General features: G+C 71.9%; 57 protein-coding genes and 3 pseudogenes (2 of these 60 cut by a window edge). 35 read left to right on the top strand and 25 right to left on the bottom strand.

Annotated features, from left to right (window positions below):
* From Aau02nite_RS08160 to Aau02nite_RS08145, 5 genes and pseudogenes are all read right to left on the bottom strand, one after another.
* Nucleotides 1–591, bottom strand: the 5' portion of a protein-coding gene (locus Aau02nite_RS08160; RefSeq protein ID WP_212987694.1) for a phosphotransferase. The gene continues 69 nt to the left of window position 1, outside the view; the window shows 591 of its 660 coding nt (coding positions 1–591); the start codon lies at nt 589–591; its stop codon lies beyond the left edge, outside the window.
* 17 nt (nt 592–608) lie between these two features.
* On the bottom strand, nt 609–947 hold the full coding sequence (locus tag Aau02nite_RS08155) for a hypothetical protein (protein WP_212987693.1): 339 nt from the start codon (nt 945–947) through the stop codon (nt 609–611).
* Nucleotides 948–987: 40 nt separating this feature from the next.
* Nucleotides 988–1,332: a hypothetical protein gene (locus Aau02nite_RS46255; protein WP_246594984.1), complete on the bottom strand. Its 345-nt coding sequence runs from the start codon at nt 1,330–1,332 to the stop codon at nt 988–990.
* A gap of 247 nt (nt 1,333–1,579) precedes the next feature.
* Nucleotides 1,580–1,909, bottom strand: a pseudogene (locus Aau02nite_RS47820) (UTRA domain-containing protein); the annotation flags it as partial.
* Nucleotides 1,910–1,928: 19 nt separating this feature from the next.
* Complete coding sequence (locus tag Aau02nite_RS08145) at nt 1,929–2,408, bottom strand: DUF4433 domain-containing protein (protein WP_212987691.1); 480 nt, start codon at nt 2,406–2,408, stop codon at nt 1,929–1,931.
* A gap of 120 nt (nt 2,409–2,528) precedes the next feature.
* Between Aau02nite_RS08145 and Aau02nite_RS08140 the strand changes: the two genes are divergently transcribed.
* The gene (locus Aau02nite_RS08140; RefSeq protein WP_212987690.1) at nt 2,529–3,095 is read left to right on the top strand and encodes an HhH-GPD-type base excision DNA repair protein; all 567 of its coding nucleotides are present in this window, start codon (nt 2,529–2,531) and stop codon (nt 3,093–3,095) included.
* Here Aau02nite_RS08140 and Aau02nite_RS08135 read toward each other — a convergent pair.
* A complete protein-coding gene (locus Aau02nite_RS08135; RefSeq protein ID WP_246594983.1) occupies nt 3,061–5,442 on the bottom strand; it encodes a putative bifunctional diguanylate cyclase/phosphodiesterase in 2,382 nt (793 codons plus the stop codon). The two genes, Aau02nite_RS08140 and Aau02nite_RS08135, sit on opposite strands and share 35 nt — an antisense overlap.
* A gap of 172 nt (nt 5,443–5,614) precedes the next feature.
* On the opposite strand from Aau02nite_RS08135, the gene Aau02nite_RS08130 reads away from it, so the two are divergent.
* Entirely contained in the window at nt 5,615–5,941 is a 327-nt protein-coding gene (locus Aau02nite_RS08130; protein WP_438841110.1) for a DUF3099 domain-containing protein, read from the top strand.
* Here Aau02nite_RS08130 and Aau02nite_RS08125 read toward each other — a convergent pair.
* Both Aau02nite_RS08125 and Aau02nite_RS08120 read right to left on the bottom strand, forming a co-directional pair.
* On the bottom strand, nt 5,938–6,819 hold the full coding sequence (locus Aau02nite_RS08125) for a carbohydrate kinase family protein (protein ID WP_212987746.1): 882 nt from the start codon (nt 6,817–6,819) through the stop codon (nt 5,938–5,940). The two genes, Aau02nite_RS08130 and Aau02nite_RS08125, sit on opposite strands and share 4 nt — an antisense overlap.
* 82 nt (nt 6,820–6,901) lie before the next feature.
* A complete protein-coding gene (locus tag Aau02nite_RS08120; protein WP_212987745.1) occupies nt 6,902–7,849 on the bottom strand; it encodes a pseudouridine-5'-phosphate glycosidase in 948 nt (315 codons plus the stop codon).
* A 205-nt stretch (nt 7,850–8,054) separates the two neighbouring features.
* Here Aau02nite_RS08120 and Aau02nite_RS08115 point away from each other — a divergent pair, with 205 nt between their 5' ends.
* The 3 genes from Aau02nite_RS08115 to Aau02nite_RS08105 all read left to right on the top strand — a co-directional run bounded on the left by Aau02nite_RS08115 (nt 8,055) and on the right by Aau02nite_RS08105 (nt 10,762).
* Nucleotides 8,055–8,273 carry a DUF3039 domain-containing protein gene (locus Aau02nite_RS08115; protein WP_203765641.1) on the top strand — a complete coding sequence of 73 codons (219 nt, stop codon included), beginning with the start codon at nt 8,055–8,057 and terminating at the stop codon, nt 8,271–8,273.
* A gap of 16 nt (nt 8,274–8,289) precedes the next feature.
* Nucleotides 8,290–8,904, top strand: a complete 615-nt coding sequence (locus Aau02nite_RS08110) for a trimeric intracellular cation channel family protein (RefSeq protein ID WP_212987688.1) — start codon at nt 8,290–8,292, stop codon at nt 8,902–8,904.
* A gap of 136 nt (nt 8,905–9,040) precedes the next feature.
* Entirely contained in the window at nt 9,041–10,762 is a 1,722-nt protein-coding gene (locus Aau02nite_RS08105) for a DEAD/DEAH box helicase (protein ID WP_212987687.1), read from the top strand.
* 336 nt (nt 10,763–11,098) lie between these two features.
* Here the strand turns inward: Aau02nite_RS08105 and Aau02nite_RS08100 are convergent, their stop codons facing one another.
* Nucleotides 11,099–11,338, bottom strand: a complete 240-nt coding sequence (locus Aau02nite_RS08100) for a DUF7455 domain-containing protein (protein ID WP_125803548.1) — start codon at nt 11,336–11,338, stop codon at nt 11,099–11,101.
* Nucleotides 11,339–11,628: 290 nt separating this feature from the next.
* On the bottom strand, nt 11,629–13,203 hold the full coding sequence (locus Aau02nite_RS08095) for an RNA polymerase sigma factor (protein ID WP_281420964.1): 1,575 nt from the start codon (nt 13,201–13,203) through the stop codon (nt 11,629–11,631).
* Nucleotides 13,204–13,485: 282 nt separating this feature from the next.
* Between Aau02nite_RS08095 and Aau02nite_RS08090 the strand changes: the two genes are divergently transcribed.
* The gene (locus Aau02nite_RS08090) at nt 13,486–14,301 is read left to right on the top strand and encodes an inositol monophosphatase family protein (RefSeq protein WP_212987743.1); all 816 of its coding nucleotides are present in this window, start codon (nt 13,486–13,488) and stop codon (nt 14,299–14,301) included.
* A 1-nt stretch (nt 14,302) separates the two neighbouring features.
* Here Aau02nite_RS08090 and Aau02nite_RS08085 read toward each other — a convergent pair whose 3' ends face one another.
* Nucleotides 14,303–14,839: a LytR C-terminal domain-containing protein gene (locus Aau02nite_RS08085; protein ID WP_212987686.1), complete on the bottom strand. Its 537-nt coding sequence runs from the start codon at nt 14,837–14,839 to the stop codon at nt 14,303–14,305.
* A 385-nt stretch (nt 14,840–15,224) separates the two neighbouring features.
* On the opposite strand from Aau02nite_RS08085, the gene Aau02nite_RS08080 reads away from it, so the two are divergent.
* Nucleotides 15,225–15,521, top strand: coding sequence for a DUF4193 domain-containing protein (locus Aau02nite_RS08080; protein WP_023561654.1), 297 nt, complete (start codon nt 15,225–15,227; stop codon nt 15,519–15,521).
* Between the two features lie 151 nt (nt 15,522–15,672).
* Complete coding sequence (locus tag Aau02nite_RS08075; RefSeq protein ID WP_246594981.1) at nt 15,673–16,515, top strand: hypothetical protein; 843 nt, start codon at nt 15,673–15,675, stop codon at nt 16,513–16,515.
* Here Aau02nite_RS08075 and Aau02nite_RS08070 read toward each other — a convergent pair.
* Nucleotides 16,505–16,987, bottom strand: coding sequence for a DUF3093 domain-containing protein (locus tag Aau02nite_RS08070; RefSeq protein ID WP_212987685.1), 483 nt, complete (start codon nt 16,985–16,987; stop codon nt 16,505–16,507). The genes Aau02nite_RS08075 and Aau02nite_RS08070 overlap by 11 nt on opposite strands.
* Nucleotides 16,988–17,077: 90 nt before the next feature.
* Here Aau02nite_RS08070 and dut point away from each other — a divergent pair, with 90 nt between their 5' ends.
* The 4 genes from dut (at nt 17,078) to Aau02nite_RS08050 (ending at nt 19,670) form a co-directional block, all read left to right on the top strand.
* Nucleotides 17,078–17,569 carry a dUTP diphosphatase gene (gene dut, locus Aau02nite_RS08065; RefSeq protein WP_212987684.1) on the top strand — a complete coding sequence of 164 codons (492 nt, stop codon included), beginning with the start codon at nt 17,078–17,080 and terminating at the stop codon, nt 17,567–17,569.
* A gap of 45 nt (nt 17,570–17,614) precedes the next feature.
* Nucleotides 17,615–18,325 carry a DUF3710 domain-containing protein gene (locus Aau02nite_RS08060; protein WP_212987741.1) on the top strand — a complete coding sequence of 237 codons (711 nt, stop codon included), beginning with the start codon at nt 17,615–17,617 and terminating at the stop codon, nt 18,323–18,325.
* Between the two features lie 146 nt (nt 18,326–18,471).
* Nucleotides 18,472–18,852 carry an OB-fold nucleic acid binding domain-containing protein gene (locus Aau02nite_RS08055; RefSeq protein WP_212987683.1) on the top strand — a complete coding sequence of 127 codons (381 nt, stop codon included), beginning with the start codon at nt 18,472–18,474 and terminating at the stop codon, nt 18,850–18,852.
* A gap of 164 nt (nt 18,853–19,016) precedes the next feature.
* Complete coding sequence (locus Aau02nite_RS08050) at nt 19,017–19,670, top strand: DUF3159 domain-containing protein (protein WP_246594991.1); 654 nt, start codon at nt 19,017–19,019, stop codon at nt 19,668–19,670.
* On the opposite strand, the gene Aau02nite_RS08045 is transcribed toward Aau02nite_RS08050, so the two are convergent.
* A complete protein-coding gene (locus Aau02nite_RS08045; protein ID WP_212987740.1) occupies nt 19,667–20,347 on the bottom strand; it encodes a potassium channel family protein in 681 nt (226 codons plus the stop codon). The genes Aau02nite_RS08050 and Aau02nite_RS08045 overlap by 4 nt on opposite strands.
* On the bottom strand, nt 20,344–21,009 hold the full coding sequence (locus tag Aau02nite_RS08040) for a potassium channel family protein (protein ID WP_212987681.1): 666 nt from the start codon (nt 21,007–21,009) through the stop codon (nt 20,344–20,346). Before Aau02nite_RS08040 ends, Aau02nite_RS08045 begins: the two co-directional genes overlap by 4 nt.
* 114 nt (nt 21,010–21,123) lie before the next feature.
* Here Aau02nite_RS08040 and Aau02nite_RS08035 point away from each other — a divergent pair, with 114 nt between their 5' ends.
* The 8 genes and pseudogenes from Aau02nite_RS08035 to Aau02nite_RS08000 form a co-directional block, all read left to right on the top strand.
* Nucleotides 21,124–23,178, top strand: a complete 2,055-nt coding sequence (locus Aau02nite_RS08035; protein WP_246594980.1) for an APC family permease — start codon at nt 21,124–21,126, stop codon at nt 23,176–23,178.
* The gene (locus Aau02nite_RS08030) at nt 23,175–24,524 is read left to right on the top strand and encodes a class I SAM-dependent RNA methyltransferase (protein ID WP_212987679.1); all 1,350 of its coding nucleotides are present in this window, start codon (nt 23,175–23,177) and stop codon (nt 24,522–24,524) included. Before Aau02nite_RS08035 ends, Aau02nite_RS08030 begins: the two co-directional genes overlap by 4 nt.
* Before the next feature lie 195 nt (nt 24,525–24,719).
* Nucleotides 24,720–26,645 (top strand): 1-deoxy-D-xylulose-5-phosphate synthase, encoded by a 1,926-nt coding sequence (dxs, locus tag Aau02nite_RS08025; RefSeq protein ID WP_212987678.1) that lies wholly within the window; start codon nt 24,720–24,722, stop codon nt 26,643–26,645.
* A gap of 58 nt (nt 26,646–26,703) precedes the next feature.
* On the top strand, nt 26,704–28,020 hold the full coding sequence (locus Aau02nite_RS08020) for an outer membrane protein assembly factor BamB family protein (RefSeq protein ID WP_212987677.1): 1,317 nt from the start codon (nt 26,704–26,706) through the stop codon (nt 28,018–28,020).
* Between the two features lie 2 nt (nt 28,021–28,022).
* Nucleotides 28,023–29,348: an outer membrane protein assembly factor BamB family protein gene (locus tag Aau02nite_RS08015; protein WP_212987676.1), complete on the top strand. Its 1,326-nt coding sequence runs from the start codon at nt 28,023–28,025 to the stop codon at nt 29,346–29,348.
* A gap of 38 nt (nt 29,349–29,386) precedes the next feature.
* Nucleotides 29,387–30,703, top strand: a complete 1,317-nt coding sequence (locus Aau02nite_RS08010; protein ID WP_212987675.1) for a PQQ-binding-like beta-propeller repeat protein — start codon at nt 29,387–29,389, stop codon at nt 30,701–30,703.
* Between the two features lie 94 nt (nt 30,704–30,797).
* A pseudogene (locus Aau02nite_RS08005) lies at nt 30,798–31,253 on the top strand (response regulator transcription factor); the annotation flags it as partial.
* Nucleotides 31,253–32,281: pseudogene (locus Aau02nite_RS08000) on the top strand (sensor histidine kinase); the annotation flags it as partial. The pseudogenes Aau02nite_RS08005 and Aau02nite_RS08000, both read left to right, overlap by 1 nt.
* A gap of 46 nt (nt 32,282–32,327) precedes the next feature.
* Here the strand turns inward: Aau02nite_RS08000 and Aau02nite_RS07995 are convergent.
* The 5 genes from Aau02nite_RS07995 to Aau02nite_RS07975 form a co-directional block, all read right to left on the bottom strand.
* A complete protein-coding gene (locus tag Aau02nite_RS07995; RefSeq protein WP_246594979.1) occupies nt 32,328–33,119 on the bottom strand; it encodes a DUF2637 domain-containing protein in 792 nt (263 codons plus the stop codon).
* A 203-nt stretch (nt 33,120–33,322) separates the two neighbouring features.
* Nucleotides 33,323–34,408 carry a hypothetical protein gene (locus Aau02nite_RS07990; RefSeq protein ID WP_212987673.1) on the bottom strand — a complete coding sequence of 362 codons (1,086 nt, stop codon included), beginning with the start codon at nt 34,406–34,408 and terminating at the stop codon, nt 33,323–33,325.
* A 167-nt stretch (nt 34,409–34,575) separates the two neighbouring features.
* Nucleotides 34,576–36,636: a 3-hydroxyacyl-CoA dehydrogenase NAD-binding domain-containing protein gene (locus Aau02nite_RS07985; RefSeq protein ID WP_212987739.1), complete on the bottom strand. Its 2,061-nt coding sequence runs from the start codon at nt 36,634–36,636 to the stop codon at nt 34,576–34,578.
* Between the two features lie 8 nt (nt 36,637–36,644).
* The gene (locus Aau02nite_RS07980) at nt 36,645–37,841 is read right to left on the bottom strand and encodes a thiolase family protein (protein WP_212987672.1); all 1,197 of its coding nucleotides are present in this window, start codon (nt 37,839–37,841) and stop codon (nt 36,645–36,647) included.
* Between the two features lie 204 nt (nt 37,842–38,045).
* A complete protein-coding gene (locus tag Aau02nite_RS07975) occupies nt 38,046–39,386 on the bottom strand; it encodes a ribonuclease D (RefSeq protein ID WP_212987671.1) in 1,341 nt (446 codons plus the stop codon).
* 177 nt (nt 39,387–39,563) lie between these two features.
* Between Aau02nite_RS07975 and Aau02nite_RS07970 the strand changes: the two genes are divergently transcribed.
* On the top strand, nt 39,564–40,562 hold the full coding sequence (locus Aau02nite_RS07970; protein WP_212987670.1) for a S1C family serine protease: 999 nt from the start codon (nt 39,564–39,566) through the stop codon (nt 40,560–40,562).
* Here the strand turns inward: Aau02nite_RS07970 and Aau02nite_RS07965 are convergent.
* Nucleotides 40,559–41,131: a DUF3000 domain-containing protein gene (locus Aau02nite_RS07965; RefSeq protein WP_212987669.1), complete on the bottom strand. Its 573-nt coding sequence runs from the start codon at nt 41,129–41,131 to the stop codon at nt 40,559–40,561. The two genes, Aau02nite_RS07970 and Aau02nite_RS07965, sit on opposite strands and share 4 nt — an antisense overlap.
* Nucleotides 41,132–41,217: 86 nt before the next feature.
* Here Aau02nite_RS07965 and hemE point away from each other — a divergent pair, with 86 nt between their 5' ends.
* The 3 genes from hemE to hemQ all read left to right on the top strand — a co-directional run bounded on the left by hemE (nt 41,218) and on the right by hemQ (nt 44,680).
* On the top strand, nt 41,218–42,246 hold the full coding sequence (gene hemE / locus Aau02nite_RS07960; RefSeq protein WP_246594978.1) for a uroporphyrinogen decarboxylase: 1,029 nt from the start codon (nt 41,218–41,220) through the stop codon (nt 42,244–42,246).
* Between the two features lie 332 nt (nt 42,247–42,578).
* Nucleotides 42,579–43,976 carry a protoporphyrinogen oxidase gene (hemG, locus tag Aau02nite_RS07955; RefSeq protein ID WP_212987667.1) on the top strand — a complete coding sequence of 466 codons (1,398 nt, stop codon included), beginning with the start codon at nt 42,579–42,581 and terminating at the stop codon, nt 43,974–43,976.
* Nucleotides 43,973–44,680 carry a hydrogen peroxide-dependent heme synthase gene (hemQ, locus tag Aau02nite_RS07950; RefSeq protein WP_212987666.1) on the top strand — a complete coding sequence of 236 codons (708 nt, stop codon included), beginning with the start codon at nt 43,973–43,975 and terminating at the stop codon, nt 44,678–44,680. Before hemG ends, hemQ begins: the two co-directional genes overlap by 4 nt.
* On the opposite strand, the gene Aau02nite_RS07945 is transcribed toward hemQ, so the two are convergent.
* On the bottom strand, nt 44,677–45,120 hold the full coding sequence (locus tag Aau02nite_RS07945; RefSeq protein ID WP_212987665.1) for a GNAT family N-acetyltransferase: 444 nt from the start codon (nt 45,118–45,120) through the stop codon (nt 44,677–44,679). The genes hemQ and Aau02nite_RS07945 overlap by 4 nt on opposite strands.
* 76 nt (nt 45,121–45,196) lie before the next feature.
* Between Aau02nite_RS07945 and Aau02nite_RS07940 the strand changes: the two genes are divergently transcribed.
* The 6 genes from Aau02nite_RS07940 (at nt 45,197) to Aau02nite_RS07915 (ending at nt 48,125) form a co-directional block, all read left to right on the top strand.
* Complete coding sequence (locus Aau02nite_RS07940; RefSeq protein WP_212987664.1) at nt 45,197–45,472, top strand: isoamylase early set domain-containing protein; 276 nt, start codon at nt 45,197–45,199, stop codon at nt 45,470–45,472.
* 35 nt (nt 45,473–45,507) lie between these two features.
* Nucleotides 45,508–46,113 carry an NAD(P)H:quinone oxidoreductase gene (wrbA, locus tag Aau02nite_RS07935; RefSeq protein ID WP_212987663.1) on the top strand — a complete coding sequence of 202 codons (606 nt, stop codon included), beginning with the start codon at nt 45,508–45,510 and terminating at the stop codon, nt 46,111–46,113.
* A gap of 61 nt (nt 46,114–46,174) precedes the next feature.
* Nucleotides 46,175–46,387: a DUF397 domain-containing protein gene (locus Aau02nite_RS07930; RefSeq protein ID WP_246594977.1), complete on the top strand. Its 213-nt coding sequence runs from the start codon at nt 46,175–46,177 to the stop codon at nt 46,385–46,387.
* 74 nt (nt 46,388–46,461) lie between these two features.
* A complete protein-coding gene (locus tag Aau02nite_RS07925) occupies nt 46,462–46,716 on the top strand; it encodes a hypothetical protein (protein ID WP_212987662.1) in 255 nt (84 codons plus the stop codon).
* A 108-nt stretch (nt 46,717–46,824) separates the two neighbouring features.
* Nucleotides 46,825–47,622: a thymidylate synthase gene (locus tag Aau02nite_RS07920; protein WP_212987661.1), complete on the top strand. Its 798-nt coding sequence runs from the start codon at nt 46,825–46,827 to the stop codon at nt 47,620–47,622.
* Nucleotides 47,619–48,125, top strand: coding sequence for a dihydrofolate reductase (locus tag Aau02nite_RS07915; protein ID WP_212987660.1), 507 nt, complete (start codon nt 47,619–47,621; stop codon nt 48,123–48,125). Before Aau02nite_RS07920 ends, Aau02nite_RS07915 begins: the two co-directional genes overlap by 4 nt.
* Here Aau02nite_RS07915 and msrB read toward each other — a convergent pair.
* On the bottom strand, nt 48,118–48,528 hold the full coding sequence (gene msrB, locus Aau02nite_RS07910; protein ID WP_212987659.1) for a peptide-methionine (R)-S-oxide reductase MsrB: 411 nt from the start codon (nt 48,526–48,528) through the stop codon (nt 48,118–48,120). The two genes, Aau02nite_RS07915 and msrB, sit on opposite strands and share 8 nt — an antisense overlap.
* A 77-nt stretch (nt 48,529–48,605) precedes the next feature.
* Between msrB and Aau02nite_RS07905 the strand changes: the two genes are divergently transcribed.
* From Aau02nite_RS07905 to ligD, 3 genes are all read left to right on the top strand, one after another.
* A complete protein-coding gene (locus Aau02nite_RS07905; RefSeq protein ID WP_212987658.1) occupies nt 48,606–49,094 on the top strand; it encodes a PH domain-containing protein in 489 nt (162 codons plus the stop codon).
* Between the two features lie 114 nt (nt 49,095–49,208).
* Entirely contained in the window at nt 49,209–49,748 is a 540-nt protein-coding gene (locus tag Aau02nite_RS07900; RefSeq protein WP_246594976.1) for an LPXTG cell wall anchor domain-containing protein, read from the top strand.
* A gap of 77 nt (nt 49,749–49,825) precedes the next feature.
* On the top strand, nt 49,826–50,851 hold the full coding sequence (gene ligD, locus Aau02nite_RS07895; RefSeq protein ID WP_212987656.1) for a non-homologous end-joining DNA ligase: 1,026 nt from the start codon (nt 49,826–49,828) through the stop codon (nt 50,849–50,851).
* A 3-nt stretch (nt 50,852–50,854) separates the two neighbouring features.
* Here ligD and Aau02nite_RS07890 read toward each other — a convergent pair whose 3' ends face one another.
* Nucleotides 50,855–51,319: a GNAT family N-acetyltransferase gene (locus Aau02nite_RS07890; RefSeq protein WP_212987655.1), complete on the bottom strand. Its 465-nt coding sequence runs from the start codon at nt 51,317–51,319 to the stop codon at nt 50,855–50,857.
* A 65-nt stretch (nt 51,320–51,384) separates the two neighbouring features.
* On the opposite strand from Aau02nite_RS07890, the gene Aau02nite_RS07885 reads away from it, so the two are divergent.
* Complete coding sequence (locus Aau02nite_RS07885) at nt 51,385–51,840, top strand: potassium channel family protein (protein WP_212987654.1); 456 nt, start codon at nt 51,385–51,387, stop codon at nt 51,838–51,840.
* Here Aau02nite_RS07885 and Aau02nite_RS07880 read toward each other — a convergent pair.
* Nucleotides 51,791–53,362 (bottom strand): alpha/beta hydrolase, encoded by a 1,572-nt coding sequence (locus Aau02nite_RS07880; RefSeq protein WP_246594975.1) that lies wholly within the window; start codon nt 53,360–53,362, stop codon nt 51,791–51,793. The genes Aau02nite_RS07885 and Aau02nite_RS07880 overlap by 50 nt on opposite strands.
* Before the next feature lie 66 nt (nt 53,363–53,428).
* On the bottom strand, nt 53,429–54,496 hold the full coding sequence (locus tag Aau02nite_RS07875; RefSeq protein WP_212987653.1) for an ATP-dependent DNA ligase: 1,068 nt from the start codon (nt 54,494–54,496) through the stop codon (nt 53,429–53,431).
* A gap of 91 nt (nt 54,497–54,587) precedes the next feature.
* Here Aau02nite_RS07875 and Aau02nite_RS07870 point away from each other — a divergent pair, with 91 nt between their 5' ends.
* On the top strand, nt 54,588–55,103 hold the 5' portion of the coding sequence (locus tag Aau02nite_RS07870; RefSeq protein ID WP_212987652.1) for an SDR family NAD(P)-dependent oxidoreductase. Its footprint extends 435 nt past the window's final position; the window shows 516 of its 951 coding nt (coding positions 1–516); the start codon lies at nt 54,588–54,590; its stop codon lies off the right edge, out of view.

The raw sequence follows: 55,103 nt of genomic DNA, 5'->3' as shown, positions 1-55,103 counted from the left end.
GTCGAGCTGCCACCGGCGGAAGCGCACCACCTCGTCGAGCAGCCGGACCGGATCGCCCGGGGCCACCCGCAGGAACGCCACCAGCAGCTCCTCGGCAGCCGCGGACCACTCGTGCCCGCGCTCGACAGCGACCTGGGCCAGGATCAGCGCGGTCAGGCCGGTGTCCAGGTCGGGCTCGCCGGGCCGGGCGTTGCACCAGTCGATCACCACCGGGCCGCGGGCGGTCATCAGCACGTTCAGCGGGTGCAGGTCCAGGTGGACGATGCGGGAGCCGGCCGGGGCGCCGGGCCACGGCGGGACGTCGTGCAGCCGGCGCAGCAGGTCGGCGAGGTGCGCGGCGGCTTCGGCCAGACCCAGTGCGGTGCTGGTCACGGCCTCGGCCATCGTGGGGCCGTCGAGGCGTTCCAGCACCATGTCGCGCCCGGCGGCCTCGTACACGGCCGGGACGGGATAGCCGAGACCGGCGAGGTGACGCATGGCGTCGGCCTCGCCGGTGACGTCGGCGTCCCGCCGGTAGCGGCGCAGCACGCGCCGTTCGTCCAGCGCGTACACGTCAGCCTCCCGGCCGGCGGCGAGCAGCGGTCCCGTCACCCGCCGACGATATCGGGTCAGTCGACCGCGTTGCTGGACGCGTCGCTGGTGTAGCTGTCGACCGGGGTCGTCATCGCGCCGGTGGTGGCGTCACCGGTGGTGGTCGGGGCGACCCCGGGGCCGGAACGCGGGGGAGTCTTGAAGCTGTTCGGCCCCGCATTGCCGCCGGTGGTGGTCATGATGCCGCCACCCGCGGGCGGCGGACCACCGTTGACCAGCTGCTCGGTGTCGGTGCCGGCCGCGATGGTGCTCGACAGGCCCGGGTCGTCCTCACCTTTGTCGGGGCGGTAGGTGCTGGGCACCTCGACCGCCTCGGGAGCGTAGTCGCCGTTGCCGATCTCGCTGTTGTCACTCATGGTCAGGGTTTTGCCCGAACCGCACCGCAGCAAACCGGGCTCAGTAGGAACCAGCGGGCGCCGGGCTCGCCAGGGGAGCCGGCTCCCCGCGGTGGCGGGCGGCCAGGTCGTCCAGGATCACCTCGGTCGCCGTGGCGGCGAACCGGGTCGCGCCGGCCGCCGCCAGCTCGAGCAGGGTGTCCAGCGTGCGTACGCCACCGGCGGCCTTGACCGCGATCGCCGGGGACACCGCCGCGCGCATCAGCCGGATGTCGGCCAGGGTCGCGCCGCCCGGGGCGAAGCCGGTGCTCGTCTTCACGAACTGCGCTCCAGCCCGCTCGGTGAGCCGGCAGCCGGTCACTTTCTGCTCGTCGCTGAGGTACGCGTTCTCCAGGATGACCTTCACGGGCCATCTCGCAGCCCCGCCGCACCTCGGCGGTGGTGAGCTCGGGTCGCAGCAGCGAGTGGTCGATCATCGAGGCGACCTGCTCGACGGAGGGCATCACGGCGTTTCTCCTTCTCGGGGTGGCTGCACGCTTTTCGGGGGCGGCTGCACGTTCTCTGGGGGCGGCTGCACGTCGAGGGTGACGCGCAGCGAGTAGCGAGAGCCGACGTACCGGCTGACGCTGTATTCCAGGGGGTGCGGCGTGCTGGTCGACGATCACGCGGCTCTCCACCAGCAGCGGCTCGGCCTCGCTGACCTGTAACCGGGGGCCGTCCGGGCCGGCGGGCTGGGCGGTCAGGGTCGAGGAACCGAGGGTGGGACGCAGGCCGCGCTCGTGCAGGGCGCGGTGCAGCGAGCCGGTTTCGAGGTCGGCTTCGAGCAGGGTGTCGAGGTGGGGCGGGAAGCAGGCGTACTCGATGGCCAGCGGGAGGTCGTCGGCCAGGCGTACCCGGACGATCGAGACCAGGGTGGGAGCCCCGGCCGTGAGCTGCAGCGCGGTGTTGACCGTGTTGACGAGCGCCTCGGCGTCGGCGGTCATGAGGTTGCCCGTGCCGGGCTCAATCATGTTCCTCACCTCCGCTCGTACCCGTAGTCCCAGGCTGGTCTGACAAAATTCGCTGCTCAAGCGCATGATCCTGGAGAAGTGCACCGACTGAGACGCGCGCTCGTCGCTGTGCACCGCGACCCACCTGATGGCGCTCAACGGCAACTCGCCGTAGATCAGGAACTCGGCCGCCGGCGTAGCGGTTCGGAATGCTGTCGCGACGATCGCAGGCGATCCGGTACATCATCGGTGAGCGAGGCGCGAAGTAGAACGGGACATACTCCCCGACGCGGCCACCGGGCTCGATGGGAATGGTGCGCCGCCTCCTCGACTCTTTGATGTCCGCAGCCCCGACCTCAGTCCTCGTCATCCCCTCCCGAGCGACGGCATCGCACCGCAGAATGCCGGCCGTCCGGATCGCTTCGAGGTTGTCGATGTGGGTGAAGTGGTAGATCCACCGATCGTCGACGGCTGGAACAACGGACTGAGTCATGCTGTAGTTGTCTCCGTCCCTCGGCGGCTCGGCTCCGTCGCGGAACGCGGATGTCACCCATCGGCGACAGTGAGAAGCCGACGCGTCCGGTGATCGTCGCCGGGAAGGACAGGATCCAGCATGGCTATGTCGCTGCCCATCGACGCCGAGGCCAACGAGCTGCTGTCGGCGGATCCGCTGGCGTTGCTCATCGGCATGGTGCTGGACCAGCAGATTCCGCTGGAGAAGGCGTTCAGCTCGCCGTACGTGCTCGCGCAGCGGCTCGGTCATGCCCCCACCGCCGCCGAGCTCGCCGAGTTCGATCCGGAGCAGCTCGTCACGATCTTCGCCACGCCGCCCGCCCTGCACCGGTTCCCCAAGGCCATGGCCGCCCGCGTGCAGGAGGTCTGCCGGGCCCTGGTCGGCACCTACGACGGGGACGCCGCCGATCTCTGGCGCGACGCCGCCGACGGCAAGGAGCTGGTCAAGCGGATCGCCGCCCTGCCCGGCTTCGGCAAGCAGAAGTCGCAGATCTTCGCCGCGCTGCTGGGCAAGCAGTACGGCGTCCAGCCGCCCGGCTGGCGCGAGGCCGCCGGCGCCTACGGCGAGGAGGGCTCGTACCGTTCGGTGGCCGACATCGTCGACGCCGAGTCGCTGGACCGGGTGCGCGCCTTCAAGAAGGAGATGAAGGCTGCCGCGAAGGGCTGATCAGCAGCTCGAAGAGGTCGGCCGGAGGCAGCGGCCGGGCGAAGAGGTAGCCCTGCCCGATGCCGCAGCCGAGCAGCTGGAGTTCCGCCGCCTGCTCCGCGTTCTCGATGCCCTCGGCCACGGTCTTGAGGTGCAGCACCTGGCTCAGCCGCAGGATCGCCTCGGTGATGCCCGAGCCTTCCGGGGTGCCGTCGAGCTGGGCCACGAAGCTGCGGTCGATCTTGAGGATGTCGACCGGCAGCCGGGTCAGGTAGTGCAGCGACGAGTAGCCGGTGCCGAAGTCGTCGATCGCCACGTGGATGCCGTGGTCGCGCAGCGCCCGCAGCTTGGCGATGCCGGCGCTCTCGTCCACGAGCGCCGATTCGGTGATCTCCAGGCACAGCCGGTCCGGCGCCAGCCCGGTACGCGCCAGCACCCCCAGCACGTCGGCCACCAGTGACTCCTCCGGCAGCTGCCGCGGGGACAGGTTGACGCTGACGTAGAGGTCGCCCCACTCCACGACCTGGCGGCAGGCCGTCTCCAGCACCCACAGGCCGATGTCGGCGATCGTGCCGCTGCGCTCGGCGATCGGGATGAACCGGGTCGGTGAGACCACGCCCAGCCGCGGGTGGTGCCAGCGGACCAGCGCCTCGACCCCGACCGGGCGGGCGTCCGCCAGGTCGACCAGCGGCTGGTAGAGCACGTGCAGCTCGCCGCGTTCCGAGGCGCCGGCCAGGTCCTCGCCGAGCTGGGCGTCGGCGGCGCGGCGGTCGCTCATCGACGGGTCGTGCAGCTGGATGCCGTGGGTGCCCAGGTGCTTGGCCTGGTACATGGCGATGTCGGCGCGGCGCAGCAGTTCCTTCGGGGTGTCGTCGGGGCGGCTGGTCGCCACGCCGACGCTGGCGCGTACCGGAAGCAGGTCGTCACCCAGGTGGACCGGGGCCGCAGCTGCCATGGCCAGGATCCGCTGGGCCGCCGCGACCGCCTGGTCCGGGCTGGTCACGCCGGTGACCAGCACCACGAACTCGTCGCCGCCGATCCGGGCGGCCACGTCGCCGGCCCGTACGCCGGCCAGCAGGATCTGGGCGAACTCGGTCAGCATCGCGTCACCGGCGGCGTGCCCGTGCACGTCGTTGACCAGCTTGAAGTCGTCGAGGTCGATCAGCAGCAGGGCGATGTCGGTACGCCGGCCCACGGCCTCGGTCAGCCGGGCGTCCAGGCCGGCCCGGTTGGCCAGCCCGGTCAGCGGGTCGTGCAGGGCCATCTGTTCGAGTTCGAGTTCGCGTTCGCGCAGCCGGTTCTCGACCTGTTGCCGGCGTTCGATGTCGCCGCGTAGTGCCGCCGTGGCCGCGTCGACCTTGCCCATCGCCCGGTTGCGGGCCCCGGTGAGCAGGGCGACGAGCATGGTGAGCAGCATCGCGATGGTCATGGACACGGCGAAGGTGGTCTTCACGATGCCGCGGTCGGTCTCCCGCAGCAGCTGCTCGGTGGGGTGCACCGCGAGCTTCCAGGTGCGCAACCCGGCGGAGACGGTGGCGACGCGGTCGAGCGCGCGGGCGTAGCCGGCCGCGGGGATCCCGGAGCTGGCGATGGCCCGTTCGACCGCGTCGGTGGGATCGTCCAGGTCGGCGGCCACCGCGCCGTGGGCCTGGGTCCGCAGCGTCTCGGTGAGCAGGTCGCGCCCGTGCACCCCCATGGTCAGCCAGCCGCGGAAGGCGCCGCCGATGCGCGAGACCGGCACGGCGAACAGGAACGAGAGCTGCTGCTCGGCCGCCGGTAGCCCCTGGTCCTTGAGCAGCACGTACGCCCGGCTGACAGCGAAACCGCCGACCGTGTACGCGTCCTGCAGGGCCTTGGCGGCCGCCGGGGACGCGGACAGGTCCGTGCCGGGCCGCGCGGGCACGCCGTCGAAGGAGCGGGTGAACACCTCGAACGCGTGCTCCCCGGCGGTCACGGCCGGACGCAGGGTCAGGCCGGTGGCGCCCCGGCCACGCCAGTACGACTGCGTCGCGGCGACACCGGTGGCCGGGGTGGAGACCACGAAGCCGAGCGAGGTGGCGCCGGGTAGGCGACGGTTACTGACCTTGTTGGTGATCCAGGTGAAGTCGCCGGCGGTCAGGTCGGTCTGGGAGCCGAGCGCGATGGAGACGTCGGCGAGCGTGTCGCCGTACCGCTGGATCTGGGTGGTGATCGCCCGGGTGAGGTCGCTGGTGTAGCGGTCCATGAGCTGCGCGGCGTAGCGCAGCTCGGCAGTGCGCGCGGTCCGCGCGGCGATCCACGACATCCCGCAGCCCAGCAGCGCGACCACCACGACGAGGGCGACGCCGGACCAGCGTCGCCGGTTCAGCCCGCAGGGCAGCCACCGCACATCTGCATGTTCGGTAGCTCAGCCGTTATCTGAAACATTCGGCACCACGGACCCGTTACCGGCCCGGATGGGCCGGTGCGGGCGGCGAGCATCTGCGTCGATTCTGGGCACCTGCCCGGTGACGGTGCGAGGATGGGTTGTCGATCGGAGATCCAAGGTGAAGAAGCAGCCGGTGTTGATCACCAACGCCGCTCGCAGCCCGAGCGAACAGTTCCGCAGCCGCCAGATCCGTTACGTGACCATGATGGGTGGCCGCGCCGCCTGCCTGATCATCGGCGCTGTCCTGGTCAGCGTCCGTCCGCCGTTGCTCCCGCTCTGGCTGGTCCTCTGCGCCATCGGCATGGTCTTCCTGCCGTGGGCGGCGGTGCTGATCGCCAACGACCGCCCGCCGAAGAGCCGGGCCAACCCAGCGGCGAGCCCGGCGGTCAACCAGCAGCGCATCCTCGAGCCGGAGGCGGCCGAGGTCATCAAGCAGCGCACCATCGACGTCGAGCCCTAGGACACCGGCCGCGCGCCGGCCGTCTGCACGGCCGCAGCGCCGAGAGCGGCGCCGGCCGTGAGCGCGGCCGCCGGATCCGCACCCGAACACCACGCGGTGAGCAGGCCGGCCGCGAAGGCGTCACCCGCCCCGGTCGGATCAAGCGGGGGTACGCGCACACCCGCGACCGACCGCAACACCCCGTCCCGGGACGCCCAGACGGCACCGTCGCCCCCACGTTTGACCACCACGTTGACCGCCACCGCGGTCAGCGCGGCTGCCTGTTCCTCGGCCGGACCTGTCCCGCCCAGCACGGCCGCCTCGTCGGCATTGCACAGCAGGAGGTCGATGCCGCACAGCAGATCGAGGAACGCCCGGGCGCCGAGCTGCCGGAGCGGCTCGGCCGACGCCGCGTCCACGCTGGTGGTCAGCCCGCGCTCCCGGGCCGCCGCGAGCGCGGCCAGCCCACCCGGCCGTGACCCGGCGTGCAGCAGCGGATAGCCGGAGAGGTGCAGGTGGGTGACGCCCTGCGCGGCCCTGACGGCAGCCGTGACGTCCGCCGGGTCGAGCAGCAGCGCGGCCCCCCGGTCGGTGATCATCGTGCGCTCGTCGGCCGAGCTGAGCACCACCACACTCCCGGTCGGTACGCCCGGATGCGCTCGCACCGCGCACCGCACCCCGGCGGCGACCAGTTCGGCGATCCGTTCCCGGCCGGCGTGGTCGTCACCGACCGCGGCGATCAGGGTGGCCCCCGCCCCGGCATGGGCGAGCCAGGCGGCCGTGTTGGCCGCCTGCCCGCCCCCGCCGACCGAGATCCGCGCCTCGGTGTCCGAGCCGACGGCGAGCGGCCCGGCGTGCGCGACCAGCACGTCGGTCACGAGATCGCCGACGACCAGCACGCTCACCCGGCGCTCACGTCCGGTGTCCGCGGCGCGGTGCGATCGGTCGTGCCGGGAGGGCTTCCCGGCGTGGCGCGGTCGGTCATGCCGGGAGGGCGAAACCGAGCGTCGCCGGCGCCGGAGTGGCGGCGGCGGCGATCTGCGCGGCCAGGGCCGCGTTGCGCAGGATGATCCGCACGTTGACGGCCAGGCTCCGGCCCTCGGTGCTGCTGTGGAAGTGGGCCAGCAGGAACGGGGTCACCGCCTTGCCGGTGACACCGTCGCGGGCCAGCAGCTCCAGCCCCTCGGCCAGGGTGCGGTCGTGCAGCGCCGGGTCGAGCTGCTCGTCGGCCGGCAGCGGGTTGCCCAGCACCAGGGCGCCCGCGCCGACGCCCTGGTCCGCCCGGGCGGCGATGACGTCGGCGACCTGCTTCGGGGAGTCCAGCCGCCAGTCGACGTCGAAGCCGCCGTCGGTGACGAAGAAGCCCGGGAAGCGGTGGGTGCCGTACCCGGCGACGGAGACGCCCAGGGTCTCCAGGCGCTCCAGGGTGGCCCCGACGTCGAGGATCGACTTGACCCCGGCGCAGACCACTACGATCGGCGTCCGGGCCAGCGTGGTCAGGTCGTTGGACTCGTCGAAGGTGCTGTTCGCCTCGCGGTGCACGCCGCCGAGCCCGCCAGTGGCGAAGACGCCGATCCCCGCCGCCGCGGCGATCGCGCTGGTGGCGGCGACCGTGGTGGCCCCGTCGGCGCCGGTGGCGGCGGCGACGGCGAGATCGCGGACGGAGAGCTTGGCCACGCCGTCGGCGCCGGCCAGGTGTTCGATCTGGTGGTCCTCGAGCCCGACGACGAGCTCACCGCCGATCATCCCGATGGTGGCCGGGACGGCACCGTTGTCGCGGACGGTCTGCTCGATCTCCCGGGCCACCCGCAGGTTGTCGGGCCGGGGCAGGCCGTGGGAGACGATCGTGCTCTCCAGCGCCACCACCGGGCGCCCGTCGCGGCGCGCCCGGGACACGTGGTCGCCGTAACGGATGGCAAAGCGGCCCATCTGCCGCGTGGAATCGGTCACGATGGCCACGGTACGGGGCTCCGGAGCTCCGTTGTCGTTGGACCGACCAGGCGTGAGGTGTCAGACTTGTGGGTTGGAGCTTCTTCCGCGGTGACCGGGGGGCACGCGGGGCCGGCAACAGTGCCCATTCAGCGGCACTGTGCCATCGAGCACACAGTCATGAGACTCATGAAGGGCAGATGCCGTGAGCACGCAGATCCTGGAGCGTCCGGAGACCAAGGACGCCGACACCGGTCCCGAGATGTTCCACTACGTGCGCAAAGAGAAGATCGCCGAGAGTGCCGTGATGGGCACCTTCGTGATCGCTCTCTGCGGGGAGAAGTTCCCGGTGACCAAGTCGCCGAAGCCGGGCTCGCCGGTGTGCCCGCAGTGCAAGGAGATCTACGAGTCGATGAAGCACTGACCCCCGGCCCGCTCTCGTGACAGGCGGCTACAGCCTGCTGGTCGCGGACCTGATCGGCGTGGCCGTCTTCGCGGCCTCCGGCGCCGGCGCCGCGGTTGCGAAGCGACTCGACCTGTTCGGCGTGGGCTTCGTCGGCTTCGTGGCGGCGCTCGGCGGCGGCCTCCTGCGCGATCTCGTGATCGACGCGGTGCCGCCGCTGGCCTTCGGCGACTGGCGGTACGCCGTCACGGCCGTCTGCGCCTCCGTGGCGGTCTTCTACCTGCACCCGCAGCTCAACCGGCTGCGGCGCACCGTGCTGCTGCTCGACGCGGCCGGGCTGGGCCTGTTCACCGTCACCGGCACGCTCAAGGCCCTGGAGGCCGGCGTACCGGCCGTCGGCGCCTGCCTGATCGGCATGCTCACCGGCATCGGCGGCGGCGTGGCCCGCGACCTGCTCACCGGGGAGATCCCGGTGGTGCTCCAGCGCGACATCTACGCGGTGGTCGCGCTCGGCGGCGCGGCGGCGGTGACCCTGCTGAGCCGGCTCGAGCTGGCCGGCCCGCTCCCGCTGGCGCTGTCCGCGGCGGCGATGACGGGGGTACGGCTGCTCGCGCTCTACCGGCGCTGGTCGGCGCCCGTCGCTGTGCCGTGACCACGGCGGCGCCCGCCCGCCGCTATGCTGGGTTTCGCCTCTGCGGCCGTCGCGCGGGGGCATTTTGCTGTGACCCGCCGGGTTGCCGTGGCCCGTCCGCAACAGCACGTGGTGAGAGTCGAGAGGATCGTCGAGCTTGAGTCCGCCCCTGCCGAATCTGGAGACCTTCCCGCCGCTGCGGGCCTGGCAGCGCAAGGCCCTGGTGGAGTATCTGCGAAGGCGCAGCCCCGACTTCATGGCCGTCGCGACCCCGGGCGCGGGCAAGACCACCTTCGCCCTGCGGATCGCCGCCGAGCTGCTGGCCGACGGCACGGTCGAGGCGGTCACGGTGGTGTGCCCGACCGAGCACCTGAAGACCCAGTGGGCGAACGCGGCGGCCCGGGTCGGCATCCAGCTCGACCCGTCGTTCCGCAACGCCGACGTGCACTCCTCGCGGGACTTCCACGGGGCCGTGCTGACGTACGCGCAGGTGGGCATGGCGCCGGCGGTGCACCGGCGGCGCACGATGACCCGCCCGACGATGGTCATCCTGGACGAGATCCACCACGCCGGCGACTCCCGTACCTGGGGCGACGGGGTGAAGTCGGCCTTCGAGGAGGCCGAGCGCCGGCTCATGCTGACCGGGACGCCGTTCCGCTCGGACGACAACCCGATCCCGTTCGTCGTCTACGAGCGGGGCGACAACGGCCTGCAGCGGTCCCGCTCCGACTCGGTCTACGGCTACTCGGACGCGCTGCGCGACGGCGTCGTCCGGCCGGTGCTGTTCATGGCGTACTCCGGCGAGACGCGGTGGCGGACCAACGCCGGAGACGAGCTGGCGGCCCGCCTCGGCGAGCCGATGACCAAGGACCTGGTGGCCCAGGCCTGGCGCACCGCCCTGGACCACCGCGGCGACTGGATGCCCCAGGTGCTGCGGGCGGCCGACGCGCGGCTGTCCCGGCTGCGCGAGCACGGCATGACCGACGCCGGCGGCCTGGTCATCGCCAGCGACCAGCAGACCGCCCGGGCGTACGCGAAACTGCTCGGCGAGATCACCGGCCAGCCGGCGGTGGTCGTCCTCTCCGACGACCAGGGCGCCTCGGCCCGGATCGCCTCGTTCGCCCTCTCCGACGAACGCTGGATGGTCGCGGTCCGCATGGTGTCGGAAGGCGTCGACATCCCCCGCCTGGCCGTCGGCGTGTACGCGACCAGCGCCTCGACCCCGCTCTACTTCGCCCAGGCGATCGGCCGCTTCGTCCGCGCCCGCCGCACCGGCGAGACGGCCACGGTCTTCCTGCCCAGCGTCCCGCACCTGCTGGGCCTGGCCAGCGAGATGGAAGCCGAACGCGACCACATCCTGGGCGCCCCGAAGGACCCGGACGGCCTGGACGACGCCCTGCTGGAACGAGCACAGCGGGCGGAAGACGCCGAGGGCGACCTGGAGAAGAGGTTCGAAGCCCTGTCGGCGACGGCCGAGCTGGACCAGGTGATCTACGACGGCGCCTCGTTCGGCACGGGGGCCCGTACGGGCACGCCCGAGGAGGAGGAATACCTGGGGCTGCCGGGCCTCCTGACGCCGGACCAGGTGAGCGTGCTGCTGGAACGGCGGCAGAGCGAGCAACTGGCGGCGCAGAAGCGGCAGAAGGCGGCTGAGCCGGTCCCGGCCCAGCGCGAGCCGGTGGTGACCCTGAGCGCGGGCGAACGCCGCAACAGTCTCCGCCGCCAGCTGAACACTCTGGTGGCGGCCCACCACCACCGCACGAACCTGCCCCACGGCAAGATCCACGCCGAACTCCGCCGGCTGTGCGGAGGCCCACCGAGCGCCCAGGCAACAATCGAACAACTCGAAGAACGCATCGCCACAATCCAAACGATGTAACAGAACCGCCTATCCCGACATAAGCACCCCAGCCGAGCAATACGCCCACGACGCGTGCCCCGCTGAGTCCCGCTCGCTCGTGCGGGCGGGACGTCCGGCAGCCCGCACGAGGGTCGGTTGAGCCGGGACCTGGTGTCGGGTCGGGCTGGCTGACTGCGCGGCGCGGTGGCTGGACCACCGAAATACCTGACGGCCCCATCGGCACGAGGCAGCTACCTGCCGGGCGGCGTGGCCTGAATGCGCGGCATGGCCGGCGGCCAAGCCCACCAGTGCAACCACCCGAAAAAACACTGAGGGGCGCCCACACCGGGCGCCCCTCAGATCGTCTATCGGGGGTTAGTTGGAGTTAGACATCATGTCTGCGCCACGCCAGGAGAACTCCGGGTCCGCCTTGTACTGGACCGTGATCTTCACCAGGTCCTCGGCGTACCTGTTGGCGTGGTGTCCGCAGAACACCAGCTCGCTGCCACCAGCCAGGGTCAAACGGAGCTTTCCGGCTGCATTGCAGCGGTCGCACCGTTCATCGGCTGCTGGTCCGGCCACCGTTCCCGCCGGCGGCGTGAGAGTCGGGGTCATCGCCTTCCTCCTCTGGTCGTCACCGATGAACATGTTCCTCGGCTACTGCTCACCCATGGTGCAACACCCTTGGCCCTAACAGCCTTCCCACTGTGCCCCGGGGGGACCCAAGTCACACGTGGTCGGGCTAGTGTGCCGTGCTCCAAGGGTGCCACGTCAACGATCACTTCTGCACAACGGTCTGATCACCACCGAATGATGTACGGGTGGTGACCAAACAGGCACGGATCGTTGACTGAACGGGGGTAATCCCGTATTGATCAAGGTGTCCGTGCCTGCCGTGGTCAGACTCAGTCCAGGTAGTCGCGCAGGACCTGCGAGCGCGACGGGTGTCGCAACTTCGACATCGTCTTCGACTCGATCTGCCGGATGCGCTCCCGGGTGACCCCGTAGACCTGGCCGATCTCGTCCAGCGTGCGCGGCTGGCCGTCGGTCAGGCCGAACCGCAGCCGCACCACGCCCGCCTCGCGCTCGGACAACGTCTGCAGGACCTGCTGCAACTGGTCCTGCAGCAGCGAGAACGACACCGCGTCGACCGCGACGACCGCCTCGGAGTCCTCGATGAAGTCGCCGAGCTGGCTGTCGCCCTCGTCGCCGATGGTCTGGTCGAGCGAGATGGGCTCCCGGGCGTACTGCTGAATCTCCAGCACCTTCTCCGGGGTGATGTCCATCTCCTTGGCCAGTTCCTCCGGGGTGGGCTCGCGGCCCAGGTCCTGGAGCAGCTCACGCTGTATGCGGCCGAGCTTGTTGATGACCTCCACCATGTGCACCGGGATGCGGATGGTGCGGGCCTGGTCGGCCATGGCGCGGGTGATGGCCTGGCGGATCCACCAGGTGGCGTACGTGGAGAACTTGTAGCCCTTGGTGTAGTCGAACTTCTCGACCGCGCGGATCAGGCCCAGGTTGCCTTCCTGGATGAGGTCCAGGAACGCCATGCCCCGGCCGGTGTAGCGCTTGGCCAGCGAGACCACGAGCCGCAGGTTGGCCTCGAGCAGGTGGTTCTTGGCCCGCTCACCGTCGCGGCCGATCCAGCGCAGGTCGCGCTCGAAGTTGCGCTCGAGCTTCTCCTCGCCCTCGTCGCAGGCGCGCAGCCGCTCGGCGGCGTACAGGCCCGCCTCGATGCGCTTGGCCAGCTCGACCTCCTGCTCCGCGTTCAGCAGGGGGACCTTGCCGATCTGCTTGAGGTACGCACGGACCGAGTCGGCGGAAGCGGTCAGCTCGGCGTCGCGGCGCGCCTGCTTGAGCGCCTCGGACTCCTCGTCGTCCCACTCGAAGTCGCCGTCGGTCGCCGTCGCGGCCGCGTCGGTGGCGGCGGCCTGGACCAGGGCGGCCGGCTCCTCCACGACGACGTCCTCGATCTCGGCGGCGAGCTCCTCGGGATCGATCTCCTCGCCCTCGGCCGGGGTCTCGCCCGGCTTGGCGGCCTTGGCCGGGGCCGCCTTGGCGCCCGGGGCGGCCTTGCGCGGCGCGCCCGCGGCCTTCTTGGCGGGCGCCGCCTTCTTGGCGACGGTGGCGGGGGACGGCGCGGCTGCGTCGTCCTCGGTGCCGGCCTGCTTCTGCTCGGGTGCGGCCTTCTTCGCCGGGGCGCGGGTCGCCTTGGCGGTGGTGGCCTTGGAGGCGGGAGTGGCGGCGCGGGCGGCGGCGACCCGGCGGCGGGTGCTCGCCGATCCGTCGACGACGACCGTGACTCCCGCGTCCACGAGGGCGCGGAGGATCTTCTTGGCCTGGGCCGGCGTGACTTCGGCCGACTCGACCGTCTGCACGACCTCGGCTGACGTGATCTGCCCGCCCGCACCCTGAGCATGGGCGATCAGGGCCTCGGTGAGAGAGCGAACGTCGGCACCGGTCTGGTGGGCTTCTGTCACGAATGACCTTCCGGAGGGCGATGTAACACGGCCATGAACCCAGCGCAGCGCGCGGCGGAACGAGGCTGGCCGGTGTGGTGTGGGAGCCCTCGGGACGCGGACGGGCCCGCTGGCGGCTGTCCGTGAAGCGTGGGCAGGGGTGAATTGTAGCGCCGTCCGGCTAGATCCTCCCGCCGCAGCACGCCACCGGCACGCCGTGGGGGGTCTCGAGGGGGGTACCGGGCCCTCGGGAGGCGCTTGCCGGGACAATGACGACGGCTGAAAGGACGGTCACCAGTGGCTGTGGAACCGGGAACATCGACGCCGGACATCTTACTCGAGATCGCCGTACGGATCGCCCGGGAGGCCGCGGCGACCGCCCGGCGGACCCGGGCCGAGGCGATCACCGACGTGCAGACCAAGAGCACCGACACCGACGTGGTGACGGCGGCCGACCGGGCCGTCGAGCGCCAGGTGGTCGCCGCGCTGGCCGCTGAGCGGCCCGGAGACGGCGTACTGGGCGAGGAGTACGGGGATTCCGCGGAAACGGCTGCCGGAGCCGTACGGTGGATCCTGGACCCCATCGACGGCACCGTGAACTATCTCTACGGCCTCCCGCAGTACGCGGTCTCGCTGGCCGCCGAGGTGGACGGCGTCGTGGTCGCCGGCGTGGTGCTCAACCCGGTCACCGGCGACGAGTGGACGGCGACGCTCGGCGGGGGCGCCTGGCGCGGCGGGCGTCGGCTGACCGGCTCGGTCCGGACCACCCTGGAGCAGACCCTGCTCGCCACCGGCTTCGGCTACGACCGGGCCCGGCGGGCGCACCAGGGCGCGGTCGTGGCGCAGCTGCTGACCCGGGTGCGCGACATCCGGCGTTTCGGTGCCGCCTCGATCGATCTCTGCCTGGCCGCCGAGGGCAGCGTCGACGCCTACTTCGAGAAGGGGCTCAACCCCTGGGACCACGCCGCCGGTGGCCTGGTCGCCACGGAGGCGGGCCTGCTGGTGTCCGGACTCGACGGAGCGCCGGCCGGGCCGGACATGGTCGTCGCGGCCCCGCCGGCCATCTTCGGCGCGCTGCACGACGTCCTCGTGGAGCTGGACGCCGCCGGCGGTCCCTGAGTCAGGAGTCCTTCTTGGGGGCCACGCAGGCACCCGGCGGCAGTTCGGGCTCGCCCAGCTCCACCAGCGACTGGTTGACCTCGGTGGTGGTGGCGAGCTGCTGGAAGCCCTTGCCGACGACCACGTCCACCACCGCGCCCTTGCGCTTGTCGTCGTACTGCGGCTCGGCCTGGTTCAGGAAGTACGCCCGCAGCAGCCACGCCGAGCCGACCGCTTCGGGGCCGTACCGCATGACCGCGACGCCGTCGAACTTCTTCTTGTTCTCCGCCGGCTTCTGGGTCTTGAACCGCCGGTTCTTGAACTCGTTGGTGACGCTGTCGGCGAGTCCCGGGGTCTTGGTGCCGTTGAACACCCGCACCGTCACCTGCTCGGGGTCGTCGGGCAGGGTCAGGTTAGCCATCACCGAGCCGTCGGCGCAGCCGCCACCGGCGACCGCGTCACCCTGCGTGTCGCGGACCAACGCCACGACGACGAAGACCACCGCGGCCACGGCGAGCACGCCGACCACGACCAGCGCTCGGACGCGGGCAAAGCTCATGGAACTGGCTCCCGGGGTCAGCTCGATCGACCGCCGTCCGGTGCCGGACGGGGTATGCGGTGAGGTTAGCGTCTGCACGCCAAGCCTGCGGAAAGAGGGAATGTTCCCGGCGCGGCGACGATGATCCACGGGCTGCGACCCCTACCTTGATGTCGCCTCGGTCACATCGGGAACAATTGGCCGCCCGCGCGCGTACAAGCCACGCGCGAGGGCGGTAAGGTGCCGCGTTTGCCGGGGCAGTTTCACGAGGGGGTGGGGGCGCCCCGGCGGACGGGCGATCCCTGGTTCAGATCGGGGAAAAAAGTCCGTCGCACCCGGGAACCGAAACGCCGTCGCTGGCGTTACTAACGCCAAGTGACACATCGATACAGGAGAGTGAAAACCGATGGCCACCGACTACGACGCCCCGCGTCGCGACGAGGTCGACCTCGGCGAGGACAGCCTCGAGGAGCTCAAGGCCCGCCGCGCCGACTCGCAGTCGGGCGCAGTGGACGTCGACGAGGTCGAGGTGGCGGAGAGCTTCGAGCTCCCCGGTGCTGACCTGGCCGACGAGGAACTCACCGTCAAGGTGCTGCCGATGCAGACCGACGAGTTCCGCTGCGCCCGTTGTTTCCTCGTGCACCACCGCAGCCAGCTCGCGGTGGAGCGGAACGGGGAACTGATCTGCCGCGAGTGCGCCTGACCGGCGCGCTTGTGAGCAGGACCCCGGTCGTCGTCCGGCGATCGGGTCACGTACCGACCCCTGACGCACCGGTCGCCGGTTTGCCCCGGCTGCTCCACCGGGTATCAGGCCGACCGTATCGAAGCCAACGGCAGACACGGGGAGGTCGACGATGAGCCGCCCAGAAGACAGTTCGGCACAGTCCGAAGATCCGGGGCGTGAGCTCATCAAGGTCGGCCCCGCCGAGCCTGCCGATCCCGGCAACGCCGGAATCGGCGCCACCGTGGCCGCACTGACTGCCGACGACCTGGAGCCGGCCGGTCGCCGGCGCCTGCTCGGCCGGCTCGTCGGCGATGTCCGCCGGCGGGGTCTCGGCCAGCTCTTCCGGCCGCAGGCCGCAATGCGCTGGATGGCCGACGTGGTCGCCGACGTGGCACCGCACGTGCCGGTCCGCGACCGGGCCACTTTGCGCCGGCACTACGACGGGCTGGACGGCGACGAGCTCGCCGAACGACTCATCCGCAACGCCGCCCGGGCCACCGCCGGGGTGGGTGCCGCCGGTGGCGGTGTGGCCTCGCTGGAATGGGCCGCCACGCCGACCCTGCTCTCGGCCCCCGTCCTGCTGGCCGCCGAGACGGTCGCGGTCGTAGCCATCGAGCTCAAGCTGCTCGGCGAGCTGCACGAGGTGTACGGCCGCCCGGTGACCGGCAACGCCCTCGAGCGCGCCACCGCCCTGCTCCAGGCCTGGTCGGGCCAGCGCGGCGTCAACCCCATGGTCCCCGGCGTCGGGGTCGCCACCGTGCTCGGCACCGCGGCCCGCAAGGAGTTGCAAGGCACCCTGCTGCGCCGCTTCGGGCGCAATCTGACCACGCTCGGCCCGCTGCTCACCGGCGCCGCCGTGGCGAGCTACCTGAACCGGCGGGCGACCCGCTCACTCGGCGACAAGCTGGTCAAGGACCTGCGCCGGCAGGGCCCCGCGGTCATCGAGGGGGAACGCCGGGAGCTCAGCTCCTAGCGCGCAGCAGTGCGGTGGCCAGCTCGACCGGGCGCCGCGAGCTCACCACCCAGAACGGTGTCGGGTCGGCCGGATCGTCCAGCAGCACCTGTACCGCGCCCTTGATCCACGGCCGCTGCACCACGAAGGCCAGCGGGTGCGAGCCCACGCCGAGCACTTCACGCTTGCCGGCCGCGTCCAGCGGGATCACGTCGGCGATCACGCTCAGCGGCAGCCGGGCGTCGTCGACCTGGAGCTCCGTCGCGGTGACCGCGACCCGGATCCGGTCGGCCCGCCACAGCAGGAAGACGGTCAGCGGCAGCAGCACGGCGAACGGCACCCAGGCGCGCAGCCCGGTGCTGCCCATCCAGATCTCGGCGGCGAGCAGGGCCGCCACCAGCAGCCAGCCCGGCCAGGCGAGCCACGGGATGTGCAGGCGCTCGGCGTACGCCGGACGCGGCGCCGCCGTGCGTGCGGAGGCCTCGGATGTCACCCTGGTGAGGGTACGGCGCGCCTCCGTCCGCGGCGACGGCAGGATGGCAGGGTGGGTGCCGCTCGCCCGCCCGCAGGACCGACGCCGATCGTGAGGACCGCTACCGTGACCGAACCCGTGGACATCCAGGTCCGCCGGCTCGACCCCGACCTGCCGTTGCCGGCCTACGCCCACCCGGGCGACGCGGGCGCCGACCTGTACGCCGCCGAGGACGTGGAGCTCACGCCCGGCGCGCGCCGGCTGGTGCGGACCGGGCTGGCGATCGCGCTTCCGGAGGGCTACGTCGGACTGGTGCATCCCCGCTCCGGGCTCGCGGTCCGCCTCGGCGTGACGGTGCTCAACGCGCCCGGTACGGTCGACGCCGGTTACCGGGGCGAGATTCTGGTGAACCTGGTCAACCACGACCCGGCCGCGACCGCGAAGATCGCCCGTGGCGACCGGATCGCCCAGTTGGTCGTGCAGCGGGTCGAACGGGCAGTGTTCCACGTGGCCGACGAGCTCGCCGACACCTCCCGGGGTGCGGGCGGGCACGGCTCGACCGGCGGGCACGTGGCTCTGCCGACCGGTCCGGACCAGCGATGAAGCCGGCGCAGCAGCAGCTCTAGAACGAAGAAGGTGGCAACGCAGATGTTCTCCCGCAAGCGCGGCGGTCCGAAGCACGTGCGCCCGGACGACGCTCCCCAGTCGGCGGCGCTCGCCAAGAGCATGGGCGATGCTCCGGCGCCCGAGTTCGGCCCTTACGACAGCAGGCAGGCTCCCGACGGAGTGCAGCGCCTGGACCTCGGCAGCCTGCTGATCCCGGCGATCGAGGGCGTCGAGGTGCGGGTGCAGGCCAACCCGGACGGCGCCGTCGAGCAGATCGTGCTCGTGCACGGCAACAGTGCCTTGCAGCTGGGCGTGTTCGCCGCGCCGCGCAGCGAGGGCATCTGGGACGAGGTGCGCGCCGAGATCGCCGCGGCGATGAAGTCCGACGGCGCCGCACCGCAGGAGTTCGACGGGCCGTACGGCGTCGAGCTGGCCGCCCGGGTCAACACGCCCGAGGGGCCGGCGGATGTCCGGTTCGTCGGGGTGGACGGCCCGCGCTGGATGGTCCGCGCGCTGTTCCAGGGTCTCGCCGCCGCCGAGCCGGGCCAGGAGGGCGTACTCGGCGAGTGCCTGCGCGGCCTGGTCGTGGTCCGCGACGACGAGGCGCGGCCGGTGCGTGAGGCGCTGCCGCTGCGGCTGCCGCGCGAGATGGCGGAGCACGCCGAGCAGCACGCCGAGGGCGAGGATCCGACTCCGCCCGACGTCGCCGTCAACGAGCAGTTCCCGGGCCACAACGGGCGCCACGCGCATTGATCGAAACGGCTCCCGGTGAGGTACGTCACCGGGGCCGCTTCCGGCGTACCGTGGGCTTGCGGCACTTGCCCACACTGTGTGCCGTCCGCCGGTACCCCCGTCGGCGCGTTTCCACGGTTCGCCGAGGAGAGGGTGGCACCGAGGTCATGTCGACCGATGAGCGCACCACCGGCCTGCGCCGGTTTTTCGAACGGCTGACCGCCTCCGAGGCGGAACTGGACGCGCAGGAGTTGCAGCGCGACAGTGCCAAGTGCGGTGCCATGCCGGCCGGTCAGTGTCACCGGGGCCAGGTCGTCTCGGTGTCCGGGCGACTGCGCACCGTGGCGTACACTCCCCGCACCAACCTGCCGACGCTCGAGGCCGACCTCTACGACGGCAGCGACGTGGTCACGCTCGTCTTCCTGGGCCGCCGTTCCATCGTCGGCATCGAACCGGGTCGTCAGCTCACCGCTCGCGGCCGGATCGCCCTGCGCGACGACCGCAAGGTCATCTACAACCCGTACTACGAGCTGGAGGCGCCCCGGTGACACCCGGCAGCGAACCCCGTCACGCCGCGCACGAGTCAGTGGAGGATCGGGTCGTCGAGGAGGTCGTCGAGGAGCTCGTCGGAGAATTCGTCGACGAGCTCAATCCGCCTCCCGTGAAGCCGTCGGCGGGCCGGCCGGAGGAGGTCGAGGAGCCCCTCCCGTCGATGAGCGAGCAGATCTCCGAGCAGCTCGGCGGGGTCCGCGGGCTCGTCGAGTCCAGCGTGCCGGTGCTCGCGTTCGTGGTGCTCAACGTGCTGCTGGGCGAGGTCGGGCTGGATCTGGCCAAGAAGACCGCGCTGTACTGGGCGATCGCCGGCAGCGTCGGCTCGGCCCTGGCCATCGGGATCTACCGGCTGACCCGCAAGCAGCCGATCCGGCATGCGGTCAACGGGCTGTTCGGCATCGCGATCGGCGCGTTCCTGGCCTGGCGCACCGGTGACGCCAAGAACTTCTACCTGCCCGGCATCCTGCTGACCCTGGGCCAGGTGGTCGTGCTGATCGGCTCGGTGGCGGTCCGCCGGCCGATCATCGGCTACGTCTGGGGGGTGCTGGCCAACGGCGGCAAGCACGACTGGTTCGACAACCCCCGCCTGTTCCGTACCTTCCAGTGGCTGACCCTGGTCTGGGCGGCGTCGCTGTTCATCCGCGCGGGCGTGCAGGGCTGGCTCTACCTGGCCGACCAGGCGAACGCGATCGGGGTGGTCCGGATCCTGATCAGCTGGCCGATCTACGCCGCCACCTTCGCCTTCACCGCCTGGGCGGTGCATCGGGTGACCTCAGCGCAGGCGGCCGAGGCCGAGGCGGCGAAAGCTTCCTAGCCCAGCTCGCGGGTGTTGCCGAGCATCACCGTGCGGACCGCGTCCTCGACCTCCGAGGTGCAGACGAAGATCAGCTCGTCGCCGGCCTCCAGCGGATCGTCCGGCGTGGGCACCAGCACGCGCTTGCCGCGCAGGATGGCCACCAGGGCGGAGTCGCGCGGCATCGGCACCGCGCGCACCGGCTGACCGACGTACGGGGCGGTGGGCGGCAGGGTGATCTCCACCAGGTTGGCCTCGCCCTGCCGGAACGTCATGAGCCGGACCAGGTCGCCGACCGTGACCGCCTCCTCGACCAGGGCCGCCATCAGCCGGGGCTTGCTGACCGCGACGTCGACGCCCCACTGCTCGGTGAACAGCCACTCGTTCTCGGCCCGGTTGACCCGGGCGACCACCCGGTTGACCGCGAACTCGGTCTTGGCCAGCAGCGAGCACACCAGGTTGGCCTTGTCGTCGCCGGTGGCGGCCACGACCACGTCGCAGTTCGCCACGTCGGCCTCCTCCAGGCTGCTGACCTCGCACGCGTCGGCCAGCACCCACTCGGCCTCGGGGACCCGTTCGGGGCGCAGCTGGCGGGGCTGGCGCTCGATGAGCATCACCTGGTGGCCGTTGCCGATCAGTTCCTGGGCGATCGAGCGGCCCACGTTGCCCGCGCCCGCGATGGCGATCCGCATGGTCAGTGACCCCCCAGCCCGGCGCCCGCGGCGCTCGCCAGCACGTCGGCGACGATGTCGTCGGTGACCAGCATGAAGACCTGGTCACCGTCCTGCAGCACGGTGGAGGGCGTGGCCAGCGAGCCGATCCCGAACCGCATCAGGTACGCGACCCGGGCGCCGGTGGCCTCCTCCAGCGAGGAGAGCGACTGCCCGACCCAGTCCCGGTGCAGCGGCGCCTCGACGATCGACACCGAGCTCGTCGGGTCGCGGAACACCTCGACGGTGCCCTCCGGGACCAGGTGGCGCACCATCCGGTCGGCGGCCCAGCGGATCGTCGCCACGGTCGGGATGCCCAGCCGCTCGTAGACCTGCGCCCGCTTGGCGTCGTAGATGCGGGCGACGACCCGCGACACGCCGAAGGTCTCGCGGGCCAGCCGGGCCGAGATGATGTTGGAGTTGTCGCCGCTGGACACCGCCGCGAAGGCGTCGGCCCGCTCGATGCCGGCCGAGCGCAGCACCTCGCGGTCGAAGCCGATCCCGGTCACCGTGATGCCACCGAACTCGGCCCCCAGCCGGCGGAAGGCGTCGGCGTTCTGGTCGATCACCGCGACCGAGTGGTCGCGGGCGTCGAGCTTGTTCGCCAGGGTGGAGCCGAGCCGGCCACAGCCCATGATCACCACGTGCAAGGTTTCGCGCCTTCCCGCTGGATGCGTACCTAGGCAGAGCGTGCCATGCGGCGGCGACAGCCGTTGGCCGGGGCGGCCGACGGCGTGGCGTGCACAGCCGTACCCTTGGCGCTTGTGGCAAGTTCGACGTCCCTGGCGAAGCGGCTTCTGCTCGGCCGGCCCTTCCGCTCCGACCGGCTGCAGCACACGCTGCTGCCGAAGCGCATCGCACTGCCCGTCTTCGCCTCGGACGCGCTGTCCAGCGTCGCGTACGCGCCCGACGAGATCCTGCTGACGCTGTCCATCGCGGGGGCCGGGGCGTTCCTCTACTCGCCCTGGATCACCCTGGCGGTCGCCATCGTGATGGTCACGGTCGTGGCCAGCTACCGGCAGAACGTGCACGCGTACCCGTCCGGCGGCGGCGACTACGAGGTCGCGACGGTCAATCTCGGCCCGCGCTTCGGGGTCGCGGTGGCCAGCGCGCTGCTGGTCGACTACATCCTGACCGTGGCGGTGTCGGTGAGCGCCGGGGTGTCGAACCTGGGCTCGGTGGTGCCGTTCGTGGCCGAGCACAAGGTGGGCATCGCGGTCGCGGCGATCGCCCTGCTCACCGCGCTCAACCTGCGCGGCCTGCGCGAGTCCGGCACCGCGTTCGCCATCCCGACGTACACGTTCATCGTGGTCATGCTCGGCATGATCATCATCGGCCTGGTCCGGGTCTACATCCTCGGCCAGGATCTGCGTGCGCCCAGCGCGGACGTCATCATCGACGCCGAGGACCACCATCTGACCAGCTTCGCCTTCGTCTTCCTGCTGCTGCGGACGTTCTCCTCCGGCTGTGCCGCGCTGACCGGGGTCGAGGCCATCTCCAACGGCGTGCCGGCGTTCAAACCGCCGAAGAGCAGGAACGCCGCCTCCACGCTGCTGATGCTGGGCGGCCTCGCCATCACCATGCTGGTCGGCATCATCATGCTGGCCCGGGCCACCCACCTGCAGTTCGTCGAGGATCCGCTGGTGCAGATCATCGGCGGACCGGAGAACTACGTGCAGAAGACGGTCACCACCCAGCTGGGCGAGACGGTCTTCGGCAGCGGTTCGATCATGCTGTACGTGGTCGGCGCGGTCACCGCGCTGATCCTCTTCCTGGCCGCGAACACCGCCTTCAACGGCTTCCCGGTGCTCGGCTCGATCCTGGCCCAGGACCGCTACCTGCCCCGGCAGCTGCACACCCGCGGTGACCGGTTGGCCTTCAGCAACGGCATCATCTTCCTGGCGGTCGCCGCGATGGTGCTCATCGTCGCGTTCCAGGCCGAGGTCACCCGGCTGATCCAGCTCTACATCGTCGGCGTCTTCGTGTCCTTCACGCTGTCGCAGGCGGGCATGATCAAGCACTGGAACCGGCTGCTGCGCACCCAGCGGGATCCCACCGCCCGGCGCCGGATGGTCCGCTCCCGTGCGATCAACACCTTCGGCATGGCGCTGACCGGCGCGGTGCTGGTCGTCGTGCTGATCACCAAGTTCCTGCTCGGCGCCTGGATCGCGATCGTCGCCATGCTCGTCATCTACGTCGGCATGCTCGGCATCCGCAAGCACTACGACCGGGTCGCACGGGAACTCGAACCCGACGAGGAGCGCCCGGTGCTGCCGTCGCGCAACCACGCGGTGGTGCTGGTCAGCAAGGTGCACAAGCCGACCCTGCGGGCGGTGGCGTACGCCCAGGCGACCCGGCCGGACACGCTGACCGCGGTCACGGTCAACGTGGACGACAAGGACACCCGCACGATCCAGGCCGAGTGGGAACGCCGGCAGATCCCGGTGCCGCTGACCGTGGTCGACTCGCCGTACCGGGAGATCACCCGGCCGATCATCGAGTTCGTCAAGAGCGTGCGCCGCGGCTCACCCCGCGACGTGGTCACCGTCTTCATCCCCGAGTACGTGGTCGGCCGCTGGTGGGAGAATCTGCTGCACAACCAGAGCGCGCTGCGGATCAAGACCCGGCTGCTGTTCGAGCCCGGGGTGATGGTGACCAGCGTCCCGTGGCAGCTGCAGTCGAGCCAGGACCGTGATCTCGACCGGCTGGACCGGGACCTGAGCCGCGCGCCGGCCCGTGGTCCGCGTACCCGTCCCAGCGGTGTGCCGGCCGGAGTGCCCGGCACGCCTCCCGCCGACCCCCCGGAAGAGCCGAAGTGAGCGACGAACTGTTCGAGGGTGACCGCGTCGAGGTCACCGTCGGTGCGCCCGCGCACGGCGGGCACTGCGTGGCCCGGATCGGCGGCCCGCACGGCCGGGTGGTCTTCGTGCGGCACGCACTGCCGGGGGAGCGGGTCACGGTCGAGCTGACCGAGCTGCACAAGGGCTACCTGCGCGGGGACGCGGTGGAGATCCTCGAGGCCGCGGCGGAGCGGGTGACGCCGCCGTGCGCGTTCGCGCATCCCGGCGGCTGCGGCGGCTGCGACCTGCAGCACGTGGCGCCGGCCGCGCAGCTGGAGTGGAAGACCGCGGTGGTGAAGGAGCTGCTGGGCCGGATGGGCGGCCTGAGCGGCGAACGCATCGCCGAGCTCGACGTCCGGGTCCGGCCGCTGCCGGGCGGCCCGCTGGGCTGGCGGTCGCGGGTACGGTACGCGGTCGACGCCGCCGGCCGGCCCGGGCTGCTACAGCACCGGTCGCACCAGGTCGTACCCGTCGATCGTTGCCTGATCGCCCACCCCGGCCTGCAGAAGCTCGACGTGACCGGCCGGCTGTGGCCGGAAGCGGCCGCCGTCGAGGTGGTCGCGTCGACCGGCGGCGACGTCAGCGTGCTGGCCCGCCCGGCCACCGCCCCGCTGCTCGAGGCGGCCGGGGCCGTCCAGCCCGGCGCCCGCACGCCGGGCGGCAACGGCACGGTGGCCGCGCCGGCGCCCGTCCCGGTGGGTGACTCGCTGCTCGACGAGCATCCCGGCGGCACCCCGGTGCTGATCGAGGGCCCGGCCGAGGTGCGCGAGCTGGCCGCCGGCCGGGAGTGGCGGGTGCCGCCGGAGGGCTTCTGGCAGGTGCATCCCGCGGCCGCGGACACCCTGGTGGGCGCGGTGCTGGAGATGCTGCAGCCGGCCGAGGGCGAGATCTCCTGGGACCTGTACGGCGGCGCCGGCCTGTTCGCCGCCGCCCTGGCCGAGCGTACCCGGGCCCGCACCACGGTCGTCGAGTCGGCCGCGGTGGGAGTGGCGGCGGCGCGCACCAACCTGGCCGACCTCACCGGGGTCGAGGTGGTGTCGGCCAAGGTGGACGTGGCTCTCGCCCGGCGCCGGGTCACCGGTCCGGTCGACCTGGTGGTGCTGGACCCGCCGCGGACCGGCGCGGGCGCGAAGGTGGTCAAGGCGATCACCGCGGCCGGCCCCCGGGCGGTGGCCTACGTGGCGTGTGACCCGGCCGCCCTCTCCCGCGACGTGCAGACCTTCGCGGCGGCCGGGTACCGGCTGGCGGAGCTGCGAGCGTACGACTGCTTCCCGATGACCCAGCACATCGAATGCGTCGCCCTGCTGGTGCCCGCGGCGGCTTAGGGCCGCTCGGCGGCCGGCCCAGGGCCATCGCGACCAGCGCGGAGATGGAGAGAATGCATCGACGTTCATGACTCCTTTCCATCCTGCCTGGTGAGCTGAGTCACCTGGAGGCGCTTGTGCAGGTTTTGTGGAGGTCGTCTCTGCGGGCGTCCGCGACGGATGCGCTCGCAGATTCCGCCGATAGACTGACTTCTCATGAGCGAGCGCAGTGATCAGACGACGGCCGGCATCCTCCCGGGCATCAAGACCCCCGGCGATCTCAAGCGCCTCGATCCCGATCAGCTGACCCTGCTCGCCGCGGAGATCCGCGACTTCCTGGTCGTCAAGGTCTCGCGCACCGGCGGCCACCTCGGCCCCAATCTCGGCGTCGTGGAGACCACCCTCGCCCTGCACCGGGTCTTCGACTCGCCGCGCGACCGCGTGCTGTTCGACACCGGCCACCAGGCGTACGTGCACAAGATGGTGACCGGCCGCCAGGACGGCTTCGACCGGCTGAAGCAGCGCGGTGGCCTCTCCGGCTACCCGAGCCGGGCCGAGAGCGAGCACGACATGATCGAGAACTCGCACGCCTCCACCGCCCTGTCGTACGCGGACGGCCTCTCCAAGGCCTTCACGCTGCGCGGCGAGGACCGGCACGTGGTGGCCGTGGTGGGCGACGGCGCGCTCACCGGTGGCATGTGCTGGGAGGCGCTCAACAACATCGCCTCGGCCAAGAACCGCCTGGTCATCATCGTGAACGACAACGGCCGCTCGTACGCCCCGACCATCGGCGGCCTCGCCGACCACCTCTCCACGCTGCGCCTCAACCCCGGCTACGAGCGGGTGCTCGACCTGGTCAAGGACGCCCTGGGCTCGACGCCGGTGGTCGGTAAGCCGGTCTACGAGGTGCTGCACGCGGTCAAGAAGGGCATCAAGGACGCGGTCAGCCCGCAGCCGATGTTCGAGGACCTCGGCATCAAGTACATCGGGCCGGTCGACGGGCACGATGTGCAGGCGATGGAGTCGGCGCTGCGCCGGGCCAAGGGCTTCAACGCCCCGGTCATCGTGCACGCGGTGACCCGCAAGGGCTACGGCTACCGCCCGGCCGAGGACGACGAGGCCGACTGCCTGCACGGCCCGGGCGCGTTCGACCCGCAGACCGGGGCGCTCACCGCGAAGCCGTCGGTGAAGTGGACGAACGTCTTCGCCGACGAACTGGTCTCGATCGCCGACGAGCGCCCCGACATCGTGGGCATCACCGCCGCGATGGCCGAGCCGACCGGCATCGCCGCCCTGCAGAAGAAGTATCCCGAGCGCACCTACGACGTGGGCATCGCCGAGCAGCACGCGGTCACCTCGGCAGCCGGCCTCGCCATGGGTGGCCTGCACCCGGTGGTCGCCGTCTACGCGACCTTCCTCAACCGCGCGTTCGACCAGGTCTTGCTGGACGTGGCGATGCACGGGCTGCCGGTGACGATGGTGCTGGACCGCGCCGGCATCACCGGCCCCGACGGTCCGAGCCACTACGGCATCTGGGACATGAGCGTCTTCGGCGCCGTGCCGGGCCTGCGGATCGCCGCCCCGCGCGACGCCATCACCCTGCGCGAAGAGCTGCGCGAGGCGGTCGCCGTCGACGACGGCCCGACGATCGTGCGCTTCCCGACCGGCTCGGTCCCGGCCGACCTGCCGGCGTTGCGCCGGGTCGGTCCGGTCGACGTGCTGCGCGAGGACGAGCGCAAGGACATCCTGCTGGTCGCGGTGGGCGCGTTCGGCAAGCTGGGCATGGAGGTCGCCGAGCGGGTCGCCGAGCAGGGGTACGGCGTCACGGTCGTCGACCCGCGCTGGGTCCGCCCGGTCCCGATCGAGCTTGCCGCGCTGAGCCGCGGGCACCGCCTCGTGGTGACCCTGGAGGACGGCATCCGGGCCGGCGGCGTGGGTGAGGCCGTCGCGAGCGCCCTGCGCGACGCCGGTGTCGACGTGCCGCTGCGTGACCTGGGCGTGCCGGCCGAATTCCACCCGCACGGCAGCCGCGCCGAGATCCTGGCCGCGCTGGGGCTCACGGCGCAGGACATCGCCCGCGACGTGACCGAGTGGGTCTCGCACCTGGAGGATCCGGCCACCGAGCACCAGCCGCAGCGCTGACGTCCAAAGGGCTGAAGGTCAACGAGCCATTTCGTTATCTGCCCGTTACCTTTGGGGCATGGCGGCGGAGACCTTCGGCGGCAACACGGTAATCATCGATCTCGGCCTGGCCCGGGGCGAGCCGGACGAGTACGCCCGGCCGACTCGCCCCACCACGCCGGACTGGTTCGCCCCGGTGCTGCTGGCGGTCGTCGTGCTGCTGTCGTCGGCGGCCTCCGCGGCACCGCCACCACCGGCGTTGACGGCGGTGCTGACCCTGCCGTTCGGCCCGGCCGACCCGTACACGCTGACCGACGGCGGGGACCTGCTCGCGCAGACCTACGGGACGCTCAGCTCGTACGACCTGGCTGACGGGCGGCTGAACTGGCAGGCCGGCTCGGCCTCGCCGACGTACCGGCTGCGTACCGGGGGCGACCTGGTGCTGATGCGGCCGTGGTCGGGCAACCGGAGTGAACCGGGCACCACGGCCGTCTCGCTGGCCACGGGTGCGGCCCAGTGGCGGCGGGCCGGGAACGTCGTCACCATCCCCGGCTCCAGCGCTCTGCTCGCCGTCTCCGGCGTGCGCAGCTCCGGTTCCGGCCGCCGGGTCCAGGGTTCGGTCGACGCGGTCGGCCCGGACAGCGGCACCACCCGCTGGCAGGTGCCGGTGCCCTCGACGGCCGTGCTGATGGGCGTGCCGGGCCCGGACGACAGCGGGCCGCGGATGCTGCTCATGCACGACAACCGCACCGCCGCCGTGCACGACCTCGACACCGGCCGCCTGCTCACCAGCGCCGAACTGCCGCCCGCCGACTACGGCCCGGACAACCCGAGCGTCGCCGGGGGGCTGCTGATGCTGCGGCATCCCACCCCCACCGGCCGGGTGGTCACCGCGTTCGACCCGGTGACGTTGCAGCAGCGCTGGAGCCGGCCCGCCGGGTACGCGTTCGGGGTCAGCGCCTGCGGACCGCTCATCTGCCTCACCGGGCCGGACGGGGTCCGCGCCGTCGAGCCGGACGGTGGACTGCAGCGCTGGTTCCAGGCCGGTTGGCGCAGCATCGAACAGAAGGGCTCGGCCGTCGTCGCGTACGGGACCCCGGCGGGGGAGACGGACCCGGTCGGCATGATCGACCCGGCGACCGGGCGCGTGCTCGTCGACCTGCACGGCTGGCGCCTGGTCTCCGGCGCCGGGGGCGGGGACCACCTGCTGGTGACCAGGCTGGTCGACTCGGGAAGCCGTACCATGGTCGCCGTCGCCGCCCCCGGTGGCGCGCGACCGGAGCTGCTGGCCGATCTGCCGGCCAGCACCGGCGACTGCCAGGCCGCGCCGAGCCGGCTCGTCTGCCGCGAGTCGACCGGCGAACTGGTGGTGTGGGCCTACCGGCGAGAGGAGTGAGCGTGGCGCTGATCGAGCTGAGCCCCGAGACACCGGCTCCGCCCGCTCCGGCCACGCCACCGCCCGCGTACTTCTACCGCCGGGCCGGTCTGGCCCTGGCTGCCGTGCTCCTGCTCGCGCTCGGCGGGGCAGCTCCGCCGGCCGCCACGCTCTGGCAGCACGTCGGCGCGGTGCCGGTCCCGGCCAGCGGCGACTTCCAGCTGATCGGCGGCACCCTGTACGCGATGGATCTGGACGCCCGGCCGCGGGTGCTCACCGCCTGGCAGGCCCAGCCGCTGCGCCGGCTCTGGAGCTACCGGAGCGGTGCCGGCGAGGATCCGTTCTTCGTGGCCGAGGCGACGCCCGAGGTCACCGTGGTGCGCGCCGGGCGCAGTGTCACGGTGCTGGACGCCCGCACCGGCGCCGTCCGGTGGAAGTCGCCGGTCGCCGTGCAGCCGGTCAGCGACACGGTCGCGTACGTGGAGGAGGAGATCTTCCGGCCCGGCACCGAGTACGACCCGGCGTCCGGCGACCCCGGCCAGCTCTACGGCACCAACAGCGCGGCCCTGCACACCGAGCCGGCGCTGCGGACGGAGCTGCGCGGCCTCGATCTCACCACCGGGGCACCGCTGTGGTCGCTCGCGTTCCCCGGCTCGGTCTTCACCGCCTGGACGGACGCCCCGGCCAACGCCGTGGTGGTGCTCTCCTCCGACAAGCTGAGCCTGATCTCCCCGACGACCGGCGCGGTGCTGCGGCAGCGGGCTGTGCCCCTGCTCGACGGCGCGCGGGCCGAGGAGGGTGAGGTCGTCGGCAGCACGGTGCTGGTGCACTACGGCTCCTTCGGTACGGGCGGGCCGGTGGTCGCGTACGCGCTGGACACCCTCGACGAGCTCTGGCGGCAGGACCGGCCGGACCCGGCCGGCAACTCCAGCGTCTGCTCCGGGCTGACCTGTGTCAGCCACCGCGACGAGCTCGTGGTGCTGGACCCGCGTACCGGTGCCGAGCGCTGGCGGATCGCCGACACCGACCTGATCGGGTTCGGACCCGGCGCGGTGCTGGAGCTGCAGGGGATGACCACGCCGGTGCGGACCGCCGACGCCGGGACCGGCCGCCCCCGCCTCGACCTGTCACCGTGGCGGTACCACTTCCCGGTCCAGGGCGGTCAGTCCTTCCTGCTCAGCCACCTGGAGAAGGACCGCACCACGGTCTTCGGTCTGCTCGAGCCGGACGCCACCGAGGTGCAGCTGCTCGGCCGCCTGCCCGACATGACGGTGCAGTGCCAAGCGGTCCCCGAGCTGGTCGCCTGCCGGGTCGGCGAGCGCGTCGAGGTGTGGGCCTTCCACGCCTGACCCACGCGAATCCCGGTCCCCGGGCGCACAATGACGGCGTGGGCGACGTCCTGATCGACCTCGGTGAGCAGCACGGCACGCTGCCGAGCGACCCCGTGACGTCCCGCGGCCGGCCGCACCGCTTCCGGGCCACGCTGGCGGCCCTGTCCGCCGCCCTGCTGGTCGTCCTGGGCGGCGCGGCGGCCCGCGCGGCACCGGCCGGGCCGGTCATCGTGCCCGCCCGCCTCGGCGACAACATGTTCGTCGAGCAGGACCGCCTCTACGTGGTCAGCACCGGGCCCGGGACGAACGACTCCGCGATCCAGCAGAAGATCATCAGCATGTACGCGCTGCCGGCCGGTGAGCTCCTGTCGCGCACCACGGTCGCCGTCACCGGGGCGATCTTCCAGGTCACCTCGGTGGGCCCGACGGTGCTGGTGTCGTACCAGGTCGACACCGTCGGCGCCGAGGCGACGGTGGCCCTCGCGGCCGGCACCGACCGGGCCCTCTGGCGGGCCCCGGCCCGGCTGCTCAGCGTCTCCCCGCCGGACGGCCTGGTGCTGCTGCGGGAGAACAGCCCGCAGTTCGGCGACCTGAACTGGTTCGGCCTCGACCTGACCACCGGGCGCACCCGCTGGACCTACGAGCAGCCGGTCCAGGGATACACCACCCCGGCGGCCGTCACCGACGACTTCCCGCACCGGCTCATCACGGCGACCACGGACGGGCACATCGAGGTCCGCGACACCGTCACCGGGACCCTGGTCACCGAGGGCGACGCCACCGCGCCGTCCGGCTGGTCCCGGCGGGGCATCACCGTGTGGCCCACCGGCGACCTGGTGCTGGTCGGCGGGCTGGGCGGGATCACCGCGTACACCCTGGCCGGGCTGGTGCCGCGCTGGCACAGCACCGTCGAGCTGTCCGGGCGGTGGGTGCAGGACTGTCTCGACGCCATCTGCGTCTTCGGCTACCGCGGCGGGGTCCAGGCGCTCGACCCCGGCACCGGCCGGCTGCGCTGGGCCGAGAAACGCTGGACGACGGCCGTCGAAGCCGGGCGGTACCTGATGGTCAACGGCAGTGAAGGGCTGGAGGGCAGCTACCCGCTCGCGGTGGTGGAGCCGGGCACCGGCGCTGTGCACGGCGACTTCGGCGCCTGGCGGGCCGCCGGGCCACCCCGCGCCGACGGGACCGTGGTCGGACTGCGCCAGCGCATCGGCGACGACGTGGTCTTCTACGCGCTGCTCGACCCGGCGCGGCTCACCGTACGGGTGCTCGGCACGGCCACGACGGTCTCCGGCGACTGCCAGGCGACGACCGACGTGCTCGTCTGCCGCCGGATCGACGCCGCCGTCGCGATCTGGCCCCTGACCGAGTAGTAACTGCCCGGTAGCCTGCACTCACGGCCTCTTTACGGGCCGGCGGCGAGGCTGTGCGGTGGATCCACATTTTTTCGAACGCGGAGGGCCCCGGGTGCGCGTGCTGGTGGTGGAAGACGAGCGGAACCTCTGTGACGCGATCGCCCGGGGGCTGCGGCGCAAAGGGATGGCGGTCGACGTCGCGTACGACGGGCTGACCGGGCACGAGATGGCGTACGTGACGCGCTACGACGTCGTCGTGCTGGACCGGGACCTGCCCGGTATGCACGGCGACGAGATCTGCGCGGCCCTGGTCGCCTCCGGGGCGCTGACCCGGGTGCTGATGCTCACGGCCAGCGTCACCGTGGCCGACCGGGTCGAGGGCCTGCAGCTCGGCGCCGACGACTACCTGCCCAAGCCGTTCGCGTTCGAGGAGCTCGTGGCGCGCGTCCAGGCCCTCGGCCGCCGGGCCACCCCGGCCGCGCCGCCGGTGCTGACCGTCGGCGACCTGGTGCTCGACCAGGCCCGCCGGGTGGTCACCCGCGGTGGCGCCCCGATCGACCTGACCAACTCGACGCGCTCACCTGGCAGACCCAGCTGGTCGACCGGGCCTCCCAGGAACTGCTGATCAAGGGCCTGATCGCGCTCTTCGCCATCGGCATCATCGGCATCGCGGGCGCGTACGCGGTGGCCGGCCGCGCGCTGCGCCCGCTGCACTTCGTGACGGCGACCGCGCAACGCCTCGGCGAGGAGACGCTGGACCAGCGCATCCGCTACTCCGGCGCGGACGACGAGGTGGCCGAGCTGGCCCGCACCTTCGACGCGATGCTGGACCGGCTGGCCGGGGCGTTCGAGTCGCAGAAACGGTTCGTGGCCAACGCCTCCCACGAGCTGCGCACCCCGCTGGCGGTCATGCGCACCGAGATCGACGTGACACTCAGCGACGACGAGGCCGACGTGGCCGAGTACCGCCGGATGGCCAAGGTGGTCCGCAACGCCTCCGAACGCGCGAACGGCCTGGTGGACGCGCTGCTGGTGCTGGCCCGCAGCGAGGCCCAGTCCGGGCGGCGGCTGGTCCGCAAGGTGCCGGCCGACCTGGCCACGAGCGTCTACAACGCGCTGTCGGCGGTGAAGGCCGAGGCCGAACGGATGAAGCTCGACGTGACCACGGATCTGCAGGCGGCGCCGGTGGTCGGTGACCCCAGCCTGCTGGACCGGCTGGCCGGCAATCTGATCGAGAACGCGATCCGCTACAACCACCTGATGGGCAAGCTCTGGCTGCGTACCGAGAACGCGGACGGGCACGCGCGGCTGGTGGTGGGGAACACCGGCTATGAGGTGGATCCTGGGGATGTGCCGGGGTTGTTCGAGCCGTTCCGCCGGGGTGGGTGGGAGCGGACCGGGTCCCGGGGTTCCGGTCTGGGGTTGTCGATCGTCCGGGCGGTTTGTGACGCTCACGGCGGGACTGTTTCGGCGGTGGCTCAGGCCGGTGGGGGGTTGGAGGTCACCGTGCGGTTGCCGGCGGCTGATACCACTCCCGTTGTTGCCGCTTCCGCTACCGTGCCGCGGGCCAAGGGGCTGGGCATCGCGCCTGGGTGAGCTTCCCCGCCCCCAGAACCTGTGGTGGTCGCGCTGGGGGATTCCGTCAGGCGGCGAGGTGGAGGTCTGCCTGGTCTGCTTGGCGGCGGATCGTGCGCCAGCGGGAGGCGCTGATGCCCAGTTGCGCCGCCAGGTCGGCCTCGGTGATGTCTGGATTCGCGGCTTTGATCTTCGCGGCTGCGTCCAGGGTCTGAGCTGGGGATCGGCGGGTTTTGGCCGAGGGTTTCGCGGCGTTGGTGGCCTTGGGCGCCGAGGTTGATGCTGTGACTCTGTTCTGGCGGGGGGCCAAGGCGGAGACTTCGGCGTTGCGGGTTTTTGGCGGGCTCTTGCGGGGCAGGGATGCCGCTACTTCGGCCAGGGCTGCTGTTGTTGTGGGGCCGCGGCCGGTGTTGCCGGTTGCGGGCACGGGGATCAGGCCGGGCACGCTGCGGGTTTCGTTCGCGGTGTCGGGCCGGGTGTTCGGCTGCCGGGCTTCGGTTTCCAGGGTGGTGATGCGGCCGGCCAGTTCGACCAGGCAGATGCTGGCCACCACGATCAGGCCGTCGACCGACAGCGGGAGCAGGTAGGGGGAGGCGCCGGTCTCGCCGTAGCGGGCCGCCACGCCGGCCATGTGCCAGTAGGAGACCCAGGCGGCGATGCCGGCGATCGTCGCCGTGGCGACCAGGCGGGCGAAGGCCAGCCAGCGGTGGTGGACCGGGACCCGCGAGATCAGCTCGACCGTCAGCAGCAGGGCGAGCGGCGGCCAGGCGGCGATGGCCTGGCTGATCGGGTTGTCCTGGGCGTGCAGGATGTTCGCGACCACGGAGGCCGCGACGCCCAGGATCAGGGTCGCTCGCACGGCCCAGCGGACACGGCGAAGTTGCGGGAGTACCACCGGACGCTCCTTGCCAGCTCGAAACGAAAGACCGGGGCCCGTGCGGGACCCGGCCGATCATCCTGTCGCGTCGATGTTTCGGTACGGCATCGATGAGCGCAACCCGATAGACCGCGTCGCGTTCGTGTCAGGAGCGATGCGAACGTGTGACGCGGACTCCGGGCGTGTCAGTTTGACTTCTTCTCGACCTGGCCCCGGAGCTTGATGAACTCCCTCTTGGCGTCGCTCAGCGAGGTGAAGTACCAGAACACCAGGCCGGAGCTGCCCTCGTCGGCCCAGCCGCACATCGACAGGGGTGCCCCGCCGGCGTTGCCCTTGGCGCACTTCGCCACGCCACCGAGTGGTCCGGCCGGGATACTCGCCACACCGGTCAGATTCAGCTCGGAAACCCCCGGCCCGGTGAAGGCGCTGTCCAGCTCCCGCTTCGGGTTGGGCACCCGGGTCTTGGCCGCCACCACCACGACGATGTCCTGCTTCGCCGGCGTGCCGTAGAGCGCCCCGACGGTCTGCGTGGCCCCGGGCACCAGCGCGAGATTGCTCTCGAGCTGCTCGACGCGGTCGGCGAACTGCGGGTCGGTCACCTTGGGCCGGCCACCGAGCGTCTTCGGCTCGACGATGCTGATGGTGGCCGTGGGGACCGCCTCGGTCGGCCGGGTCGGCAGGGTGGGCCGGGTGGGCTGGGTCGGTGCGGCCGAGGTGATGGCCTCGGCGAGACCCTCGGCGGTGTTGCGGCCGGCCAGGTAGACGGCGGTGCCGCCACCGACGCAGAGGACCAGGACCAGCCCGACCGACACCAGCGTGATCGGCAGCGCCCGCGACTTCCTCTTCGGCGGGTAGCCCGGCATCGGCCCGGGCGGCGGGTAGCCGGGCGGGGGATATCCCGGCTGCGGGTAGCCGGACTGGGCGTACTCCGGCTGGGAGTAGTCGACCTGGGTGTAATCCGGCTGGGGGTACGACGGCGGCCCGTAACCCGGCTGCGGGGGCACCGAGGCGGGCACGTCGGGGTTGGGCTGGCCCGGGTAGCCGGGATATCCCGGCTGACCCGCATACGGCTGGCCGGATCCGGGCGGACCCGGGTACGGCTGCCCGGGTTGCGGCTGGCCCGGGTACGGCTGCCCGGCCGGGGGCTGGCCCGGCTGGGCCTGTCCTGGCTGGGGCTGGCCCGAGTACGGCTGCCCGGGCTGGGGCTGGCCGGGCTGGGGCTGACCGGGGTAGGGCTGGCCCGAGTAGGGCTGGTTCGGCGGCTGCGACATCAACGCTCCATCGATCGGGCTACAGCACGAGGGAGCCTAGTCGTCGCCCGCGACCCGTGGTCATCGGCATACCGGCTGGTTGCGGGCCCCGGTAGGGCAGGCCGGTACGGAAGACGTCCCCGTGCCAGGGACAGGCACGGGGACGTCGGTCCTGTCGGAACGGGGCGTCAGGCGGGCACGCTCGCCACACCCGGCGGCAGGAACCGCTTGCCGGTCACCCGCTCGGAGGTGCCGCTGCGGTCCAGGTACGGCGTCACGCCCCCCAGGTGGAACGGCCAGCCGGCCCCCAGCAGCATGCACAGGTCGATGTCCTGCGCCTCGGCGACGACCCCCTCGTCCAGCATCAGCCGGATCTCCTGGGCCAGCGCGTCCAGCGCCTGCCGGCGTACCTCGTCGCCGGTCAGCGGGGTGGAACCGCCCTCGACCAGCTCGACCACCTCGGGGTTGATCTCGTCGTCGACCATCAGCGGCAGGCCGGCGTCGACGATCTTGCGCAGGTTGGCGCTGTCGCCGAAGCGGTCCGGGAACGCCCGGTGCAGAGTCTCGCCCACGTGCAGGCCGACCGCCGGGCCGACGAGCTGCAGCAGCGCGATCGGCCGCATCGGCAGGCCGAGCGGGTCCAGCGCCGTGTCGACCACGTCCAGCGGCGTGCCGGCGTCGATGGCGCGGAAGATCTCGCTGGTGAAGCGGGTCAGCAGCCGGTTGACCACGAACGCCGGGGCGTCCTTGACCAGCACCGACGACTTGCGCAGCTCCTTGCCGACCGCGAACGCCGTGGCCAGTGTCGCGTCGTCGGTCCGCTCGCCCTTGATGATCTCCAGTAGCGGCAGCACCGCGACCGGGTTGAAGAAGTGGAAGCCGACGACCCGCTCCGGGTGCTCGAGGTCGGCGGCCATCTCGGTCACCGACAGCGAGGACGTGTTGGTCGCCAGGATCGCCTCGGGCGTGACGATCTTCTCCAGCTCGGCCCAGATCTGCTTCTTGAGGTCGAGGTTCTCGAAGACGGCTTCGATCACGAAGTCGGCGTCGGCGAAGACCGACTTGTCGACCGAGCCGCTGACCAGGCCGCGCAGCTTGGCCGCGGTGCCCTCGTCCATCCGGCCCTTACCGACCATCTTGTCGATCTGGCCGCCGACGTAGTCGACGCCCTTGTCCACCCGGCTCTGGTCCAGGTCGGTCATGACCACCGGCACCTGCAGGCGGCGGGCGAACAGCAGGGCCAGCTGCGAGGCCATCAGGCCGGCGCCGACGATGCCGACCTTGGTGACCTTGCGGGCCAGCGACTTGTCGGGCACGCCGACCGGGCGCTTCGCACGGCGCTGCACCAGGTCGAACGCGTACAGGCTGGCGCGGGACTCGTCACCCATGATCAGGTCGGCGAGCGCCTGGGTCTCCGCGGCAGTGCCATCCTCGAACGAGGCGTCCTTGGCCAGCGCGAGCAGCTCGAGGGCCTTGTTGGCCGATGGGACCGCGCCGTGCAGCCGCTCGTCGAGCTGCTGCTTGGCGAAGAAGAGCACGCCCTCCCACATGTCCTTGTCGACCTCGGGGCGCTCGACGGTGACCTCGCCCTTGACGACGCCGGCGGCCCACTCCAGCGAGCGCTCGAGGAAGTCGGCGGCCTCGAAGATCTCGTCGGCCACGCCCAGCTCACGGGCCTGCTTGGGCTTGAGCACCTTCTGGGTCAGCGGGTTCTGCAGGATCACCTGCGCCGCGCCCGGCACGCCGATCAGGTGGGGCAGGAGCTGGCTGCCGCCCCAGCCGGGGATCAGGCCGATGGCCACCTCGGGCAGGCCCAGCGCCGCGGCACCGGTGGAAACCGTGCGGTAGTGGCAGTGCAGGGAGACCTCGAGGCCGCCGCCGAGCGCCGCGCCGTTGATGAACGCGAAGGTCGGGATGCTGCTGTTCTTGAGCCGGGCGAACACGGCGTGGCCCAGCTCGCCGAGGGCGACAGCCTGGTCCCGCTGGGTGATGAACGGCATGCCGGTGATGTCGGCACCGACGCAGAAGATGTACGGCTTGCCGGTCAGCGCGATGAACGCCGGCTCGGCCTCGGCGGCCCGGGTGATCGCCTCGTCGAGCGAGCGCAGCCCGGCCGGGCCGAAGCTGTTGGGCTTCTTGTAGTCGAGGCCGTTGTCGAGGGTGATGAGCGCGGCGGGCTTGTCCAGCCCCGGCACCTTGACGAGACGCAGCAGCGCCTTGGTCACGACCTCGTTCGGGTAGTCAGGCAGAGCCGTGGTCACTTGTCCGCACCTTCCCAGTGGGGGTTCTCCCAGATCACAGTGCCGCCCATGCCGATGCCGATGCACATGGCGTTGATGCCGTACCGCACCTCGGGGTGCTCGGCGAAGTGCCGGGCCAGCTGGGTCATCAGCCGCACGCCGGAGCTGGCCAGCGGGTGGCCGATGGCGATCGCGCCGCCCCACGGGTTGACCCGCGGGTCGTCGTCGGCGATGCCGAAGTGGTCGAGGAACGCCAGCACCTGCACGGCGAAGGCCTCGTTCAGCTCGAACAGGCCGATGTCGTCGATGGTCAGCCCGGCCAGGCGCAGGGCCTTCTCCGTCGACGGGATCGGGCCGTACCCCATGACCTCGGGCTCGACGCCCACGAAGCCGTAGCTGACCAGCCGCATGGCGACCGGCAGGCCCAGCTCGCGGGCCGTGTCCTCGCTGGCCAGCAGGGCGGCAGTGGCGCCGTCGTTGAGGCCGGCCGCGTTGCCCGCGGTGACCTTGCCGTGCGGGCGGAACGGGGTCTTGAGGGTGGCGAGCTTGGCCATCGAGGTCTCCCGGGGCGCCTCGTCGGCGGTGGCCAGGCCCCAGCCCTGCTCGGCGTCGCGCACGGCGACCGGCACCATGTCGGGCTGCAGCTTGCCGTTCGCGTACGCCTTCGCCGTCTTCTCCTGCGAGGCGAGCCCGAAGGCGTCGGCGCGCTCCTTGGTGATGCCCGGCAGCCGGTCGTGCAGGTTCTCCGCCGTGGCCCCCATGACCAGAGCCGACGGGTCGACCAGCTTCTCGGCCAGGATCCGCGGGTTGGGGTCGACGCCCTCGCCCATCGGGTGCCGGCCCATGTGCTCGACCCCGCCGGCGATGGCGACGTCGTAGGCGCCCATGGCGATGCCGCCGGCGACGTTGGTCACCGCGGTCATGGCGCCGGCGCACATCCGGTCGATGGCGTAGCCGGGCACGGTCTTGGGCAGCCCGGACAGCAGGGCGGCGGTGCGGCCGATGGTCAGGCCCTGGTCGCCGATCTGCGTGGTGGCGGCGATGGCCACCTCGTCCACCCGCTCGGGCGGCAGCTGCGGATTGCGCCGCATCAGCTCGCGGATGCAGCGGATCACCAGATCGTCGGCGCGGGTCTCGGCATACATGCCGCCCGCTTTGCCGAACGGGGTGCGGACGCCGTCGACGAAGACGACCTCGCGGCTTACTCGGGGCACAACAAGCCTCCTTGCAGGCGGGGATTCCATGCTACTCGCCGGTAACATTGTTGCCTACCCGGCTCCTGGTTCGAAGCTAGGTGAGAAACACATCAATTTCACGCGGTCGCCCGGTGCTGACCGTCGCTACCGCCGATCGCCGGCTGGTTGCATGGCTAAAAGCCTGCCGCGACCGGCGAGCGGTCGCGGCAGGCGATGTGCGGATCAGTCGGTCGGCGGCGGTGGGGCGACCGGGGGCGGCTCCGGGAGGACCTTCGCGATGCCGTCGGCGATCAGGCCCACCTGCCAGTTGCGGGCGCCGAAGCCGCGCAGCGTGTCCGCCACCGTCTGCGGGGTCACGTCCTCCGGCGGCGACCACGCCAGCCGGCGGATGAAGTCCGGGCTGATCAGGTTCTCCGGGGGCAGGGTGTGGGCCTCGGCCGTGGTGATCACGACCTGCCGGCAGCGCTGCAGCCGGGCCGCCGCGACCGGGTCCCGCTCGGCCCAGCGGTGCGGCGGGGGCGGCCCCTCGACCGGCACGTTCACCGGCAGCTCGTCGTCCGGCAGCGCGCGGGCCGCGTCCAGCGCGTCCAGCCACACCCGGGCCAGCCGGCGCACCGACCGGCCGCCGAAGCCGGGCAGGCCGAGCAGAGTGCGTTCGTCCTTGGGATCCAGCTCGGCCGCGGCGATGATCGCCGAGTCGGGCAGCACCCGGCCCGGGGCCGAGTCGCGGCGGGCTGCCACGCCGTCGCGGGCGTACCAGAGGGCACGGACCCGGGACTGGGCGCGGGCGCCGCGGACCCGGTGGATGCCGGAGGTGCGCCGCCACGGGTCCGGCCGGCTGCGCGGCGGGCGGTCGGCGCTGGCCACCAGGGCCGCGAACTCCTCGGCGGCCCAGGCCGACTTGCCCTGGCGGTCCAGCTCGGCGGCGAGCAGATCCCGCAGGTCGGTGAGCATCTCGACGTCCAGGGCCGCGTACGTCAGCCAGGACTCCGGCAGCGGCCGGGTCGACCAGTCGGCCGCCGAATGGTGCTTCTCCAGCGAGTAGCCGAGCAGCTGCTCGGTGAGCGCGGCCAGCCCGACCCGCTCGAAACCGGCCAGCCGGGCGGCCAGCTCCGTGTCGAACAGCCGGCGCGGCCGCATCCCGATCTCGGCCAGGCAGGCCAGGTCCTGGCTGGCCGCGTGCAGCACCCACTCGGTCTCGGCCAGCGCCTCGTCCAGGGTGCGCAGGTCGTCCAGCGGCATCGGATCGATCAGCACCGTGCCGGCGCCGGCCCGGCGCAACTGCACCAGATAGGCCTTCTGCGTGTAGCGGTAGCCGGACGCGCGCTCGGCGTCGACGGCCACCGGGCCGGAGCCCGCGGCCATCCGCGCGACCACTTCGGCCAGCTCGTCGGCCGTCTCGACCGGTCGTGGCGTGCCGTCGCGGGGTGCGGTGAGGGGAACGGAGGTGCGGGCAGGTTCGCTCTCGGGACCGCCAGACATCGGGTCGGGCGGCACGGCGTGCGGTCCGTCCCCTGCTTGGTCCGGCGCGTCCCGACGGCGCAGGGGTGCTTCGTCGGTCACTCCGTAACCGTACGGGGGTACCGCCCCCTGGGTGCGCAGCCGGGTCCCGGCGCGTCGGGCCTCGATCCACTCCGGTCCGGCCGGCCTGTTTCAAGAAAGCCCGCGTGCGCCCGTCCGCTGACCCCTCTCCGTCCGTACTAGAGACCGGAGCGTCGATACCCGGGAGGCCCGCGCCGCATGACGACCGCCTACGACCCCTTCGGGGTGCCGGGCCCGCGCCGGCCACCACAGGACCCGCTGCTCAGCCTGCCCGACCACCCGTCCGGCGAATGGGCCACCGCGCACCGGCCGGAACCCCGGTTCGGTCATCCGCGCCCGGCGAGCCGGTTCGGGGCGCCGTACCTGCCGTCGCCGACCGGCGCTGCCACGTACCCCGTGGTGGCCGATCCGGCGGCGGAGCCCGCCGTGCTCAACGGCCGCGGCCGCAACCGGCTGATGACGATGCTCCTCGTCCTGGTCCTGCTCCTGGTGGCCGGCTGGCAGGCCTGGCGGCTCGACCGGGTGGACAGCCGGCTCGGCGCCAGCGCGGACCAGCTGGCCGGCGCGCTGCAGCGCCAGGACCAGCTCGCCCAGCGGGCCGACCGGCTCGAGCAGAAACTCGCCGCGGTCTTCGACCCCGAGGCGATCTCGTCGTCGGTGCTGCCCAGCGTCTTCCGGGTCCGCGCCGGCAACTTCACCGGTACGGCGTTCTCGGTCGGCGACAAGGCGGCCGAGGGTCAGGCCAACCTGCTGACCAACTTCCACGTGGTCGAGTCGGTCTGGAACTCCGGCGACCGCAAGGTCTTCCTGGAACGCGGCAAGGACGAGGTGTCCGCGACCATCGTCAAGGTCAACAAGAGCAACGACCTGGCCCTGCTGCGCGCCAACCGCAAGATCGCCGGCCTGGACACCGCGCCGGCCACGGTCAAGCCGGGTCAGCAGGTGGTGGTGGTCGGGGCGCCGCTGGGCCTGGAGGACACGGTGACGACCGGGGTGGTGAGCGCGTACCGGCCGGACGACTCGCAGGGCGCGACGATCCAGTTCGACGCCCCGATCAACCCGGGCAACTCCGGGGGACCGGTGGTCAACAGCGCGGACGAGGTGATCGGGCTGGCCACGGCCAAGGCCCGCGACGCCGAAGGCATCGGCCTGGCCGTCCCGATCAAGACAGCCTGCGACGCCTTCAAAGTCTGTTAGTTCGCGCCGGCTCGCTGGCGGTTGCCGAGGGCGGTTACGCCGGGTGGGGGCAGGCCGGCGGTGGAGGCGAGCATGGTGCACCAGCCTTGCAGGTGGGCGCCCAGGTCTTCCGAGGTCGGGGTCCAGGAGGCGCGGATCTCCAGGTCGGCCGTCGGGGCCGGGCCGGCCAGCTCGCCGAAGCGGGTCGAGGTCGTCTGGGTGATCGTGCCGCCGATCGCCGTGTACGCCGCCGCGTGCTGCTCCAGGCCGTCGGTGAGCCAGGTCCAGGCCACCGCCGGCAGCAGCGGGTCGCCGGCCATGTCCGACTCCAGCTCGGCCGTGATCAGCGTGACCAGCCGCAGGTTGCCCTGCCAGGCGTCGTGACCGGCCGGGTCGTGCAGCAGGATCAGCCGGCCGCTGGCCACCTCGTCCCCGTCGCGCAGGACGGTGGCGCTCAGTGCGAAGCCGTACGGGGCCAGCCGCTGCGGGGCCGCGATCTCCTCGAGCAGGATCTCCTCGCGCGGCGCGGCAGCCCGCAGCCCGGTGACGGCGCGGGTGAACGCCTCGGGTGCGGCGGACGTGGGACCCATGCCTCGAAGCCTATGCCGATCACCACGGAACCGGCCCGCGCGGCGCGCCGCACGACGCCGTTCACTCACGTGGCACGATGTCGCGGGTGACCACGATCCTCGAAGATTCGGCGTTCGTCCGGGCCTGCCGCCGCCGGCCGGTGCCGCACACGCCCGTCTGGTTCATGCGGCAGGCGGGCCGCTCCCTGCCCGAATACCGCAAGATCCGCGCGGGTGTCGGGATGCTGGAGTCGTGCCGCCGGCCCGACCTGGTCACCGAGATCACCCTGCAACCGGTCCGCCGGCACGGCGTCGACGCCGCGATCCTGTTCAGCGACATCGTGGTGCCGCTGGCCGCGGCCGGCGTCGACCTGGACATCGTGGCCGGCACCGGACCGGTGGTGGCCGAGCCGATCCGTACGGCCGCGGACGTGGCCCGGCTGCGCCCGCTGGCGGCCGGCGACGTGGGCTACGTCGACGAGGCCGTGCGCCTGCTGGTGCCCGAGCTCGGGCCGATTCCGCTCATCGGGTTCGCCGGGGCGCCGTTCACCCTGGCCAGCTACCTGATCGAGGGCGGCCCGTCGCGGACCTACCTCAAGACCAAGGCGATGATGTACGGCGAGCCGGAACTCTGGCACGCCCTGCTGGCCAAGCTGGCCGACATCACGCTGGCGTTCCTGCGGGTCCAGGTCGGCGCCGGGGTCAGCGCGGTCCAGCTCTTCGACTCGTGGGCCGGCGCGCTCTCCGAGGCCGACTACCGCCGGTACGTGCTGCCGCACTCGGCGAAGGTGCTGGGTGGGCTGGCCGGGGCCGGGGTGCCGCGGATCCACTTCGGGGTGGGCACGGCGGTGCTGCTGCGGGCGATGGGCGAGGCCGGCGCCGACGTGGTCGGGGTGGACTGGCGGACCCCGCTGGACGAGGCGACGACGCTGATCGGGGCGGAGAAGGCGGTCCAGGGCAACCTGGACCCGGCGATTCTGTTCGCGCCGTGGGAGGTCGTCGAGCGTGAGGCCCGCCGGGTGCTGGCCGAGGGCAAGGCCGCCCCGGGTCACGTCTTCAACCTGGGCCACGGCGTGATGCCGGAAACCGACCCGGACGTCCTGACCCGCCTGGTCGATCTGGTCCGCTCTGCTTGATGGCTGTGTTGGATGGCCTCGCTGCGCTCGGCGGGCACTGCGCCCCGCGAGGTCGGTGCCGAGGCCACCGAAAATGACCACGGCAAAGGGCGCCTAGTCATTTTCGGCTCTGCTTGATGGCCTCGCTCCGCTCGGCGGGCACTGCGCCCCGCGAGGTCGGTGCCGAGGCCACCGAAAATGACCACGGCAAAGGGCGCCTAGTCATTTTCGGCGTCCTCGACACCGACGGGCGCAGTGCGACTTTGGGTGCGGTCGAACCGCGGGCGTGCCGTGCCTGTCACATTGATGGACCCGGGTGGGCGGCGGGGTTCGGGGCCTGAGACTGTTGTCTCGTGCGGAAGCGGGTTGCGGTCGTGGGCGGCGGGATCGCCGGGCTGGCTGCTGCCGTGCGGATCCGGGACCGGGCGCCTGCCGACACCGAGATCATCATTTACGAGCAGTCCGGGCGGCTCGGTGGCAAGTTGCGCACCGGGGAGCTGGCGGGCTGCACCGTCGAGCGGGGTGCCGAGTCGTTCCTGGTCGGTGGGCCGGACGGTGGCGAGTCCGCGGCCGTGCGGTTCGTGCGGCGGCTCGGGCTGGGTGACCGCATCGTGCACCCGTCCGCGATTCCGGCCGCCCTGGCGATCGGTGGGGTGTTGCAGCCGGTGCCCAAGGGGACGCTGGTCGGCGTACCCGGGGATCTGAGCTTGCTCGGCGCGGTCGCGCGGCCGGCCGCCGGCCTGGACCGCGACGAGGGCCGGCCGCTGCTCGCCGCCGGCGCCGACGTCGCCGTCGGCACGCTGGTCCGGAGCCGCTTCGGCGACGAGGTCGCCGACCGGCTGGTCGATCCCATGCTGGGCGGCGTGTACGCCGGCCGCGCCGACCGCCTCTCCCTGGCCACCACCATGCCCGCGCTGGCCCGCACCGCCCGCACCGAGCACACCCTGACCGCCGCTGTGCGCGCCGCCCAGGCCGCCGCCGCCCGCGTCCCCGGCCGGCCGATCTTCGGCGCCGTCGACGGCGGGATGACCCAGCTGGTCGCCGCCGCGGCGGCCGCCACCGGCGCGCGGATCAGTCTCGGCCTGCCGGTCCGGGAGATCGCCCGCACCCCGCACGGCTGGCGGCTGCTGCTGGGCCCGGTGCCGGCGCCGCAGACCGACGACGTCGATGCCGTTGTGCTCGCGGTGCCCGCCCGGCCCGCTGCCCGCATGCTCGCCGGGGTGAACCTGTCCGCCGCCGCTGAGGTCGAGGCGCTCGACTACGCCAGCGTCGCCCTGATCGCTCTGGCCCTGCCGCCCGGCACCCCGCTGCCCGAGCTGTCCGGCTTCCTGGTGCCGCCGACCGAGGGCACCCTGGTCAAGGCGGCCACGTTCTTCACCCACAAGTGGTCGCACCTGCGCCGCGAGGGCGGGCCGGTGATCATCCGGGCCTCGCTGGGCCGGGCCGGTGAGGAGCAGCGGCTGCAGCCGCCCGATCCCGTGCTGGTCGCGACCGCGCACGCCGAGCTGGGCCGGTTGCTCGGCGGCGAGCTGCCGCCGCCGGTGGAGTCCTGGGTGCAACGCTGGGGTGGCGGCCTGCCGCAGTACGCCCCGGGGCATCTCGACCGGGTGGCCCTGGCCCGGGCAGCGCTCAGCGACCGGCCCGGCCTGGTGCTGGCCGGCGCGGCGTACGACGGGGTGGGCATTCCGGCCTGTGTGGCCAGCGGCGAGACAGCCGCCGACGACGTCCTGAAACACCTGGAGGAGCGATGACCGATCAGCCGCAGACCAATGCCGCGCGGGTCAAGGAACTGAACGCGACGATCCGCTACACCATGTGGTCGGTGTTCAAGGTCGCGTCGCCGCTGCCGGCCCTGCGCGAGGACCTGGCCAACGAGGTCGACGCGCTGTTCGAGCAGCTGGTCGGCAAGGACGTGGTGGTGCGCGGCACGTACGACGTGGCCGGCCTGCGCGCCGACGCCGACGTCATGGTGTGGTGGCACTCGGAGTCGCCGGACGCGCTGCAGGAGGCGTACGGGCTCTTCCGCCGGACGGCGCTGGGCCGCCACCTGGCACCGGTCTGGTCCCAGATGGCGCTGCACCGTCCGGCCGAGTTCAACAAGAGCCACCTGCCGGCGTTCCTGGCCGGCGAGGAGGCCCGCCCGTACATCTGCGTGTACCCGTTCGTCCGGTCCTACGAGTGGTATCTGCTGCCCGACGAGGAGCGGCGTTTCATGCTGGCCGAGCACGGCAAGATGGCCCGCGGCTACCCGGACGTGCGGGCCAACACGGTCGCCTCGTTCGCCCTCGGTGACTACGAGTGGATGCTGGCGTTCGAGGCCGACGAGCTGCACCGCATCGTCGACCTGATGCGGGACCTGCGTGCGTCGACCGCCCGCCGGCACGTCCGCGAGGAAGTGCCGTTCTACACCGGTCGCCGCCGTTCGGTCACCGAGCTCGTCGCCGCCCTGCCCTAGGACCTTTTCATGGGTACGTGGGGGATGCCGTCCTCCAGGTACTCGGGTCCGGTCGGCACGTAGCCGAAGCGGCCGTAGAAGCCGGTCAGGTGCGCCTGGGCCTCCAGCGTGCTCGGCCGGTTGCCGACCACCTCCAGCGCGTGGGTCATCAGCCGGCTCGCGTAGCCGCCCTTGCGTGCGTTCGCCGCGGTGACCACGCGGCCGATCCGCTCGGTGCCGGCGTCGTCGAGGATGCGCAGGTAGGCGAGGATCTCGTCGCCCCGGGCCAGCCACACGTGGCGGGTGCCGGGCTCGTCGTCGCGCCCGTCCAGCTCCGGGTACGGGCATTTCTGCTCCACGACGAACACGTCGACGCGCAGCTTGAGGATCGCGTACAGGGTGGTGGCGTCGAGGTCGCGGAACGACGCCACCCGGATCTCGTCTCGGGGCTCCGGATGCATGAGTCGGATTTTAAGCGTCACCGGAACGCACCCTCGGGCGTTGGTGCAGGAGGAGCCGTGCACTCTGGAGGCGAGAATGATCAAGCGAAGCAAGCTCTTCGGCGACAAGACCCGGGTGACGTTCTGCCTGCCCAAGGACGCCCCGGCCGGACCGGTGAGCGTGGTGGGCACGTTCAACGACTGGGAGCCGGGGTTGCACGAGCTCAAGGACCGGCGGGACGGCACCCGGACGGTCACCGTGCGGCTGGAGCCGGGCCACTACCGCTTCCGCTATCTCGCGAGTGACGGCGTCTGGCTGGACGACGAGCACGCCGACGCGGTCGGGCCGCAGGGCAGCGAACTCGTGCTCTGACGTTTCGTCCGTCGGAGCCTGGGCAGCATTCTCAGATGGCTAACGTGAAGCTCGCAGTCGTGTACTACTCCTCGACCGGCACCATCCACGGCATGGCGGAGCGGATCGCCCAGGCTGCGGAGAAGGCGGGCGCCGAGGTGCGCCTGCGGCAGGTGCCGGAGCTCGCGCCGCAGGAGGCGATCGCCTCGAACGCGGCGTGGAGCCAGCACTTCGACCGCACCAAGGACGAGCCCAAGGCCACCGCCGACGACATCGTCTGGGCGGACGCGGTGCTGTTCGGCACGCCCACGCGGTACGGCAACGTGGCGAGCCAGCTCAAGCAGTTCCTGGACACGCTGGGCCCGCAGTGGCAGCAGGGCCTGCTTGCCGACAAGGCGTACGCCGGCTTCACCGCCTCGATGACCGCGCACGGTGGCCAGGAGTCGACGCTGCTCGCGCTGTACAACACGATCTACCACTTCGGCGGCGTGGTCGTCGCGCCCGGTTACACCGACCCGCTGAAGTTCGCCGACGGCAACCCGTACGGCGTCTCGCACGTCACCGGTGGCAACAACGACAACCCCCTGGGTGACCCGGAGAACGCGGCGTTGGACCACCTGGCCCAGCGCATCGTCAAGGTCGCCGGCAAGCTCAGGGACTGACCGACACCCGTACCGGTTACAGCCCTTACGTCCGCGGCCGTGACTTGGCACACTGTGCGGCGTGAAAAAGTTCGAGGCTGACCTGACCAACGCCGTGTGGCGCCGCAGCGGCGGTTCCGCGCAGCCCGGCGCCGCCGCTGTCGAGGTCGCACTGCTCGACGGCGGCGTCGCCGTCCGCGACTCCCGCAAGCCCGACGGTGACGTCCTCTTCTTCACGCCGGACGAATGGGACGCTTTCGTCGGCGGCGCCAAGGACGGCGAGTTCGACCTGTAGCGTGGCGTAGGCGGACATACCTCGGTATCCGGATATCAACCTGAATAAGGTTCATTTCTGGGTAGCCTGCCGGTATGACCATTCACGAGAGTTCTGACCTGCTCAAAAAGGTGGAGCGGTACGAGGCCGCCGTGCATGAGCTCGAGGCAGCCCACGAGGACGTCAAGGACGTGCTCATGGAGTCCATCCTGTTCGCCCGGTGGCAGCAGCTCGGCACTCAGCTCGGTTTCTCGGCGGTGGACCCCGCGAAGCAGCGCGAGGAACCGAACCGTGACCTCCAGCAGCTCAACCAGCAGATCTCGGCCATGAGTGAGTCCTGGGCTCATTGACTCATGTTTTTGACCCTGGGTTTTGATCGTGACATCTGGCAACCTGTGTGACCTCCGCCGCCCGGGTCCCTCTCGGCTCCGGGGCGGCGGAGGCGCTAGCGTGGCGCCATGGTCGACACCCAGTACGAAGAGCTGCTGCGCCGGGTTCTCGAGACCGGCATCCCGAAGGCGGACCGCACCGGCACCGGGACGGTCAGTCTCTTCGGCGAGCGACTGCGCTACGACCTCTCGCAGGGCTTCCCGCTGATCACCACCAAGCGGGTGCACTTCAAGTCGCTCGCGGTCGAGCTCCTCTGGTTCCTGCGCGGCGACAGCAACACCCGCTGGCTGCGCGAGCGCGGCGTGACCATCTGGGACGAGTGGGCCGACGAGAACGGCGAGCTGGGCCCGGTCTACGGCAAGCAGTGGCGGTCCTGGCCCACCCCGGACGGCGGCCACGTCGACCAGATCACCGACCTGCTGGCCACGCTGCGCCGCGATCCCGACTCGCGCCGCATGATCGTCTCGGCCTGGAACGTCTCCGAGCTGCCCGAGATGGCGCTCGCGCCGTGCCACGCGCTGTTCCAGTTCTACGTCGCGGACGGCCGGCTCTCCTGCCAGCTCTACCAGCGCAGCGCAGACATGTTCCTCGGCGTGCCGTTCAACATCGCCAGCTACGCGCTGCTGACGCAGATGATCGCGGCGCAGACCGGGCTGGTCCCCGGCGACTTCATCTGGGTCGGTGGCGACTGCCACATCTACGCCAACCACGTCGAGCAGGTGCGCGAGCAGCTCAGCCGGCCCGCGTACCCGTTCCCGAAGCTGGAGATCGCCCCGGCGGAGTCGCTCTTCGACTACACCTACGAGCACTTCTCCGTGGTCGACTACCAGCACCACCCGGCCCTGCGGGCGCCGGTCGCGGTATGACGATCCACATGATCTGGGCCGAGGCGCGGGGCGGCGTCATCGGTGCCAGGGGAGGCATTCCCTGGCATGTGCCCGGCGAGCAGAAGATCTTCCGGGAGCGCACGATGGGCGCGACCGTGGTGATGGGCCGGGCCACCTGGGATTCCCTGCCGGAGCGCGTCCGGCCGCTGCCCGGCCGGCGCAACGTGGTGCTGACCCGGCAACCGGGCTGGGCCGCCGCCGGGGCCGAGGTCTTCGGCTCGGTCGGCGAGCTGCTGCGGGTCCACGACGATTTCTGGGTGATGGGCGGGGCGGCGGTCTACACCGCGCTGCTGCCGTACGCCGGGCACATCGTGCGGACCCGCATCGACCTGGCCGTCGAGGGTGACACCTTCGCCCCCCGGCTCGGGCCGGAATGGCAGGTCACCGCCGGTGCCGACACGCTGACGTCGGACACCGGCGTGCGTTACACCGTGGAAGAGCTGATCTCACCCGCGGCGGAAAACCCGGGAAACGTCACATAGGTTTCGGGTCGAGCTTGATCGACAAGCTGTTCACGCAGTGCCGCGTGTTCTTCGCCGTCATCATCTCGCCGCGGAAGACGTGGCCCAGGTGGCTGCCGCAGCGGGCGCACTGGATCTCGGTGCGGACCATGCCGAGGCTGCGGTCCTCGATCTCCTTGATCGCGCCCGGGATGGCGTCGTCGAAGGACGGCCAGCCGCAGTGCGAGTCGAACTTGGTGTCGCTCGGGTAGAGCGCGGCGCCGCAGGCCCGGCACTCGTACGTGCCCTCGGTCTTGGTGTCGACGTACTCGCCGCGCCAGGCCGGCTCGGTGGCGCCCTGGCGCAGCACCCGGAACTCGTCGGGGCTCAGGCGGACCCGCCACTCTTCTTCGGTGGTGGGCAGGGTGGTCTTGTCAGTTGCCATGCTCCAACGGTACGTCGGTACGTCAGCGGCGCACCGCCAGTGCGCCGCCGGGCCGGCATCGCAGCCGTTGAACAGTCATGGATGCGACGCGTTTCAGCCCCACCTGGCAGCAGGCCCTCGCCCGTGGCATGTACCTCGGCGTGCTGGGCGCGGTGGTGGCGATGTCGGCCGGTCTGCTCGCCACCATGGTGGCCCTGTTCTGGACGGCGGCGGCCGCGCCGCCGGCGTGGGTGTGGCCGGTGCTGGCGTTCGGCCCGCCGCTGCTCGGTGCGCTGGCCGGTGTGCTGTTGCGGCCGCGGCTGGGCACCGAGATCGACGCGGGCGGCATCCGGACCGTGACCCCGTTCGGTGCGGGTGTGCAGCCGTGGAGCCGCGTCGTGGACCTGCGCGCCGAGCGCCGCGGGGCCCGCACGGTGGTCTCCGTCTACCTGGAGTCCGGCGCGAGTGTGCAGTTGCAGGCGCCGTACAGCGGTGAGCTGTTCGCCGCCGATCCGCAGTTCGAGCTCAAGGTCTTCGCGCTGTCCCATCTGTGGCGCAGTCACCGCTTCGGCGGCCTGCCGAGCTGAGCCCGTTCACCTATTCGATGGGGACTCGCCGGAGTAATGCCACCAAACCCGGCATTAGCCGCTAAGCTCCCACCGGACCAAGACGGACTTACCGCAACAGAACGGAATCCCTTCATGAGTTTGACGCGCCGGTTGGCCGCTGGACTTCCCGCGGCCGGCGTCACCGTCCTCGCCGCTCTGGCCCTCTCCGGGGCCCCGGCCGCCGCGACGGGCGACGAGTCCGCCGCTCGCGCCAAGCAGCCCGCCGTGATGACCACGCCGTGTTCCGAGGCGCAGCGCGGCGACAAGTGCGACTACGGCTCCACCGACAACGAGAAGCCGGGCGACAACGGCACGCCGGACGACAACGGCGCGACGCCGGACGACAACGGCACCGGACCCACCCGCGGCAGCGGTGGCTACGGTGGCGAGAGCCCGACGCCGTCGCCGAGCCCGTCGACGCCGACCGCCAGCGTCGACACCGTCCCGCCGGGCGGCGAGAGCCCGGCGACCTCCCCGGCGCCGAGCAAGAGCACCCCGGGCGGCGGCGTCAGCGCGGGTGGCACGCTGCCGCTCACCGGTGCGCCGATGGGCCTCACCGTCGCGCTCGGTGGCCTGATGGTCGCGGGCGGCGCGGCTGCCGTGTACGTCTCCCGGCGTCGTCGCAGCGCCTGAGCAGCGAACCGCCTCGAAAGGCCGTCCCCGGGAACTTCCGGGGGCGGCCTTCGCCGTCGCGGGCTTAAGGTCTCTGCATGGCATCGTCGAAGTCACCCGCCGTCGAGGTCGAGGTCGCCGGCCGGCCGGTACGGCTGAGCAGTCCCGACAAGGTCGTCTTCCCGCAGCGGGGCTACACCAAGCGGGACGTCTTCGAGTACTACCTGGCCGTCGGCGACGGCATCATGCGCGCGCTCGACCACCGGCCGACGACGCTGCAACGCTTCCCCGACGGCATCGAGGGGGAGATGTTCTTCCAGAAGCGGATCTCCACCCGGGGCGTGCCGGCCTGGGTCGAGAGCGCCACGATCACGTTCCCGAGCGGGCGTACCGCCGACGAGCTCTGCCCGGCCGACCTCGCGCACGTCGCCTGGGCCGCGCAGATGGGCACCATCGTCTTCCACCCCTGGCCGGTGCGGGCCGCGTCCCCCGACCAGCCGGACGAACTGCGCATCGACCTCGACCCGCAGCCGGGCACCGACTTCCGCGACGTGATCACCACGGCCGGAGTGGTGCACGAGGTCCTGGACGAACTGGGCTGGACCGGCTATCCGAAGACCTCCGGCGGCCGCGGCGTGCACGTGTACGTGCGGATCGCCCCCACCCACTCCTTCGTGGACGTGCGCCGGGCGGCGATCGCGCTGGCCCGCGAGGTGGAACGCCGCAGCCCGGACCGGATCACCACGGCGTGGTGGAAGGAGGAGCGCGGCGAGCGGGTCTTCCTGGACTACAACCAGACGGCCCGGGACCGGACGATCGCGTGTGCGTACTCGCTGCGGGCCAACGCCCGGGCCACCGTCTCGACGCCGGTGACCTGGGCCGAGCTGCCCGACGTGGAGCCGGACGACTTCGACCTGCGGACCGTGCCCGAGCGCTTCGCCAAGGCCGGTGACCCGCACGCCGGGATCGACGACGTCGCCCACGACATCGCCCCGCTGCTGGAGTGGTCGGCGCGCGACGAGCAGGCCGGGCTGGGCGACCTGCCGTACCCGCCGGACCACCCGAAGATGCCCGGCGAGCCGCCGCGGGTGCAGCCCAGCCGCAAGAACGAGGCGAACTGGTGACCACTACAGCGCGAGTTTGAAACCCTCGTGCGAGGCCACGAAACCCAGCGACGCGTAGAAGCGGTGGGCCTCGGTGCGGCGCTTGTCCGTGGTCAGCTGGGCCAGGCCGCAGCCGCGGTCCCGGGCCCGCTGCAGCGACCAGGCCATCATCGCCCGGCCGATCCCGCGCCCGCGCAGGTCACCGCGGACCCGGACGGCCTCGATGGTCATCCGTTCCGCCCCGCGCCGGCTGAGCGACGGGGTGAAGGTGAGCTGGCACGTGCCGACGATCGTGCCGTCCTCGTCCGCCACGATCAGCTCGTTGCGCGGGTCGGCGTCGATCGCCTCGAAGGCCGCCCAGCAGGCCGCGTCCACGGCCTCGGGGGTGGTCGCCGGCTGCCGGGAGCGGGCGATCTCGTCGTCGATGAGCAGCTCGAGGATCGCCGGGACGTCGGCGCGGGTCGCGCTGCGGAAGATCACGTGGGCCACGCGGCCATCCTGACACGCCCGACGGGCTGAGCCGCCGACTGGCCACGGCCGGGCACGATGACCGCATGCGACTGCTGTTGATCCCGGTGCGGGGGATCTATCGCGGGCTGGTCTGGCTCGCCAACTCGCCGCCCACGCTGATCCTGTCCTATTCGCTGCTCATCGCGATGTGCAGCGTGATCTACCACTTCGTCGAGGACGTGGCCTACGGCGACGCCCTGTGGTGGGCCGTGGTCACCGCCTCGACGGTCGGCTACGGCGATCTCTCGCCCAAGACGGGCGTGGGCCGGGTGATGGCCGGCCTGCTCATCTCGGTCATGGTGCTGATCGTCGTCCCGCTGATCACGGCCCAGTTCGCCAGCAAGCTCATCGTGGATCACGACGCGTTCCAGCACGACGAGCAGGAGGAGCTGAAGAACAACCTGCGGCAGGTGCGTCAGCTGCTGGAAGAGCTGGCCGCCCGGGAGGGGATCACCGTGCCGGACAGCGCAGCCCCTCCTTCGGCACCTGCAGATCGATGAGATAGCCGTCGACTGCGTCGACGATGCACTTGGTGCTGGGATACGCCGTGTGCCCCTCGCCCTCCCAGGTGAGGACCTGCCCGGTGCCGAGCATCTTGGCCAGCTCGGCGGTGTTCTCGTACGGCGTCGCGGGGTCACCGGTCGTGCCGACCACCACGATCGGCGGCGCGCCGGTGGCCGGACCGGCCGGGTACGGGTCCCGGGTGCCCGGCCAGAAGGTGCACGGCAGCATGCCCATCGCCAGCGCCGCCCCGAACAGCGGGTACTTCCGGCGCCACTCGCCCTGCAGCTGGCGGATCTTCTCCACCGTGGGCGCGCCGGCGGTGTCCGCGCAGTTCACGGCGAGGTTGGCGTCGAACAGGTTGGAGTAGCTGCCGTCCGGCTTGCGGTCGGCGTACTGGTCGGCGAGGTCGAAGATGTCGCTCGCGTCGCCGGTCTGCAGGGCGTCGACCGCCTTGGCCAGCTGCTGCCAGCCGGACTCCGTGTACAGCGACGAGATCACCGCCACGAAGATCCACCCGGGGGTGGCCTCGCGGCCGTCGGGGCCCTCGACCGGGGACGCCTCGGCCTTGGCCAGGGCGTCGGTGACCGCGCCGCGGGCGTCGGGCGCGATCGGGCACTGGGCCGCGGTGGCCTTGCACCAGGTGGTGAAGTTGGTGAAGGCCCGCTCGAAGCCCTTGGCCTGCGACTCCGAGCCGGCGATGAAGTCCTGCTTCGGGTTGATAGCGCCGTCGAGCACCAGCGCCCGCACCTTGTCCGGGAAGAGCTGGGCGTACGTGGCGCCGAGCAGGGTGCCGTAGGAGAAGCCCAGGTAGGTTGTCTTCTCGTCGCCGACAGCCGTGCGGATCGCGTCCATGTCACGGGCCGCCTGCTCGGTGGAGAAGAGCGGGAGCTGGGCGCCGTACTTCTGGCCGCAGCCCTCGGCCACGCGCTTGTTGAGCGCGACGACCTCCTGGAACTCGGCCTCGCTCTGCGGATCCGGCGCGGCCGCGAAGGTGGCGTCCTGGTCCTTGCTGCTGATGCACTTGATCGGGCTCGAGCGGCCGACACCGCGCGGGTCGAAGCCGACGATGTCGAAGCGGTTGGTCACCTCGGTGGGCAGCCCGCCCAGCGCCTGGCCGAAGGACAGATAGACCGACGTGTCGATGCCGGAGCCGCCGGGGCCGCCGGGGTTGATCAGCAGCGAGCCGATCCTGTTCTGCTGCGTGGCCGAGCGGATCCGGATCATCGCGACGTCGTAGGTCTCGCCGGACTGCGGAGCGGCCCAGTTGCGCGGCACGGCCACCTTGGCGCAGTCGTAGGTCATGCCGGACGCGGCCCGGCCGACCAGCTGCTGCGGCACCTCCGGGCAGGGCGCCCACTGCGCCTGGGTGCCGGGCACCGCGGGCGGCGCCTGGCTGCCGGTGGTGACCGGCGCGGCGCCGTCGGGGTCGTCGGGGGCGAAGACCGGCAGCGTGCAACCGGCGGTCGCGATGACCGCGGCGACCAGTGCGGCCAGGACCAGGCGGGGGGTACGCGGCACAGTGCGCGGCCTTTCTCGATCGGCTCTTGCTCGCACGAGGCTAGCCGAGAAGCCTGACAACCTGGCTCAGCGGCTCGTCAGCACATCGGCGAGCTGGAACCGCACCGGACGCTCCAGCTGCTGATAGGTGCACGAGCGCGGTTCGCGGTCCGGGCGCCAGCGCTCGAACTGGGCGGTGTGCCGGAACCGCAGGCCCTCCATGTAGTCGTAGCGGACCTCGACCACCCGTTCGGGGCGCAGCGGCACGAACGACAGGTCCTTGCCGTTGTTCCAGCGGCTGACCTCGTTCTTGCGCGGGGTGCGCTCGCCCTGCTCGTGGGCGGCCCAGTTCCACGGGTGGCCCTCGAACGTGGTGACCAGGTGCTGCAGCTCGGTGAAGAGCTCCTCGCGGACCGCCATCGGGAACGAGCCGATGACCCCGACCGAGACCAGTACGTCGCGCTCGTCGTAGAGGCCGAGCAGCAGCGAGCCGATCCGGTTCTCGCCGGACTTGTGCACGCGGTAACCGGCCACGACGCAGTCCGCCGTACGCTTGTGCTTGATCTTGGTCATGACCCGCTTGTCCGGCTCGTAGCCCAGGTCCTTGCCCTTGGCGATCAGCCCGTCGAGCCCGGCGCCCTCGAACTCGCCGAACCACCGCCGGGCGGTCTCCAGGTCGTCGGTCGCCGGCGTGACGTACACCGGGGGCTTCGCGTCGGCCAGGCACTGCTCCAGCCGGGCCCGGCGCTCGGCAAACGGCAGCGTCGTCAGGTCCTCGTCGCCCAGTGCCAGCAGGTCGAAGGCGACGAAGCCGGCCGGGGTCTGCTCGGAGAGCAGCTTGACCCGGCTCGCCGCGGGGTGGATGCGCTGCTGCAGCGCCTCGAAGTCGAGGGTGTTGCGCTCGGTGTCGGCGACGATGATCTCGCCGTCGATCACCGCCCGGGCCGGGAAGTTGGCCAGCACGGCCTGGACGACGTCGGGGAAGTAGCGGGTCATCGGCTTCTCGTTGCGGCTGCCGATCTCCACCTCGGCGCCGTCGCGGAAGATGATCGACCGGAAGCCGTCCCACTTGGGCTCGTAGAGCTGGCCGGCGGGGATGTCCGCGACCGGCTTGGCCAGCATGGGCTTCACGGGCGGGTTGATCGGCAGGTCCATCGGCCCAGTCTCCCCGTTCGCGCCGGGAAAGGAAGCCCGGACGCACCGGTCCATCGAGTTCGCCGGGCCGATCGCCGGGTATGGGTGGGCGATGACCTCACGTGTGGTGGTGCTGACCGGTGCGTCCAGCGGGATCGGCAAGGCCGCGGCCCTGGCCTTCGCCGCGCGAGGGGACCGGCTGGTGCTCGCCGCCCGGGGCCTGGCCGATCTGGAGAAGGTGGCCGCCAGCTGCGGCGGGAGCCCGCTGGTGGTGCCGACCGACATCAGCGTCCGGGCGGAGGTGGAGGAGCTCGCGGAGGCCGCCGTCGACCGGTTCGGCCGCATCGACGTCTGGGCGGACACCGCGGCGGTGATGGCCTACGGCAAGTTCGAGGAGGTGCCGGCCGACGTCTTCGACCACGTGGTCACCACCGACCTGCTCGGCTCGGCGAACGTCGCCCGCGCGGCGCTGGCGGTGTTCCGGCGCCAGGGCGCGGGAACGCTGATCCTGTGCGGGTCGCTGCTCGGGCACATCACCGCGCCGTACATGTCGGCCTACGTGACCTCCAAGTGGGGGCTGCGCGGCCTGGCCCGGACCCTGCGGCAGGAGACCCGCGACGCGCCCGGC

It is taken from the genome of Actinoplanes auranticolor (genome assembly GCF_018332655.1).
GTDB lineage: Bacteria > Actinomycetota > Actinomycetes > Mycobacteriales > Micromonosporaceae > Actinoplanes > Actinoplanes auranticolor.
Note: the sequence above shows the minus strand (reverse complement) of the source record. Positions and strands in the feature narration are given on the sequence as shown.

Excerpts from the sequence above, each read along its gene's own strand:
- Aau02nite_RS08155 (WP_212987693.1), bottom strand. The coding sequence starts at position 947 with ATGAGTGACAACAGCGAGATCGGCAACGGCGACTACGCTCCCGAGGCG.
- Aau02nite_RS08145 (WP_212987691.1), bottom strand. The coding sequence starts at position 2,408 with ATGACTCAGTCCGTTGTTCCAGCCGTCGACGATCGGTGGATCTACCAC.
- Aau02nite_RS08140 (WP_212987690.1), top strand. The coding sequence starts at position 2,529 with ATGGCTATGTCGCTGCCCATCGACGCCGAGGCCAACGAGCTGCTGTCG.
- Aau02nite_RS08120 (WP_212987745.1), bottom strand. The coding sequence starts at position 7,849 with ATGGGCCGCTTTGCCATCCGTTACGGCGACCACGTGTCCCGGGCGCGC.
- Aau02nite_RS08100 (WP_125803548.1), bottom strand. The coding sequence starts at position 11,338 with ATGACCCCGACTCTCACGCCGCCGGCGGGAACGGTGGCCGGACCAGCA.
- Aau02nite_RS08085 (WP_212987686.1), bottom strand. The coding sequence starts at position 14,839 with ATGAGCTTTGCCCGCGTCCGAGCGCTGGTCGTGGTCGGCGTGCTCGCC.
- Aau02nite_RS08080 (WP_023561654.1), top strand. The coding sequence starts at position 15,225 with ATGGCCACCGACTACGACGCCCCGCGTCGCGACGAGGTCGACCTCGGC.
- Aau02nite_RS08075 (WP_246594981.1), top strand. The coding sequence starts at position 15,673 with ATGAGCCGCCCAGAAGACAGTTCGGCACAGTCCGAAGATCCGGGGCGT.
- Aau02nite_RS08060 (WP_212987741.1), top strand. The coding sequence starts at position 17,615 with ATGTTCTCCCGCAAGCGCGGCGGTCCGAAGCACGTGCGCCCGGACGAC.
- Aau02nite_RS08055 (WP_212987683.1), top strand. The coding sequence starts at position 18,472 with ATGTCGACCGATGAGCGCACCACCGGCCTGCGCCGGTTTTTCGAACGG.
- Aau02nite_RS08050 (WP_246594991.1), top strand. The coding sequence starts at position 19,017 with ATGAGCGAGCAGATCTCCGAGCAGCTCGGCGGGGTCCGCGGGCTCGTC.
- dxs (WP_212987678.1), top strand. The coding sequence starts at position 24,720 with ATGAGCGAGCGCAGTGATCAGACGACGGCCGGCATCCTCCCGGGCATC.
- Aau02nite_RS08020 (WP_212987677.1), top strand. The coding sequence starts at position 26,704 with ATGGCGGCGGAGACCTTCGGCGGCAACACGGTAATCATCGATCTCGGC.
- Aau02nite_RS07990 (WP_212987673.1), bottom strand. The coding sequence starts at position 34,408 with ATGTCGCAGCCGCCGAACCAGCCCTACTCGGGCCAGCCCTACCCCGGT.
- Aau02nite_RS07970 (WP_212987670.1), top strand. The coding sequence starts at position 39,564 with ATGACGACCGCCTACGACCCCTTCGGGGTGCCGGGCCCGCGCCGGCCA.
- Aau02nite_RS07965 (WP_212987669.1), bottom strand. The coding sequence starts at position 41,131 with ATGGGTCCCACGTCCGCCGCACCCGAGGCGTTCACCCGCGCCGTCACC.
- hemQ (WP_212987666.1), top strand. The coding sequence starts at position 43,973 with ATGACCGATCAGCCGCAGACCAATGCCGCGCGGGTCAAGGAACTGAAC.
- Aau02nite_RS07945 (WP_212987665.1), bottom strand. The coding sequence starts at position 45,120 with ATGCATCCGGAGCCCCGAGACGAGATCCGGGTGGCGTCGTTCCGCGAC.
- Aau02nite_RS07940 (WP_212987664.1), top strand. The coding sequence starts at position 45,197 with ATGATCAAGCGAAGCAAGCTCTTCGGCGACAAGACCCGGGTGACGTTC.
- wrbA (WP_212987663.1), top strand. The coding sequence starts at position 45,508 with ATGGCTAACGTGAAGCTCGCAGTCGTGTACTACTCCTCGACCGGCACC.
- Aau02nite_RS07925 (WP_212987662.1), top strand. The coding sequence starts at position 46,462 with ATGACCATTCACGAGAGTTCTGACCTGCTCAAAAAGGTGGAGCGGTAC.
- Aau02nite_RS07920 (WP_212987661.1), top strand. The coding sequence starts at position 46,825 with ATGGTCGACACCCAGTACGAAGAGCTGCTGCGCCGGGTTCTCGAGACC.
- Aau02nite_RS07915 (WP_212987660.1), top strand. The coding sequence starts at position 47,619 with ATGACGATCCACATGATCTGGGCCGAGGCGCGGGGCGGCGTCATCGGT.
- msrB (WP_212987659.1), bottom strand. The coding sequence starts at position 48,528 with ATGGCAACTGACAAGACCACCCTGCCCACCACCGAAGAAGAGTGGCGG.
- Aau02nite_RS07905 (WP_212987658.1), top strand. The coding sequence starts at position 48,606 with ATGGATGCGACGCGTTTCAGCCCCACCTGGCAGCAGGCCCTCGCCCGT.
- Aau02nite_RS07900 (WP_246594976.1), top strand. The coding sequence starts at position 49,209 with ATGAGTTTGACGCGCCGGTTGGCCGCTGGACTTCCCGCGGCCGGCGTC.
- ligD (WP_212987656.1), top strand. The coding sequence starts at position 49,826 with ATGGCATCGTCGAAGTCACCCGCCGTCGAGGTCGAGGTCGCCGGCCGG.
- Aau02nite_RS07885 (WP_212987654.1), top strand. The coding sequence starts at position 51,385 with ATGCGACTGCTGTTGATCCCGGTGCGGGGGATCTATCGCGGGCTGGTC.
- Aau02nite_RS07875 (WP_212987653.1), bottom strand. The coding sequence starts at position 54,496 with ATGGACCTGCCGATCAACCCGCCCGTGAAGCCCATGCTGGCCAAGCCG.